Origin of the sequence: Rufibacter sp. DG15C (assembly GCF_001577755.1) — a bacterium.
Taxonomy (GTDB): domain Bacteria; phylum Bacteroidota; class Bacteroidia; order Cytophagales; family Hymenobacteraceae; genus Nibribacter.
In genome coordinates this window covers 3,975,189-4,032,859 of the sequence record NZ_CP010776.1, presented here as the reverse complement: position 1 = coordinate 4,032,859, position 57,671 = coordinate 3,975,189, and the positions used below count along the sequence as shown (strand labels likewise).

The following is a 57,671-nucleotide window of genomic DNA, read 5'->3' as shown; positions in this document are numbered from 1 at the left end:
TAGAGAGCAGAGGCTTTCATGTGAGCATACAAGAAGTAGGTCTTGAGGAAGTGTATTTGCTTATTTTTAAACCTTCCCGTCATGAGTAGTGCCACGGCTTCAAACTCTCCTAGCAAATGGGTAGTGCTGCCACATTATGCCTTTGGGGCTGTTTCTTTCTTTGCGTTAACCGTGTTGCTGCTTGTCTCCACAGATGCGTTTGGCGGGCATTACTTTCACCCTAAGCTTTTGACCCTAACCCATGTGGCGGTGTTGGGGTGGGCCACCATGGTTATCTTTGGAGCATTGTACCAATTGTTACCGGTGGTGTTAGAGGGTAAATTGTATAGTGAAAAGCTGGCACTCTGGACCTTTGGTTTGTTAGCGACGGGTACCATTCTGCTGGCATATTCCTTCTGGTTCTTTAGGGTAGGGTGGACTATGCATGTGGCGGGGTGTTGCCTGTTTGTCTCTTTTCTGCTGTTTAACATCAATATTTTCCTTACTGCCAAAAAAGCTCCTAAATGGACGGTAGAGGCAGACTTTATAGTTACTTCGGCGGCTTGGCTGTTGCTAACAGGTTTCATTGGCTTGCTAATGGCAGTTAATTTTTCTTTGCCATTTCTGCCCCAAGACCATGTACACTACTTAAAGCTGCACGCCCACATAGGCATGGCCGGTTGGTTTTTGCTGCTCATCATAGGAGTGGGAGCTAAGCTCATTCCTATGTTTTTGTTATCCCATACGGGTAGTGACAAACCGTTGAACTGGGCTTATAACCTCATCAATGCTGGCTTGGGTCTTTTCTTGTTTGACCATCTTTTATGGCATACCCAATTGTTGCCCTTGTATGCTGCCATGGTTACCAGTGGCCTAGGATTGTTCCTGTATTTCGTGCACACAGCATATAAAACCAAGCAACGGCCAGATCTTGATTTGGGCATGAAACAGACTTTTGTAGCACTTTTCTTACTGCTACTGCCCATGGTGCTGGTATTTGTAGTAAGTAGTCCTGTAGAGTTGCCCAGCACGCTTTTGTCCAGTATTTATTTGGTATATGGCCTCTCTGTTTTTTTGGGTTTTATTACAGCGCTAATTCTGGGGCAGACATTCAAAACGCTTCCTTTCATTGTCTGGATGCATGCCTATGAACACCATGTAGGCCGAGTGAAAACGCCCTTGCCCAAAGACCTGTACAACCATAAACTACTGTTCTGGCAAAACATCTCTTACTTGGTAGGGTTTGTAATTTTAGTGGTTGGGGTACTACTGCGGGAGCAAATCATACTCCTGGCAGGTGCGCTATTCTTAAGCTTAGCGGCCAGCTTATATGCCATCAATGTATTTACGCTGCTGCTACATAAAGTACATGACTTAAAACCCTTTTCCTATGCAAACGCAAGCACCTGATATTGTGGACCAAGTGTTGGATACTCTTAAATACATAATAGATCCAGAGGTAGGCATCAACATAGTGGATTTAGGGTTGGTGTACAAAGTAGAGGTAGAAGAAAAGCTACTTAAAGTAAAGTTAACGCTTACCACCCGCGGCTGCCCCATGAGTGCAACCATTGAGACCGCCACCCAGCAGATATTGAAAAGGAAATTCCCCCTATTAGACATACAAGTGGATCTGGTATGGTGGCCCATGTGGTCGCCAGAAATGATTACGGAAGAAGGTAGACGGCAACTAGAGCAGATGTAATACCTTTGGGATTGTAAACGAACAAGAGGCTAGGACAGAAGAGAACCCATGTTATCAAAGACAACAGAATACGCCCTTCGTGCGATTGTCTATATTGCCCTGAACAACGCCAAGGGCCAACGGTCGGGTATTAAGGAAATTGCCAAAGAATTAGAACTGCCCACTCACTTTATGGGCAAGATTCTACAAGACCTGGTACGCAAAGGAGTGATTGCCTCCATGAAAGGTCCTGGTGGCGGGTTCTATCTGCACCGTCCGGCCAATCAAATCAATGTCTTAGAGGTGGTTCGGACCATTGATGGACTAGAGGCTTTCAGGAAATGCGGAATGGGCATGAAGGAATGCTCAGATACCCATCCTTGTCCGTTGCACGATGATATAAAGCGGTATAGGGACCAATTGCTTAAGACGTTCCGGGACAAAACCATTCAAACCTTGGTAGATGGCATCACCACGGGTAACTACTTTATCACCAACGTCCAAGATCCCGCAGAGTTGAAGTCTCCTGGTATTGGTTTATCCTAGGTCAAAGCGATTTGGATTAGTTTAAACCTGACGGTTTTTAGCATTAAGTTCTGGTCTATTTACTCACAATTTCTTAGCTGCCACCGAAGTTGCTTTTGGTGGCAGTTTCTTTTTAATAAAGGATGAGAAAGTCAAAATATCAACCCCAACTTAACTATTGGTAATACTTTATGGGCAGTATTATTCAGATTATAGCAGATGGCTTCTGACCAAACATTTTTGCATCATTCTTTTCTCATTATCTGTAGGCAAGTAGCAATCACAAGAGTTTTTTATAGATTGAGGCATAATAACTGAGGTGTTTCCTAGAGCAGGTATATCCATCCAATTTGGATGCTTTGCTAACGGAACCTTCAAAAGGAAAGAACGCATGCCCACTAGAAGAGAGTTTGTCAAAAAATCTACCATCGCCACCTTGGGTCTAGCCGCTGTAGGTTTCCCTTTCAACGCTTTAGCAGCTAGTGAGCCGTTCACTAGCAAGCGTCCGGCTTTGGCCAAACGCAACTTCACCAGCAAAGCCATTGAGAAAAAGCTGGCCGAGGTGAAGAAAGCCATCGGTGACAAAGAACTGGCCTGGCTTTTTGAAAACTGCTTCCCCAACACTCTAGACACGACGGTTCATTACAAAGAAGTAAATGGAAAGCCAGATACGTTTGTAATTACCGGCGACATTGAAGCCATGTGGCTACGAGATTCCACGGCCCAAGTGTGGCCGTATTTGCCGTTTACCAAGGAGGAGAAGAAACTGCAAAACTTGGTGGCAGGCGTCATCAATCGGCAGACCAAGTGCATTTTGATTGACCCGTACGCCAACGCCTTCAATGACGGACCCAAAGGCAGTGAGTGGAAATCTGACCTCACCACCATGAAGCCCGAACTGCACGAACGCAAATGGGAAATTGACTCGCTGTGCTATCCCATTAGGCTGGCTTATCATTACTGGAAAACCACTGGTGACATCAGCCCTTTTGATACTGACTGGCAACGGGCCATGCAATTGGTGGTGAAGACATTTAGAGAACAGCAACGCAAAGAGGGCAAAGGCCCTTACACCTTCCAACGCAACACCCCCAAACAAACCGACACCGTTTCGGGCGCCGGCTATGGAAACCCCATCAACCCGGTAGGCTTGATTTGCTCCACGTTCCGGCCCTCAGATGACGCCACCATCTATTTGTTCCTGGTGCCTTCCAATCATTTTGCGGTAACGTCTTTGCGGCAGTTGGCAGAAATGAGTCAGAAAATTACCAAGGACAACCAATTGGCTACTGAGTGCACAAATCTGGCAAACGAAGTAGAAATTGCCTTGGCAAAGTTGGCGGTTGCCGAGCATCTGCAGTACGGAAAGGTGTTTCCGTTTGAGGTAGACGGTTACGGTAATCAACTGTTCATGGATGATGCCAACATTCCTAGCCTGCTGGCCATGCCCTACCTGGGTGCCTGCTCTTTGCAAGACCCTGTGTACCAAAACACGCGCAAGTTCGCGCTGAGCAAAGACAACCCCTGGTACTTCTCGGGCAAGGCTGGCAAAGGCATTGGCGGTCCGCACGTGGGGCCAGATATGATTTGGCCTATGAGCATCATCATGCAAGCCATGACCAGCCAGTCTGAACAGGAAATCAAGGAGTGCCTGCAGACCTTGAAAACCACCCACGCGGGTACGGGCTTCATGCATGAGACCTTCCACAAAGACGACCCAAGCAAGTTCACCAGAGAATGGTTTGCCTGGGCCAACACCCTGTTCGGCGAACTCATTCTGAAGTTGCACGCTGAACGACCGCATCTACTGAAAGCCTAACAATTCCAGATCTTTGAGAGCAGGAGTAAGAGCCGAGTTTCCCATTTGAATACAGATAAGGCATATTATCGTTTTTGGCTTCTTTTCTGGAAAATAAGCTAAAAACGGAAGAGCGTGGACTTCAAAAGTGAGGCTTAAAACCTAGTCAATTTTATGGGAGGCACGGCATAGGGTACTTCATGAAAGAATATTCGACAACAGATTCCTACAGCATTTAAACCATACGCGCATATGAGCAGCAGACGTAAATTTTTAAAACTATCAGCGCTCAGCGCTACTTTTTTAGGAGGGGGATTTGAGGTTGTGAAAGCTTTTGGAGGCTCCCTAAACTCGGCTAAACCGGGCAAACCCATTGTCATCTCAACTTGGGATCACGGCATTCCGGCTAACGCGGCCGCCTGGGAGGTCCTTTCTAAAAACGGCAGCGCCTTAGACGCGGTAGAAGCTGGCGTGCGCGTACCCGAGGCAGACCCCAAGGTGCGCACCGTAGGCTACGGCGGCTACCCGGACCGCGAAGGCAAAGTGACGCTGGACGCCTGCATCATGGACAAGGACAGCAACTGTGGCGCGGTCGCGTTTCTTCAGCACATTAAGCATCCTATCTCGGTGGCCCGCAAGGTGATGGAGGACACGCCGCACGTAATGCTGGTAGGCCAGGGTGCGTATGAGTTTGCCATCTCCAAAGGGTTCAAGAAAGAGAACCTGCTCACCCCTGAATCTGAAAAGGACTGGAAAAACTGGCTGAAGGAATCTAAATACAAACCGGTCATTAACATTGAAAATCATGATACCATTGGCATGCTGGCCCTGGACGCAAACGGTGACTTAGCCGGCGCCTGCACCACCAGCGGCGCGGCGTTTAAAATGCACGGCCGGGTAGGAGATTCGCCTATCATTGGTGCGGGCCTTTTCGTGGACAATGAAGTAGGGGCTGCCACGGCTACTGGCTTGGGCGAAGCTGTCATCAGAATGGTAGGCAGTCACTTGGTGGTAGAACTGATGCGCCAAGGGAATTCTCCTGAGAAAGCGTGCAAACTGGCCGTAGAGCGTATCATTGCCAAACACAAAGACGTGAAAGATTTGCAGGTGGGATTCATTGCCCTCAACAAACAAGGCGAGTACGGCGGTTACTGCATCCACAAAGGCTTTAACTACGCGGTGCATGATGCCAAGGGCAAACAGCTGATTGATGGTAAATACAAGCTCTAACCAGATTTACAGCCTGGAAATATGCATTGACTCGGTGGCCTCAGCGGTGGCCGCTGAGCAAGGCGGGGCCCAGCGCGTAGAGCTCTGCGATTATTTGGCCGGCGGTGGCACCACGCCCAGCGCCGGCATGATTAGCCTAGTGCGCGAAAGTATTTCCATTCCCCTGCATGTCCTTATCCGTCCGCGCCGCGGAGATTTTCTCTATTCCAAAGAAGAGATGGAAGTCATGAAACGGGATATTCAGCTGTGCCGAGAATTGGGAGTGGACGGCGTGGTTCTAGGAGCATTGACCAAAGACGGGGACATTGACGTAGCCGGTACCCAGGAACTGATAGACTGCGCCAGACCGTTGAGCATCACCTTCCACCGAGCCTTTGACCTTACCCGAAACCCACTGGAAGCCCTTGACCAAATACTCTCCCTCCACATTGACCGCCTGCTTACCTCTGGCCAACAGGAAACCGCTTTGCAGGGTGCCTCACTTATTCAAAAATTGCAAGAGCGCGCCGGAGGTGATATGATTATTATGCCGGGCAGTGGCATCAATCCAACCAATGTGCAGGCGATTATCACTCAAACCGGCGTGAGAGAAGTGCACGCCTCTGTGCGGAGTAGGGTAGAAGGGGGAATGGTTTTCCGGAAGGACTATCCGCCCATGTCCAGCAACAGCCCTATTTCAGAATATGATCAGTTGGTGGCAGATGTTGCGCAAATTAAAAGGATGCGACAACTCTTAGATGAGGCCTAGCTAAAGGTTAAGTATAGCTGACAAACTGAATTGTTAGCCAGTTCAATTCTTCGCCTTAGAGGTTTTGGATAGAGGATTGTCCTTAAGTTGGAAAAATATGTTAAACAGTTAATCGTTTTTGACTTGTTTTCCAGAAAATAGGCTAAAAACGGAAGGGCATATTCTGTGTACATTTGGCTATACAGTTAAGGCATTTTCATGACAAAACAGCTTCTCCCTCTTTTACTCTGGTCTTTCTTGATGATCCTAGCGCCTGCTTCAGTTTGGGGGCAGACCAAGGAACACCAATACAACCTCATCCCTTACCCTAACTCCTTAATCCCTCAGCAGGGTACTTTTACCTTGACGGCTCAGACAAGACTGGTCTTACCCAAAGAAAGCAAAGTCTTTGCAAGCGAAGCAGAGCAGTTGCAAGCAATGCTTGCAGGAGGGCTTGGCAAACGGTTAAAGCAAACCAAAAAACTACAAAGCAACAGTATTGTTTTACAACTGGATAAGACCATTACTACTCCAGAGGGCTATCAGATATTCATCACACCTAAGCAGGTTAGGTTGGTTGCCAAAGAGCCGGCTGGCATGTTTAGGGCCGTGCAAACGCTTCGGCAGTTACTACCGGTTACCATAGAACAGTCTGCGACAAATTCTACCAATGACACCTTGATGTTTCCATCAGTTCAGATAACTGATGCACCAGCGTTTGGTTGGCGGGGTATGCACCTGGACGTATCCCGGCATTTCTTCACCAAAGAATACCTCAAGAAATACATAGACCTGCTGGCCCTCTACAAGTTCAACAAACTGCACCTGCACCTCACAGATGACCAGGGATGGCGCCTGGAAATCAAGAAATACCCTAAACTTACTGAAGAAGGCGCCTGGCGCATGTTCAACAACCAGGATTCGGTGGTCATCAGGCAGTCCAAGGATAACCCAGACATGGCGCTGGACCCCAGACATTTGGTGCAGAGAAACGGCAAGACAATGTATGGGGGCTTTTACACGCAGGCAGAGATGCGTGAGATTATCCAATACGCCAGCGCCCGGCACATAGAAATAATCCCTGAGATTGACATGCCCGGCCACATGAAGTCCGCCATTGACGCTTATCCGTTTCTTACCTGCGGGGAGGCGGGCTGGGGCAAGACGTTTTCGGTGCCCATCTGCCCTTGTGAGGAGACTACGTATGAATTTGCCGAAAACGTCTTCCAGGAAATCATTGACCTATTTCCTAGTCAATACATTCACCTGGGCGCCGATGAAGTAGAGAAAACCACCTGGGTCAACGCGCCTGCCTGCCAGGCTTTGATGCAACGCGAAGGCCTGAAAAGCGTGGAGGAACTGCAGAGTTACTTTGTGCACCGCATGCAGAAGTTTTTCAAGAGTAAGGGCAAAACCTTGATTGGCTGGGACGAAGTATTGGAAGGAGGTATCAACTCTGAGGCGGTGGTCATGTACTGGCGCAACTGGGTACCCAAAGCACCGTTGCAAGCCGTTCATAATGGCAACAAGGTAATCATGACGCCCAACGCACCCTTGTATTTTGATGCCCTTCCGGACAAGAATTCGCTTAAGAACGTCTACCATTTCCAACCTGTACCTAGTAGTCTCAACCCTGAGGAAGCAAAAGCCATTCTAGGCGCCCAAGCCAATCTTTGGACCGAATATATTCCCTCTGAGAACCGCGCCGAGTATTTGTACATGCCCCGCATGACCGCGTTGGCTGAAGCTGTTTGGTCAAAAGAAAAAAACTTCACCAACTACCAGCAGCGCCTCAAGCAGCACTATCCACGGTTAGATGCGCTCAACGTACAGTACCGCCTGCCAGATTTAGAAGGCTTTACAGACAGGATGGTGTTCACAGACCAAGCACTTTTAGAAATTCACAAACCACTCGAAAACTTCACAATAAGATATACAACTGATGGCAGTGAGCCAACTTCTTCTTCACCTGAACTTCCTAAATTAAAGCCGATCGCAGAAAGCACAATGTTGAAGCTTTCTGCCTTTATCCCCTCTGGTCGGAAAGGAGACACTTATACTCTGCAATATGAAAAGCAAGCCTTGGCTCCTCCAATTCAAGCTAAGACAACAACCACTGGTCTGAACGCTATTTACTACAAAGGCTTTTTCAAAAATACCCTAGCCATGCAGTCGGTTGTGAGGGCAACAGAAACAATTATGGTTGATAAACTGGAAGTGCCTTTAACTATTAAGGATGGAAGCTTCGGAATCCAGTTTAGAGGTTACTTAGACATCCCTGAGACAGGCATTTATAGCTTTTATTTGATTTGTGATGATGGGGGCGTGCTTAATATTGCCAACCGCTTGGTGGTAGACAATGACGGATTGCACGCACCCTTAGAGAAAAGTGGGCAGGTGGCATTGGAAAAAGGACTGCACCCGCTGGAACTGGACTTTATTGAAGGCGGCGGCGGATACACACTTAAACTGCTCTACAGTAAAAACGGAAGCCAACCTCAACCCATCCCACAAAGCTGGTTAATGCGGTAAGAACAAAAGTCATTTTTGGTCTCTTTTCCAGAAAACAGGCTAAAAACGGCAACAGCTTTAATTAGCGCAGATGCTCCCTTCAAGGGGAGAATCTGCGTTGAAATAGCGGTAAGAAGAAATTAATCGTCTACCATTTACAAAAGAAGACCCGGCACTATATTCAGTGCCGGGTCTTCTTTTGTAAAAGTAATCCAAATTGGTAGCCCTACTCAGCAAGTTGAGAGGTCGGCCAGCTTTCTTTGGCTACTCCCCAAGTAGGGCTAGGTTGGTTACCCATGTCAAAATCTAGTTTCCCGCCCTGCATCAATTCTTTGTGCGTGATATAAGACTTGGTAAGCGGCTTTCCGTTAAGGGTGACCCGCCGAATGTAGATGTTTTCCCGGCTATTCTTTGGGGCAGAAATCTCCAGCGTTTTTCCGTTGGGTAAATGAAGCGTAGCCTTTTTCACCGCCGGACTCCCGAAGACAAAAGCACCATTGGAGGGATGCACCTGGTAAAAGCCTAGCGTAGAGAGAATGTACCAGGACGACATCTGTCCCACGTCTTCGTTGCCAATGATGCCATCAGGCTTATCTGAGTACATGGTGTGTATAATGTGGCGGACTTTCTCGGCGGTTTTCCAGGGCTGTCCTACATAGGGGTAGAGGTACGTAATGTGGTGGCTAGGCTCGTTGCCATGCGCATATTGGCCAATTAAACCGGTTATGTCGTTAGAGGCGCCTTCGCCCATGTCACCTTGCGCGGTGAACAAAGAATCCAGCTTATACGCGAAGCGCTTTTCACCGCCCATCAGTCTCACCAAGCCTTCCACGTCTTGCGGTACCAGCCAGGTGTACTGCCAGGAATTGCCTTCGGCGTAGTCGTCTTTACGGTGCTCAGACTTAAACGGGTCAAAGGGCGTGCGCCAGCTGTTTTGGGAGATTCTACCACGCATGAACCGTGTTTGTTTGTCAAAGTAGTTCTGGTAGTTCTGGGCGCGTTTGCTGAAATATTGGTAGTCTTCTTCTTTACCTAGTTTCTTGGCGACCATGGCAATGGCCCCGTCACTGATGGCGTACTCCAGGCCTTTGGCCACGCTTTCCACTTCATCATCTGCCGGAATAAAACCCAATTCCTTCACTTTCTTTAACCCGAATTCATTGCCCATGGCCGTGGCTTTCATGGCTTCATACGCCAGGTTCTTGTCAAAGCCATCAAAGCCTTTCAAAAGAGCATCTGCCACTACGGGTACGCCGCTGTAGCCTACCATGGTGTTGGTCTCATTGCCCATCAAATGCCAGACAGGCAGTTTGCCTTGTTGTTGGTAAATGGCCAGCATGGAGTTGACCATGTCGTTCACGCGGTTGGTTTGCAGGATAGTGTACAATGGGTGCGCGGCGCGGTAGGTATCCCAAAGCGAGAAGGTAGTGAGGTTGGTGAAATTAGCTTTGGGGTATACTTTTTTGTCGGTGCCCCGGTAGTCGCCGTTGTGGTCATTGAAGATGGAAGGCGCAATCATGGAATGGTACAACGCGGTGTAGAAGGTGCGCATCTGGGCCTCATCCAACGCTTCAATTTCTACTTTCTGCAATTCTTTGTTCCAGGCTAGGTCGGCTTCGCGCACTACTTGGTCAAAGTTCCAGTGCGGGACTTCCGCTTTTATATTGGCCAAGGCATTTTCTGCACTGACCGGCGAGATACCCACTTTTACCAAGACCTTCTCGCCCGCCTTGGTTTTAAAGCGGGTAATGCCTTTGATGCGGGTGCCTTTCTTGGCCGGAGTAGGAGTGGTACTGGCGGTGTCATACACTTGGTAGCTCTCAAATTTTTGAATGGGCTTGGAGAACACTGCCGTAAAGTAGACGCGCTGGTCGTTGGCCCAGCCTTTGGAAAAACGGTAGCCTGCAATGGTGGAATCGTTCAGTTGTTCAATAAACGTCTCAGTGGGCGTGTCCCAGCCAATGCCTTCTTTCAGGTCAAAGATGATGCTGGCTTGGTCTGCCTGCGGAAACGTGTATTGATGCATACCCACCCGTTCAGTAGCCGTCAACTCTGCCTGAATGTTGTAGCGCTTGAGCTTAACCGAATAATATCCTGGTTTGGCTTTTTCCTCTGCATGAGAGAATAGAGAATAATAGCCGCTGTTGGGATTTTTGAGGCTCCCGCGCACCAAGGTTACATCACCGGTGGTGGGCATGACAAGAATATCGCCTAGGTCGCCAATGCCGGTCCCGCTCAAATGCGTATGCGCGAAGCCCACAATGGTTGAATCTGAGTAATGATACCCCGAGCACCAATCCCAGCCATGCGACATGTTGGTAGGTCCCAGTTGCACCGCCCCAAACGGAACGTTCGCGCCCATGAACACGTGCCCATGGAAACTGGTGCCAATATACGGGTCCACCCACTGAGTAAGCGAGGTTGATTTTGACGAGCTTTTCTGCTGGTTCAATTGGGTGCAGGCTACTATGGTGACACTGGCCAAAAAAGTCAACAAAAGCCGTAGATGGGTGAATGCTTTCAAGTACATATGCGGTTGATTTGGGGCGAAGGTCTTTATGGAAGGAAGGATTATTGTTTCAAAGGCTGAACAGGGTAGGTTTGCTTGTCTGCATTCCAGCCTTCTAGAGTAACGCTGGGAGCAGGTGCATTGGCTTCTGGCGTATACTCAATGGTAATCGTCAGCTTCTCACCAGGCAGTACTGAAACGTAATTATCACTGTAGAAAACTGGTAGAAGCCGTTGCCCGGATTGGGAGTTCACCAGCGATACCCGATTGAAGAAAGCCACTGGGTTGGTGGCAGCATTAGTAAGCGTTACGGCTATTTTGCCATTCGCTATTAATTTAGCTTCAACTTGTAAAGGAGCTTTGGCTAGCTCTTTCAGGCCTGAGTAGCAGCCTTTGCCATCTGCTAACCAATAGAAGTTGTTGCTGACAATGTTCTGGTCTAAATCCAGGAGCCGTAACGAAAGGAAGGTACCTTTTTCTTTGGCCAGTTTCCGTAAGGCGCTATTAATGGGGAAGTACTTTTTGGAGGTTGAGGCGCCAATTTCTACTAGGACCTGTCCCAGGGAAGTGCTTTTGCCGGCCATGTCATATGCGGTGGCCACCAGCATTAAATCACGTTGAATGTCAAAGGTGTTGTTCACGGCCATGACCATGCTGTCTACCGGGTCAAACATGATGTGGAGCGGGGAGCTACCATTTCTCAGTCCGAATAAGCCGGCATTGGGGTCTAGGTAATAATCATAGAGCTGACCACGCATGGAGGTCCAGGGGTTCTGCGTTTTCCAGATGATGGTGCCGGTGTACCAATCCCACATGTGCGAACTGAAGCCTTCCATCAAGGCCCGGTACTGGTCATAGTTGACCAACTGCGCTTTCTTAGTAAAATCTTCTACGCTGGTGGGCGCGCCATAGGGAAGAAGGTGTTGTTCATAGCCCACACCCGTGTAATTGTGATAATGCCAGACCGAATCTACTTTCTCAGTAGGTTTACTGGTGGCGCCCATGTACTGCGGGGCTATTAAGTTCTCCTTCGGGATAAAGCGTTTTAGTGACTCCATGTCCCCCACGCCTACAGAACCCACCTCAGAGTTAAACGGCCAGGTTCTATAAGCCCAGAACTGACTGATGGGCTGAATGGTATATGGGCCATCTCCACCACCACCAATGGTGTTGAAGGACATACTGTCTGCGTTGGAGTAGGGGATAAACCAGCGAGTGCCGTCTAGGTTTGGCAAGATGGAATCCTCCAAAGCGGTGAGAATGTCTTTGGGCGGTGTAATTTCATTGCCTCCGCACCACATGGCCAGGGAGGGGTGGTTACGTATCATTTTCACCTGGTCCACCGCCGAGGCCAGGAACAAGTCATGATTGTCTGGGTATTTGCGCCGGGTCCATTGGTCGTCTTTTTTCATGGGGTCTACCCATTTTCCGTTGGCGTCAGCGGTTATCCAGAAGTCCTGAATCACCAACAGCCCATATTTGTCGCAGGCTTCAAAAAACTCCGGTCGCTCTAGTAAGGCCCCGCCCCATACGCGCATGAGGTTTAAGTTCATGTCGCGGTGGTACCTGAGTTCAGCATCATAGCGCTCTTTGCTGAAGCGGAGCATGGCATCTGAGATAATCCAGTTGGCGCCTTTGATGAAGATTTTCTGCCCGTTCACCTGTACCTGCATGCTTCGGGTGTGGTCATTCCAGACGGTTTGAATTTCGCGCACCCCCAGTTGCACATTTTCTTCATCAGAGACTGTTTTGCCATTGACCAGAAACTGCAGTTGCAGGTTATACAAGTGTTGGGCGCCATAGGTGTTGGGCCACCACAGTTTAGGGTTCTGCAGTATCAAATCCCTGAGGTGGATTTGTTGCGTAGTGCGGGCTGGAAGGATCACTTTCTGCGAAACCGTTTTCCCGTCCAAAGTATAGCGTAATACCCCAGCTATTTTTTTATCTGTAGGATTTTCAAGCTCAGCAGACACCTTCACTGTTGCTGGCGCTTGTGAGCCTTCTGGTTTCCGCTTGCCAGGCACGAGCGTCACCACATGCGGATTCTTGAGATTAATCTGCTGTGTTTTTTCTAGGATGATCTTGTCCCAGATCCCCGTGTTTCTGTCTCTGATGGGTTGAATCCAGTCCCAACCGGCAACGTATTGATGCGTCACATTTTTAGCAATCGTACCGTCCCCGCCCTGTCCGCCGTTAGGATTGCCCACCGGGTCTGGCGGAAACACCAATATGGCCAAGCGATTGTTGCCACCCTTAGCCAGGTGCTGGGTAATGTTGTAACTCTGGCGCAGGAACATGCCTTCATGCGTTTTCTCGTTCAGCTTTTGGCCATTCAAGAATACCTCACAGCTGTAATTTACCCCTCTTAAATGTAACCACACCTGCTCATTCTTTTGAGGGGCTTTCTCTTGAAAGTCTTTCGTAAACCAATAGGTGTAATGGTCACGGCCAGAAGTATAGATATCTGGAATGCGTTGGTTATTCATCCCATAGAAAGGGTCGGGGATTTGCTTGTTGGCGAGCTGGGTAGTCAGCACTGTGCCAGGAACTGTAGCCGGAAGCCAATCAGCCGTAGAAAAAGTGGGCTGTGAAAGAACTTGCCCTGTTTCCTTGGTTTTTGCAATAGGTTGGCACTTCCATCCGGCGTTCAACTCATATTTGGTTTGTGAAAAACCCGGAAGGCAGAACAATTGCAGGAAAACAAATGAGAGGAAGAAAGGCAGTTGGAGCTTCATGGGAGACGAGCGATTTTCCTGACGATGGATTTGGGAGGCAGTTCCAGTTTCTGAAGCCGTAAATGTATCAGTAAAAACCGCTTCGTTGCAATTTTCCTTGGCTTATCTGAGGTTAAAACCTATAACCAGAAATTGTTGAATATATTTAAAGGCTAAAGGAAGTGAAGCCCATTAGGGCCTAACAATTCTGTCAAGAAAGACTCAAATGGGTAGGCGATAAGTGGTTTTAAAGCTTCTTTTGATTTTACCCGATTTAATAAAAAAGATATGATACATAAATGGTTGATTGCCTTATTGCTTTTGACGGCCCAGGTAAGCTTTGCGCAGGGCAGGGTAGTGACAGAGTTAACAGATAACTGGCGCTTCCAGAAAGGCAAGAACGACCAAGCCTTTGAAGTCAATTTCAATGATAATGGCTGGCAGAAAGTGACGGTGCCCCATGATTGGGCCATCTATGGTCCTTTTGACAAGGAGATAGACAAGCAGGTGGTGGCCATAGAGCAGAACGGTGAGAAAGTGGCCTCTGAGAAAACCGGGCGGACTGGTGCCTTGCCGTACATTGGAGAGGCTTGGTACCGAAACGAATTCACGTTACCGCATTACAAAAAAGGGCAGAAGGTCCTGATAGTTTTTGAAGGCGCCATGAGTGAGCCCAAGGTGTTTGTGAATGGCCAAAAAGTGGGGGAGTGGGCCTACGGCTACAGCTACTTCTATTTTGACATCACGGACCAAGTGCAGGAAGGCAAGAAAAACACGCTGGCCGTGCAACTTAGTAACCAAGGGCAGTCCTCGCGTTGGTACCCGGGCGCGGGTTTGTACCGCAAGGTGCAGGTCATCGTGAAAAATCAGGAAAGCATAGACCAGTGGGGTACGTTTGTGACCACGCCGTTTATCTCCAAATACTTGGCCAAGGTGAACATTAAAACCAAAGCCTCAGGTAGCAATGTGCGGTTGTTTACTCAGATTTTGGACGCCCAAGGCAAAACCGTGGCCAGTGATAGCACCAGCAAAATCTTCGGGAAGGAATTTGAGCAGAACATAGCAGTGGCCAATCCTCAACTCTGGAGCCCCGAGACACCGTATCTGTATACCGCCGTGACCAAGCTGTATGCTGGCAAGGAATTGAAAGACGAGGTCACCACCCGCTTCGGGATTCGGGAAATCAGTTACAAGCCAAATGTGGGCTTCAGCTTGAATGGCAAGGTGCGCAAGTTCAAAGGCGTTTGCCTGCACCATGACCTAGGACCCTTGGGCGCGGCCGTGAACAAAGCTGCCCTGCGCCGTCAGTTGCGAATCTTAAAAGACATGGGCTGTGACGCCATCCGGAGCTCGCACAACATGCCGTCTATTGAACAGTTGGAACTGGCTGATGAGATGGGCTTCATGTTCCTGGCCGAAAGCTTTGATGAATGGGCCAAACCGAAGGTGAAAAACGGCTACAACCGCTTCTTTGTAGACTACGCCGAAAAAGACATTATCAACCTGGTGCACGCCACGCGCAATCACCCGTCTATTGTGATGTGGAGTTCGGGCAATGAGGTGCCCGACCAATGGGGCGAAGAAGGCGTGAAGCGGGCCAAATGGTTGCAGGACATCTTCCACAGAGAAGACCCTACACGCCCGGTGACGGTGGGCATGGACCAGGTGAAAGCGACCATGGCCTCTGGATTTGGTGCCTTAATGGACATTCCGGGGCTCAACTACCGCACGCATTTATATGAGGAGGCGTACAAGACCTTTCCGCAGGGCTTTATCTTAGGCTCAGAGACGGCCTCTACGGTAAGTTCAAGGGGAATTTACAAGTTTCCGGTGGTAAAAGGGATTGAGAAGCAGTACCCAGATTTGCAAAGTTCATCCTATGACTTAGAATACTGCTCCTGGTCTAACCTACCCGAGGATGACTTTGTCTTGCAGGATGACAAGTCTTGGGTGATTGGCGAGTTTGTCTGGACCGGCTTTGACTATTTAGGAGAACCAACGCCCTATGATGACAAGTGGCCATCACGGAGCTCCTACTTTGGTATCAACGACTTGGCTGGTCTGCCTAAGGACCGGTTCTACCTGTACCGGAGCCGTTGGAATACCAAAGAGGGAACCCTCCATATTTTACCGCACTGGAACTGGGAAGGCAGAGAAGGGCAGACCACACCCGTTTTTGTCTACACCAACTATGATAGCGCTGAGCTTTTCATCAACGGAAAGAGCCAAGGCATCCAGAAGAAGCACAATGCCACACCCCAGAACCGGTACCGCCTCATGTGGATGGACGTGAAATACGAGCCGGGTACGGTCAAGGTAGTCGCCTTCGGGAAGGATGGCAAGCCAGTAGCCGAAAGACAATTGAAGACTGCTGGCAAGCCGTACAAGCTTGTTTTGGAGGCAGACCGCAAAGAAATTACCGCAGACGGCAAGGACTTGTCTTATGTAACCGTTTCTGTGGTAGACAAAGACGGGAACCTGTGCCCGACTGCTACCAACCAGCTGACCTTCTCTGTAAAAGGCAAAGGCACTTACCGCGCAGCCAGCAACGGCGACCCAACGTCCTTAGAGCAGTTCCATCTGCCTACTATGAAGCTGTTCAGCGGAAAACTGGTAGTGTTGGTGCAGTCTACTGAACAGGAAGGAACCATGGAGTTGACCGTGAAAGGCAAAGGATTGCAAAAAGGGAAGGTCACGTTGAAATCCGTACAGTAAAAAATAGGCTATTGGGTAAACTACAGATGGCTGAACTGACCAGTCAAGCCAGTATTCTCTTTGATTTTGCGTTAACTAAATAGGATAAGCAAACAGTGCCAGCGTTTGAGACTGATGATCAGATAATTAGATGGTTTTCAAATAGTTTACGTACTAGTTACCTTCCTTTCAGAAAGAGAAATGTTGGTTAGTTATTATGTGAACTTATACCTTTATAATATCCCAGATCTGTACTTAAAAGCATAGGAAACGGCAAGATGGATAAACCCAAAAGAATAAACCTGGACAGCGACAGCTTCATAAAGCTGGAGTACGATCCTACCCATGATATCTTGTTTGGGTATTGTCCAGACTTTACGTCCATGAACATAGTTGAGACCAATCAGGCGTTTCAGGAGGTGGTGAAGACGTTGTTGCAACACGGCATTACCAAGCTCATGATAGACTCCAGGTTATCTTACATGGATGTGAGCCTTCATCAACACAAAGCCGTACTGGAGTTGTTTGCCTTGAATTTATATTCCACCAAACTTCAGAAGTTTGCCAGAATCATGACCGAAGACGAGAAGCGCGAAAACAGTGTCTTGCAAGTAGTGGATGAAGGCAATATTCCGTTTGCGTTCCAAAACTTCAAGGACATACCTTCTGCGGTTGAATGGCTCACTAGTCAAACCAGTTAAGTATTTTTGAGCCTTTACTATTGCCTTTTTTATGGAAGTACTACTTCAATGTAAGCCTTTCCAGGATTTTTCGCCGTTTGAGTTATATGACAACTTGCGCCTGCGAAGTGACGTGTTTGTGATGGAGCAAAATTGCGTTTTCCTGGACCTAGACAACAAAGACCAATTTTGCCACCACGTGCTCTTATACCAAAACGGGGTATTAGAGGCTTCGGCTAGGATTGTGCCCCCTGGCGTGAGTTATGCAGAAGCATCTATTGGCCGGGTAGTCACCAGTAAGGTGGTAAGAGGAACAGGCTTGGGCAAGCAACTCATGCAGGCATCAATAGATCACTGCCAGAAACTGTTTGGCCCGGGACCCATTAAAATTGGGGCGCAGGTATATGCCCGCAAATTCTATGAAAACCTAGGCTTTGAACAAGCTGGTGACGTGTACGACGAAGACGGCATTGACCACATTCACATGATTAGGAGATAGACAATACAAGTCACGTCTTACCTTTATAGTAGAGAATTCGTTTTTGGCTTATTTTCTATAAAACAGGCAAAAAACGGCGTTTCACTAAATAGAGTAGATAAGTAGTGAAGTTAGAAGATTAAGAAGAAAGTAGTTTGAATTTTATGACCGAGGAGAATCAGAAACAGCAATTGTTTCAAGAGATAGAGCAAAAGCTCATAGCACAAGGGTTTGCCATAGCCAACCAAGACCAGACGCGGCCGTGGGGCGGTTTTTTTGTGATTGAGGAAAGCCAGGCCCAACAGTTTGCCAATACCTACTTTGACGGCATCTCAGTGGAAGACCTTAAGATTTCTGGGAAGCTGAGCCCAAAGATTTTGGTAGTGGCACCTCACAAGCGCCTTTCTTGGCAATACCACCACCGCCGCGCCGAAATCTGGCAAGTCATCCAAGGAACCGTAGGCGTGGTGACCAGTGCCACTGATGCAGAAGGAGAACTGCAGAAACTAACGGCCGGTGATAAAATCACCCTGCAGCAAGGAGAGCGTCATAGGTTGGTAGGATTAGAAGACTGGGGCATTTTAGCCGAAATCTGGCAACATACAGACGCCGCCAATCCATCTAATGAAGAAGATATTGTGCGCGTTCAGGATGATTTTGGGCGATAGTAGAACTTCAAACAAAATCTTGTATGCTCATTTTTACTAATGAGTTGATTTTAAAAAGAAGAGGCGTAGCTAGTGGCTACGCCTCTTCTTTTTTGGCTATTTCAAAGGACTATCCCAATTGGCTTTTCCAGTTGTTCCATTTCTGGAGCTGGGTTGGGTTCAGGATAGATTCAATTTTTTGCAATAGCTCTTGGCGGCACTTGCGCAGCACACGCATGTGCGTTTGTTTGGCGTCATGCTTGGCCATCTCTTCTCTTAAAGAAGCGCGTAGCTGCGTTAGTTTTTCTTCTAACTGCGCCTTGGTAATTCGGCCGGCTTTGTAGGCCTTTACATAGTCTTCACGCACGGCATTGGCTCTAGCCAGTAAGGAGGTATGCAGGTCTTTGATTTTAGTCATATGCTCCGCAATGCAGGCATGGTGTTGTTGCACAAAGCCTTTCACCGCGGCTCTCTGGTTTTCATCTAGGTTCAGGTTTTTGAGCGCGCGCTTCAACAACTCCATTTTCTCTTTGCTGGCTTCGCGCGGGGTGCATGTGAAGGCAGCAGTTTCAGTGCCCATGGTAACCTCTGGGGTTTCCAAATCTGCCAGGTCTGGCAACTGGAATTCAGCCGAGGCAAATTCAATGTCTTGTGGGGCCTGCGTGTCTTCTTTCTGACAGGCGGTGAACAGCAAGGAAACGGCCAAGGCCAGTCCTCCCAAGGTGTGTCTCATTTTCTTCATGTGTGAAAGGTTTGTTAGTTGGTGTGGGTATGTTGTAGGCGGCATAGAAAGCAATTGGTTTTACCGCGGTTACTGTCACTAAGAGATGGAAAATAGCGAAAGGTTAAATGGCACTTATAAATTTTTTTTCAGAGCCACTCCCACGCTTCTAGAAGCCATAAACTCCATTTCGAAAAATAATTAAAGCCTTGATTTAACCTTTTAGCGGGTTTGGCTTCTAAGCAATATGATGGACATTTACATGGACCAGGTGGAATGAACGAGACAACAGATGAGCAAATCTTGTCGCTGTTTCGGGCGGCTGGCACCAAAGACAGGGGTTTTACGCTCTTGATGGACCGGTACAACACCAGAATCTACTGGCACATACGGCGGTTGGTGGTCAGCCATGAAGACGCTCAGGACCTGTTACAAGAGACTTTTATTAATGTATACAAACACCTGCACACCTTCACCGGCGACAGCAAATTGTATACATGGCTCTACCGCGTGGCTACCAATGAATGCCTGCGCCTGTTTAGGGAGCGGAAACGGTTTTTGGCCTCTTTTGAGGAAATCAATGAAAAACTGGTAGACACCCTCCATGATACCTGCGCCGGCGACAGTGACCAGATTTTGGTGCAGTTGCAAGAAGCCATTCTTCGGTTACCCGAAAAACAGCGGCTGGTTTTTAACCTGCGCTATTATGATGAGCTGCCTTATGAGGAGATAAGCAAGATTCTGGATAGTTCCGTTTCTGCACTGAAGACCAATTATCACCTGGCTAGCAGCAAGGTCAAGGCATTTATGATGAAGGAAGTATGAAAGACGAATTTGATCTAGAAAATAGCAGCAAGAAAATGCCGTACCAAGTACCGGCGGGCTTCTTTGAGGGCATTACACAAACTACGCTGCAAGAGGCTAAGAGAAGGGAAGCCACTACCGGTGACCCACAAGAAAAAAAGTCTTCATGGCAGATTTGGTCAGTGGCGGCCAGTATTGCGGTCTTGCTTGTAGCTGCCTATTTTTTGCTAAGGGGTCCGCAACACAAACAGCCAGAATTGGCTCGCACAGAAAAGATGCAGGTCCCAGTTGCAGTGCAAGATACCAACACAAAAGGGATGCCCTCACCAGCACCTACGGTACCTGAAAAGCCTGTCAACCAGAAGACGATAGAAGTAGCACAAACACACCCACTTAATAAGAAAAACAGCCCTTCGGCTGTTCAAAAGAAAGTCATGCAGCAGCCAGAGTCTTTGGAAAATCTATTGGCCGCCTTGACGGATGAAGAAGTGGCAGAATTAGCCGCCCTCGCAGAAACAGAAGCTTACACCTACGAAGAAACCTTACTATAATGATGAACACACTTTTAAAGAACTTGTTGATCTGCGCCGGTTTGCTGCTAACCTTAGCGGCGCAAGGCCAAGACCTCAAAAACAATCCCCGTTTACAAGAGCGGCTCCTGCAAGTAAAGCTGCGCGAAATCCAGAAAACCCTCATGCTAAGCGATGATAAAATGAAAGCGCTTACGCCCATTTACAAACGGTATGACAATGAGATAACCACCATCCACAAAAACCGGCAAGTTAAAGGGCAAGGCACCAACATCAACAACCTTACCTCAGAAGAAGCTGACAAACTGGTGGTGCAGCAATTAGACAATGCCGTGAAAATGAGCACCGTCCGGAAAAACTACTACTCAGAATTCAAGACCGTTTTGACGCCGCAGCAGGTAATGGCCATGTTCAGGGCCGAGGCGCAGATACGCCGCCGCGTGATGATGGAAATGAGACGCCGCCTAGAAAATAGAACCAAGTAAGTTTTTAAAATGGCACGTCCCCGTTTTTAGGCTGATTTCTGAAAATCAGCCTAAAAACGGGGACGTGCCATGAAAAGCTATCTAATTAAATTGACGGTATAGCCGAAGCCGTGGCGGTTTGGGCTTTGGCCGTTGGTTTTTTTGCTAGTTTATAAGGGGTCTGCGGCAATGCTAACAGAGGAAGGTTGCTGCCAAAGGCCAATTGCGCAGAAACGCTGTGGTGGAAAAGGGCCTCTAACCAATTGCGTTTCTCAATGGCTACCGCCAGCAGTTGCACCGGGTTTTCGCGGGTGTATTGTTTAATGCCTGCCAGAACAGAAGCGGCTTTCACTTGCTTGATCTGCACTGCCAGGTTGGTGTGCTGCGTGGCAATCTCTTGAATGACCTGCCCGTCTGCTACAATGTTCAACTGCTCTTCGGCTTGCACGTTTAAAACGTCAATCTCTGGTTGGAACGGAGCCACCAACGGGAAAAGCTGTTGCAAGAATACTTGCTCTTCTTTCTCAAAATCAGAAGCATAGGCTACCTTTTGCAGACCAGTGTATTTAGCCGTGGCCGGAACCACCAGCACCGGGCAGTGTACCTGTTGCATAATAGTCAAGGCGTTGGTGCCCACCAGTTTTTGCAATAGCCCAGTAGCACCTTTGGTGCCCATCACAATCATGTCTACTTGGTACTGCACGGCCAGTTTGCCCAAGCATTGGTACAATGGGCCTTCCTCACAAAACGTCTCCACCTCAAACCTGAAGCCATTCTCCAGACGCAGGGTCTTAGACAGTTTTTCCAGTTCATGCAGGTACGCTTCTTTCAAGGCCACCTGCGGGTTGATAACGCCTACTTCGGCGGGAGCGATGCCCGTTGGGAACGGAAGCGCATGGACCAAGATCAATTTTCCTCTCACCTCAGAAGCAAGCTGAGCAGCATAGGCAATGGCGTTAAGGGCATTGGGAGAGAAGTCGGTGGGCGTAAGGATGGTTTTCATACATTTGATAGTTTGGTGCGGACTGTTACAGATCTGCCTGTAACACAATACAAATGTACCGGCGGCACCCTTTCAAAATGATGAGCTTGCATACCCGTCTAAATGATGTTTGTCATCTTCTTCCCAGCCATTTGAAAAGGCAGTTCACCGTTGCACCGGTTTTGCCCTGTTTTCCAGAAAAAAGGCCAAAAACGATGCGTAAGCATCTAGAAGGAGAGAGCGATTAATAGCATAAGCAAATGCCACCTCGGGAGAATTGTAAGGTGGTTGGTTAACAAGCCGGCCTTGAAAGTGGTATACCGGTAGATACCTTCTGGTTTGGACCGAACTAGGAGGTTGGCGCGCATTCCGGACTTATCTGCCGTACCTTTGCCTTTTCCCCTATTTAACATGACACGCAAACAGCATTTCTATATCATCTTAATCTTGGGGGCGCTGTGTACGGTCAGTCCGTTTTCCATTGACATGTATCTGCCGGGGTTTCCTGCCATTGCCCAAGACCTGAATACCACCATCTCACAGGTCCAGCTTTCGCTCACCGCGTATTTAATTGGCATTTCTGCGGGGCAGTTGTTGTATGGGCCATTGTTGGACCGCTACGGACGCAAACGGCCCTTGTACGCGGGCATGTTGTTGTACATTCTGGCTTCTATCGGCTGCGCCTTTACCAATTCTGTGGATGCCTTGATTGCCATGCGCTTTTTGCAGGCCATAGGTGGTTGCGCTGGCATGGTAGCGGCGCAGGCGTATGTTCGGGATTTGTTCCCAGTCAAGGAAACGGCCAAGGTTTTCTCTACCCTTACGCTGGTTATTGCGGTGTCACCTATGGTGGCGCCTACAGTGGGCGGTTACGTGACGGCTGCGTTTGGCTGGCATGCAGTGTTTGTCATCCTGGCCCTCATCACCGCTCTTATTTTGTTGGGTATTTACTTTGTATTGCCTCAGGGGAAACCGGCAGACCCGTCCATGTCGCTTAAACCCAAGGCAGTGCTGTCTAACTTTTGGTTGGTATTGAGAAATCCGCAGTTTCTGGTGTACAGTCTGGTGGGTGGCATAGCGGCGGCGGCACCCTTCGCCTACATTGCCGGGTCTCCAGACGTGTTCATGAACATTTACAAAGTAAGTGAGCAGCAGTATGGCTGGATCTTCGCGATTTTGTCTGTGGCCTTGATAGGCTCCCCGCAGCTGAACCACCTCTTTTTGCGCCGTTATACCAGTGAGCAAATCATAAAAGCCGGACTGCTGTATCAAACGGTGGTGGGTGCCTTTTTGGTGTATGGCGTCTACGCTGATTGGTATTCCATTACCGGTTTACTGATCCTGCTGTTCCTATTTTTGAGCGGGCAGGGTTTGACCAGCCCCAACTCATCTGCACTGTCCTTGGCGCCCTTCGCGCGGCATGCAGGGAGTGCTGCTGCCTTGATGGGCAGTCTGCGCATGGGCGTGGGCGCCATGGTGTCGGCGGCGGTGAGCTTGCTGCACAACGGCACCGCGCTGCCCATGGTGCTGGTGATGGGACTGTGCACCGTAACGGGTCTAGCCATCTTGTTTATTGGTGGTAACGTCATCAAACGGCGCTTGGACAAAGCCATTGAGGAAGAAGTAGCCCCCGAGCCTAGTTTATAGATGCTAGCCAAACGTCCCGTTTTTGGCCTGTTTTCCAGAAACCAGGCCAAAAACGGGTGGCTTGCCCTTTACAAATCTCCCTAAGGTATTGACCCAAAACGCCTAGGTTGTATCTTGCCGCTTCTGCCATTTCACCCATTCAGTCTGTGCCCATGAAAATACTGCTCATTGAAGATGAACCCAAAGTAAGCGCCTTTATCAAGAAAGGCCTGGAGGAGCAGACCTATGAGGTGGAACTGGCCTATGACGGTTTTTATGGCGCCAAGCTGGCTTTGGAAAATGAATACGCGCTGGTGATTCTGGACGTGATTCTGCCGCGCATGAACGGGGTAGAGGTATGTAAAACTATTCGGCAGCAAAATCAAACCTTGCCCATTCTCATGCTCACCGCCCTGGGTAGCACAGATGATAAGATTCTAGGGTTGGACTCGGGTGCGGATGATTACTTGGTCAAGCCGTTTGAGTTTCAGGAGCTGTTGGCCAGGATTAGGGCTTTGACGCGTCGGGTGCAGGAAGGTGTTTCCAGTGAGGTGTTGCAATTGGCAGATTTGGAACTGGACGTCCAAAAGAAAACCGTGACCCGCAGTGGCGTGCCCATCTCATTGACAGCGCGTGAGTTTGCACTCTTGCAGTACCTTTTGCGCAATAAGGAGCGCGTCGTGTCCAGGGTAGATATTATTGAGCAAGTCTGGGAAACGTCTTTTGACACGGGCAGCAACGTGATAGACGTGTACATCAATTTTTTGCGCAAGAAGGTAGACAAAGATTTTTCGCCCAAACTGATTCATACGCTGGTGGGCATGGGCTATGTGTTAAAGGAGATGGAATAGGCCATGAAAATCAAAACCAAACTGATGCTCCAGTTTTCGGCGATCATTGCTGGAATATTGTTGCTCTTCTGCGTAACGGTCTATTACTTCAGCTCGCTGTCCAGAAAGAACGATTATGACGGCCGTATCTTAAACAGAGCCTATGCCACGGCCCACTTTGTGCTAGACGCAGACACCGTGAGTGAACAGCAGCATGCCCTGGACCAGCGGCTCTATTACCAGATGCTGCCCCGCGAGATGGTGCGCGTCTATGACCATACCCAGAAACTGCTATTCGCGGAAGGAGAAGGGAAACTGAACATCTCACCAGCATTTTTGCAACAGGTGCTAGAGAACGGCGAGGTGCGGGAAGTGCGCGGCGACCGTCAGGTGGTAGGCATCAGGTACATGCACCGCAACAAGCCGCACCTCATCATTGCCTCCTCCATTGACTTATACAACCTGAGCACCCTGGAGAACCTGTTAACCATTTTGGTCTCTGGGTTTGTGGCGGCCATGGTGGTGGTGGTGGTGACAGGCTGGATTTTTGCGCGCGCCGCGCTAAGACCTTTCTTAAAAGTGGTTTCTGAGGTGGAGAAAATTAATGCCTCAGATTTGTCTTTGCGTGTGTCACAGGCCCAAGGCGCAGATGAGGTGGCTCAATTGGCGCAGACCTTCAATAAAATGCTGGATCGCATTGAGATTGCCTTTGAGGCCCAGCGCACGTTTGTATACAGCGCCTCGCATGAGTTGCGCACACCGCTCACGGCCATGATAGGCGAGTTGCAGGTAGCCCTCATGAAAGACCGCGAAGCCCCAGAATACAAGCGCGTGCTGCAGTCTACCCTAGAAGACGCCCATCTACTGGCCCAGCTTTCCAACGGGTTACTGCAAATGGTGCAGGCCAGCACAGACTCCTCAAAGATACCCATGGCAGCGTTGCAGATGGATGAACTGGTGTGGCAGGCCTGCTCAGAAGCCAAGAAACGATCTCCCTCCATCATGCTGGACGTGCAGTTTGAGAACATGCCCGAAGATGAGAAAGAACTGCAGGTCTGGGGCAATGATGCGCTCCTGCTCATTGCCGTGGTGAACGTCTTGGAGAATGCCAGCAAGTTTTCTGTGAAAGACGCGCCAATAGCCGTTTCCATTGAAGTGCAGCACCGTGACCTGATCTTAAAAGTGCGTGACCAAGGCATAGGTATGACGCCCGAAGATGTGCGCAAAGTGTTTGTGCCTTTTTTCAGGGCCGAGAACGTGCGCGACATCTCGGGCCACGGCATTGGTCTGCCCTTGGCTGAGAAGATTATCAAACTGCACCGCGGCTCCATCCTGGTGAATTCCCAAGTAAACAAGGGCACCGAGGTGATTCTTTCCTTTCCTAAGCTGCATCAAGTCTATCAGCTTTAAAACCGTTTTTGGCTTGTTTTCTGGAAATCAGGCTAAAAAACGGCACCAACTATTTTTTTCATTTTAATCGAATTTTAATCTGGCTTTAATTCGGTCTTAATCTCCCTGCTTCACCTTTGTAGCATAAACTGGCTATGTGGGCGCCTGCCCTGTATCCTTTTACATTCTACAACACTGTGAAGAAGGGACTATGAAAGAAAAAAAACTATTTGATTCTATTGGAAAAGACCTGTCGGCGGGGTTAGTGGTATTCTTGGTGGCTTTGCCGCTGTGTTTGGGTATCTCCTTGGCCTCTGGGGCACCGCTTTTCTCTGGCTTGATTGCCGGCGTGATTGGTGGCTTGGTGGTGTCGTGGGCAAGTGGCTCACAGCTAAGCGTGAGTGGTCCAGCCGCCGGTTTGACGGTCATCGTCGTAAACGGGATTGCCCAGATGCAAACATTTGAGGCCTTTTTGGCAGCCGTGGTTCTGGCAGGTGTCATCCAAGTGGTATTAGGTTATTTAAAGGCCGGTATAATAGGGCTTTACTTCCCGTCCTCGGTAATTAAAGGGATGTTGGCGGCCATTGGTCTTATCCTTATCTTAAAGCAGATCCCTCACTTTTTAGGCGCCGATGAAGACTTCTTGGGCAACCTGGATTTCTTGCAGTCTGATGGTCGCAACACCTTCTCTGAGATTGGTTACGCGTTTAGTCAGTTGCAGGTAGGTTCTTTGGTGGTGGGCTTGGTTTCCTTGGCGGTCATCCTGCTGTGGGAGCGCCCGTTCATGCAAAAAATCAAAGCCTTTAAGTTGGTGCCTGGTGCCTTGATTGCGGTGGTGTTGTCTATTGGCTTAAACTTTCTTTTCCAGAATTCGCTCCCCACCTTGGCCATTGCCAAAACGCATTTGGTGCAATTGCCAGAAATCACTAGCCCGGCCACGCTTCTGGCAGAACTTAGATTCCCAGACTTCTCAGTACTAACAAGTCCAGCCGTCTACATGTTGGCCTTTACGCTGGCCATTGTAGCTAGTTTGGAAAGCTTGCTCAGCGTGGAAGCCGTAGATAAGTTGGATCCGCACAAACGTCACACTCCCACCAACCGTGAATTGAAAGCCCAGGGTTTGGGTAACATTTTGAGCGGCCTTATTGGGGGTATTCCCTTAACGGCGGTGATTGTGCGTAGCTCTGCCAACGTAAATGCCGGTGGGCAAACAAAGCTGTCCAGCTTCTTCCATGGCATATTCTTGTTGATGAGTATTCTGTTCCTGACGGACGTCCTGCAATATGTGCCATTGGCGGCGTTGGCTGCCGTGCTGCTTGTAGTAGGGTTTAAACTCACCAAGCCTGCTTTGTACCAAGGACAATGGAAGTTAGGGATGGATCAGTTCCTGCCTTTTATCATCACCATTTTAGCCATTCTCTTTACAGACTTGTTAAAAGGTATCTCCATTGGTTTGGTGGTAGGCATTTTCTACATCTTAAAAGCCAATTACAAAACGCCTTACTTCTTCCATAAAGTGGTAGGGCGTGAAGGCGAGCGGATTCACATCAAGCTGAGTGAGAACGTGACTTTCTTGAACAAGGCCAGTGTGGCCTTGACCTTGCATCACCTGCCGGCAGACAGTGACGTGTTGATTGACGGTTCTTCCTCTACCTACATTGACTATGACGTCCTGGAAGCCATTGAAGATTTTAAAACGGTAGCCGCCGAAAAAGATATCAGGTTAACCTTGCGTGATATCCCCTCTGTTACTGCCTCAAATGTTCACTAAAACAATAAAACAATATGGAAGCACTTCATAATAATGACAAGCCTTTGCACCCAGACATGGAGCGTATTTTTAAAGGCAACCGTGATTGGGTAGAAAGCAAAAAGCAGAACGACCCTGGTTTCTTTGAGCGGTCTGCGCAAGGGCAGGCCCCCAAGTATTTGTTCATTGGTTGTTCAGACAGCCGCGTGCCGGCCAGCCACATCTCTGGCACTGCGCCCGGTGAGATGTTTGTGCACCGCAACATTGCCAACATGGTGGTGCACACAGATGTGAACCTACTGTCTGTGTTACAGTATGCCGTTGAGGTTTTAAAAGTAAAACACATCATGGTGGTGGGTCACTACGGATGCGGCGGCGTAGCAGCGGCTATCAGTGACAAGCAATTTGGCTTGATTGACAACTGGCTCACCAACATCAAAGACGTGATCAGGTTGCATGAAGACGAGTTTCATGACCTGGAGGATGAAGACCAGCGCTTCAGAAGATTGGTGGAGTTGAACGTGATTGAGCAGGTCATCAACTTGTCTAAAACGTCCATCATCCAGAATGCTATGAAAAACGAGGAGCCGCCTCAATTACATGGCCTGGTGTATGACATCCATGACGGCATCCTTCACAACCTCAACGTGCAGACTAAAATGATCAAGCGTTTTGAGCACATCTACGGAATGCAATAATTACCCATACATGTTGGTCCACAAAAAAGCCCCGCTAAGGTTAGCGGGGCTTTTTTTATTAAGCATCTGATACGTTACCAGCCTGGAGTGTTAGCTCCAGAACCGTAGTTATAAGGAGGTCCGCCCGCAGAAGAACGGTTGTCATTGTCATAACGACGGTTGTCATTGCCTCTATCATCTTCATCACCAGCTATGCTGTTCCAGACGTCTTTAATGCCGTGGCCAATGCGCTCAAAGAATCCTTCTTCTTGGTCATTGTCATTGCGGTTAAAGTTGTCACGGTGCTGGCTATAGCGGTCCTGCTCATACTGGTTACCCATGGTGCTTCTGTTGAAGTTGCTTGGGTGGCTGTAATCCTCTGAGTAACGGTTCTCATTGGCATTGCCGTGGCTGTACTGAGGATAGTCATGGTCGGTGTCACCCATCCAGTTGGCGTGTCCGGTTGTTCTGTTGCCAGAAGGACCGCTGTACTGATTGGTGTTTAGAGACGTGTAGCTGCGGTCATGGTCTGTGTAGCCTAATCCACCGCGGTTCTCTACATTCTGTCCCATGCCGTAGCCTCTGGATGGCTGGTTATGAGAAGAGCCTGAGCCATATCCTCCGTAAGAAGAAGATCCGCTTTGTCCGTAAGAAGATCCACCGTAGTTAGAAGGAGTGTGTGAAGATCTGCCGTATTGCGAGGTGCTTCCGTAGCCACTGTGTCCTTGGCTGGAGGAGCCAGAACCATAGTTAGAAGAACCAGAACCAGATCCGTAGTTAGAAGATCCCTGGAAGTCATTGGTTGAGCCAAAGTTGCCATAGGCATTTCCTCTGTCCATGGCGCCGCCGGTTGGGTTACTGCCAGAAGAAGAGCCAGCGTAGCCAGATCTGGCGCCGCCATACGTACCTATGTTAGAAGAACGGGTTGAGCCGGCGCCTTGGCTAGAATTGCCTTGTCCGTATGATGAAGAACCGTAGCTAGAGCCGCTTGGCGAAGAGCCGTATGATCCTGAGGAGCTGCTTCCAGACTGGCCATAGTTTCCTCTCTGCTGAGAAGATCCGTAACCAGATCCTTGTGACGATCCATAGTTAGAAGAGGTGCCTCTATTGGAAGAGCCAGAACCGTAAGAGCCGTAGCCTCCTTGGTGGCTGCTTCCCTGGCCATAGCTTCTAGAGTCACCGTGTTGAGAGGAACCATAGCCGCCTTGGCCAGAGCTGTAATTGGATGAGCCGGTTCCGCCTTGGTTTTGCATGGAGTGTCCGCTCCAGCCGCTGGTGTGGCCTTGCTGGCTTCCTTGTGTTTGGTTGCCACCGTAGTTAGAAGATTGACTGCTATATGGGCTTTCGCTGCTGCGGCTAGAAACGCCGCTGTGGCCGTGGTAATCTGGAGTGCCTTGGCCCTCCTCACGGTTGCCTAAGCTACCCCAATGTTGACGACTTGAATTCTCATGACCTGAACGATACGTGTTGAAAGTATCATAACCAGAATGCTCTCGATTTCTCATAGTGTATGTTAGTTTAAGGTGAATGATGGTTTCTTACTAGCCTTACAGGGCCGTAGAAACTAATACGAGGGTAGAAAGCAGGGGTTAATGGATATGTGCAAAATATTCTCTATTTCCTTGGGGTGAACAGTTAGTGTTTGTGTAGGTAATAGCTTGTAATTTAGATAGTAGTGAGTTTAGAATTTTGATGGTTAAAATGTGTTTGTATAGTAATAGTTCTATATCTGGATGCATGCGTTAAGGCTGGTTCATGCGGGTAAAAATGCGTATCTTTGAGATTCGTTTTTGACCTCTTTTTACTAGAATACCTTGAAAGTCTGCATTGCCGAAAAACCCAGCGTAGCCCGTGAAATTGCCCATGTGATTGGAGCCAATAGCCGGAAAGACGGTTATTTTGAAGGCAACGGCTACCAGGTCACCTGGACGTTCGGGCACTTCTGCCAGCTCAACGAGCCAGATGATTACAATCCCCACTGGAAGCGCTGGCACCTGCCAGACCTGCCGTTGGTGCCTGAGAAGTTTGACATCAAACTCATTCAGAACAAAGGGGTAGCGCAGCAGTTCAAGGTCATCAAAAAACTGATTGACGGTGCAGACGAAGTCATCAACTGCGGGGATGCCGGGCAGGAGGGAGAAGTAATCCAACGTTGGGTCTTGCACCAGGCACGCTGCCGCAAACCCGTCAAGCGATTATGGATTTCCTCCTTGACCGAAGAGGCCATCAGACAAGGCTTTTCCAAGCTGCGCGACGGCAAGGAGTTTGACCAGCTGTACCAGGCCGGCAGAAGCCGCGCCATTGGTGATTGGCTCCTGGGCATCAACGCCACGCGCCTTTTCACATTGAAGTACGCGCAGGGCCGGCAGCTGCTTTCGCTGGGCCGTGTGCAGACGCCCACCCTCGCCATGATTGTGCAGCGCCACCTGGAGATTCTCAACTTCAAGCCCGAGCCGTTTTATGAATTGAAGACCGTCTACCGCGACGTGACGTTCAGCAGCACCAACGGCCGTTTCAAGGACGAGGAAAAGGCGATGGCCATTCTGGAGCAGATCAAGCCTTCAGAGTTTGAAATCAAAGACGTAGAAACCAAGAAAGGCACGGAGAGTTCGCCTAGGTTGTTTGACTTGACTTCTCTGCAGGTGGAGTGCAACAACAAGTTTGGCATGTCGGCAGACGAGACGCTCAAGACAGTGCAAAGCCTTTATGAGAAGAAAGTGGTGTCCTATCCAAGGGTGGACACCACTTACCTGCCAGACGACATTTATCCTAAAATTCCGAACATCTTAAGTGGCTTGCGCGAGTACAGCCACCTGACGCAGGAACTGCAGGGCAAGAAGATCAGAAAATCTGCCAAGGTCTTCAATAACAATAAAGTCACTGACCACCACGCCATCATACCCACGGGCGCGGCGGCGGGCAATCTATATGGCACCGAGGCCAAGGTGTTTGACCTGGTGGCCAAACGGTTCATCGCCGCATTCTACCCAGACTGTATTGTGAGTAACACGGTGGTGAACGGTGAGGCGGCCAACCACGCATTCCGGGCCAAAGGCAAGCAGATTCTGGAACCCGGCTGGCGCGTAGTCTATGCCCAGGAAGAAACCAAAACCCCAGCCAAACCAACTACACCAAAAACTACGGCAGAAGGAGAGGAGAAGGAAGAAGAACTAGCGGTATTGCCACATTTTGACGCCGGCGAGCGCGGCCCACACGCGCCCTTGCTGGAACGTAAGATGACCAGCCCGCCCAAAGACTACACCGAGGCGACCTTACTGCGCTCCATGGAGACGGCGGGCAAGCAAGTGGACGATGACGAGTTAAAAGAAGCCCTCAAGGAAAACGGCATTGGTAGGCCTTCTACGCGCGCGGCCATTATTGAGACGCTCTTCAAACGCAATTATATTAGAAAAGAGAAGAAAAAAATCCTACCCACCCAGACCGGCATCGACCTGATACAAGTGATTAGAAACCCCACTCTAAAATCTGCCGAGATGACCGGGCAATGGGAGAAGAAGCTGCGCCAGATAGAGGCCGGCGAGTTTGAGGCCACAGAGTTTCTACGCGAGCTGCAGCAGTTGGTGGAAGAGATGGTGCAGGAGGTAAAGCAGGACCGCTCGTCGGTGACCTTGCAGCCCATGGAAGCGGCTAAACCCGCGGCCAAAGAACCCGCCAGAAAAGAGCCGAAACCCAAAAAAGAGGCCAAAAACGGAACCTCCTCCACGGTAGGGTTAGGGGCGTGCCCTGTCTGCAAAACCGGCCACGTAGTCAAGGGCAGCCAGGCCTACGGCTGCGCCCGCTATAAGGAGGGCTGCCAGTTCAGGCTGCCTATGACCTGGCTGGGGAAACTGCTCACCGAGAAGCACGTGCAGGCTCTCCTTAAAAAGGGAAAAACCCCGGTCATCAAAGGCTTGGTGGACCCTACCTCCGGCGAAAAACTGGATGCCGCCGCGGTGCTAGACGGTGCCTTTGGGCTGCAACCAGACAAGGCCGAGCCCAAGGTGAAAAATCCATCTGTCTGGATCTGCCCCAAGTGCCAGCAGGGCCAAATGCTGAAGGGCAAGAGCGCCTATGGCTGCAGCCGGTTCAGGGAGGGGTGCCAATTTGTGGTGCCATTTGAATTGCACGGCCGCACGCTCAATGAGAGCCACATTGCCGCGCTCATCCTCAAAGGCAAGACCGGCAAGATCAAAGGCTTCATCTCGCCTAAAACCGGCAATAGCTTTGACGCCGCCTTAAAGTTGAACGAGGAGTTTAAAGTAGTCTATCTGTTTGACTAAAATCGGCACCCGTTTTGAACGCATCAAATTGAGTGTCCCGTTTTCGGCCTGTTTTCCGGAAAGCAGGCCGAAAACGGAACTAGAAACAACCGCTTCCAATTCCGTATAACCGCTAAACCAACTCTGGTACTGGTATGCAACCCATCGGCAAAACTTTGGTCATCATTGGCGGCATTCTCTTGGTTGTGGGCTTGGTCCTTTGGCTGTTAGGTTCGCGTATGGACTGGTTTGGCCGCCTGCCCGGCGACGTGCGCGAGGACCGGCCGGGCTTCAAAGTCTTCGCGCCGTTTACCACCATGCTGCTATTGAGTATTCTGGTGAGTTTGGTGCTTTGGCTGGTGCGGCGTTTCTTTGGATAAATTCTCGCACTTTTCTTTCACTTACTTCATCTTTTACATGATGCAACTGAAAGACAGGCGCTGGTAGACCCATAGAAATCATGTTCTTTATCCTCTCCAAGCTGTTGCAGTATTTCACCTCGCCGTTTCTCTGGATCATGGCGTTTTTCGTTTTTGGCCTGTTTTCCCGGAATCAGGTGAAAAAGCGATGGGCATTCAGGATTGGCTTGGTCTTGCTGTTCTTCTTTTCTAATCCCTTTATCTCTAATGAGGTCTGGCTAGCCTGGGAGCCCGAGGCAGTGCTGATGAAAGACGTGAAAACCTATGACGCTGCCATTGTCCTCACCGGCGTGACTGAGCCTAACCGTTCCCCGCATGACCGGGTGCATTACCAAGAAGGCGCCGAGCGGATTCTGGATGCCGTGCAGCTCTACAAGATGGGCAAGGTCAAAAAAATCATCATCTCGGGTGGGTCGGGGGCTATTAAAAATGTAGCCAGAACTGAGGCCGAAAGCCTGCAGCAGACCGCGCTGTTTGCTGGCGTCCCGCAGCAGGACATCTTGCTAGAGCAGCTCAGCAAGAACACCAGAGAGAACGCCCAATTCACCAAGGAACTGCTGGGCCAGCACCCAGAAGTTCAGAAGCTGCTATTGATCACCTCGGCGTTTCATATGCGGCGCGCTCAGGGCTGTTTTGAAAAAGTGGGCCTGACCTTCGACACGTTTCCCGCCGACTTTCAGACCCACGATAGAAGTTTCCACCTAGACGATCTACTCATCCCCACCGCCGAAGCCCTGCGCGACTGGACCCGCATCATCCATGAGTGGGTAGGGGTGATCACCTACAAGCTACTAGGCTATTCCTGAGGCGTGCTAAGCCAGATGGTTTTCTGGTTTACAAATTCCCGGATGCCCACATAAGAAAGCTCCCGGCCGTACCCAGATTTCTTGATGCCCCCAAACGGCAGGGCCGGGTCAGAGGCCACCATGGCGTTCACAAACACGGCGCCGGCCTCTACTTTCCTGGCCAGTTCCTGCCCGCGCTTTAGGTCCTTGGTCCAAATGGAGCCTCCCAGCCCGAAGGGAGAATCATTGGCAATGCGTACGGCGTCTTCGGCATCCTTCGCTATAAACACCAAGGCCACCGGCCCGAAGAATTCCTCTTCATAGGCGGGATTTCCTTTCTCAATGTTTGTCAAAATAGCCGGATGGAACACCGCACTGTCCTTGTCTTCCTGACCGCCTTTGAGTAGGAGTTGAGCGCCAGCTTTCACAGAGCGCTCCACTTGGTCGGTGAGTTCCTGGGCCAGGTCCACTCTGGCCAGCGGTCCGTAGTCAATTCCTTCGTCTGATAAAGGGTCGCCGGTTTTCAGTTTTTGCATCTTTTCAGAAAAGGAGGCCATAAACGGCTCGGCGATGGATTTTTCTATAATAAAACGCTTGGCAGCAATGCAGCTTTGGCCGGTGTTGATGAGGCGGGCCTGCACGGCTTTCTCCGCTGTGGCCTCTATGTCCGCGTCTGCCAGCACAATGAATGCATCTGAGCCGCCCAGTTCCAGCACGGTTTTCTTGATTTCTCTTCCGGCGGTAGAGGCCACGGTGGCGCCGGCGCCCTCACTGCCCGTCAGCGTCACGGCCTTGATGCGCGGGTCCTTGATAAGCGTCTCCACTTCTTTAGACCCGATGAGCAAGGACTGGAAACACCCTTTCGGGAAGCCGGCTTTCTCAAACACTTCCTGGATTGCCAGTGCGCACTGTGGAACGTTGGAGGCATGCTTTAAAATACCCACGTTTCCCGCCATCAGGGCCGGCGCGGCAAACCGGAAGACCTGCCAGAACGGAAAATTCCAGGGCATAACGGCTAGTACCGCGCCCATGGGCTCATAGCTGATGAAGCTGCGGGTAGCGGCGGTGACTATGTCCTCGTCCTGCAAAAATTCCTGGGCATGCTCTGCGTAATAGTGGCAGACCTTGGCGCATTTCTGCACCTCGGCGCGGGCTTGTGCTAGAGGCTTACCCATTTCCAAGGAGATCAGGCGGGCGTAATGCTCCGTGTTGCCGTCCAGCTCGCTGCCGGCTTTGTGCATGAGCTGGGCGCGGAGCATAAAGTCTGAGGTCCTCCAGTTGTCAAAGGTCTCTTGGGCGGTCTGCAATGCCTGCTCAATGGCTTGTGGGGTGGCCGGAGCGAAGTCTTTGACAACTTGGTTGGTATAAGGATTGATGGTTTGGATGGGCATGGCTGACGGTTTAAATTATTTAGGAAGAAACTACGTATTAATAACTAATCTTTTCTTGGTGGTAGCGTATAGGTACCTACCTAAACTTTTGGGCTGGGTTATGTTTAAACAAATCTACTTTTTGTAGGTTAAGATGTAACCACTGGGATTAAATATCCCTTTCCCTTTTTTCTTCATACTTGGTTTATGTATTATTGCTACGCTTAACGCCATATTGTTTTTGGAGACTACAGTAAAAAATGATTCTGAGGAAGTTCTAGTAGAGCGGTTGAGGGCGCGGGACCAGAAGGCCATCGCGCTGCTTTACAAAAACTACTCCGCTGCTTTGTACGGCGTGATCCTGCGCATAGTCAAGGTAGAAGAAGTAGCAGAAGACGTACTGCAGGAAAGCTTCGTGAAAATCTGGTCTTCCTTTGACAGCTATGACGCGCAAAAAGGCAGGTTGTTCACCTGGATGCTCAACATTAGCCGGAATCTGGCCATTGATAAAATCCGGTCCAAACAATATCGCGTAAGTTCAAAAACAGACCCCATGGAGGATGCCACCACCGGGGGAATGGTCAGTAGCGACGGCATTAGACCCGATCATATTGGAATCAAGGAAATCACGGAGAAACTCATCCCAGACCAGAAAGTCATCATTGATATGATGTACTTCGGCGGCTATACCCAGACAGAGGTAGCCGAAACCTTGAACATTCCATTAGGCACAGTCAAAACGCGCGCCCGCATGGCCATTAAGACGTTGGCCAAACTAATAAAATAGCGTTGAACACACAGGAGTACATAGAGTCCGGGATTCTGGAAGTGTATGCAGCCGGAGGGCTGACAGACACGGAACGTGCAGATGTGGACCGTATGGCCTTGCAGTACCCAGCCGTGAAGGCCGCGCTGGAAGAGGCGCACCTGGCCATTGAGGCCTATGCGCTGCAGCATGCCCAAACTCCGCCCGCTTACCTGCAGGACAGAATCCTGCAGCAAATCCAAAACATGGAGAGCTCCCAAGCCATCGCTTCGGTGGAAAATAATTTGACTGAGCAACCTGCCCAACAAGCTACCGCTAACGCCTCTGAGGCGAAGGTGATTTCTATGGAGGAGGCTTTTTTCAACGCCCGCAAGAAATCTACGCCCGAGCGGCTGCGCGTGGCGGCCATGCTGCTGCTTTTGATGAGCGCGGCCACTAACTTTTACTTGTATTTCCAGTGGAAGGACTCTGAGCAGGAGTTGGCCATTGCCCAGCAATCGGTTAAGCAGTACGCTTATGAGACCAGCCAGCTGGAGTACCGCACAGACCGCACCGAGAATTTTCTGGCCGTGGTGCGTGATCCGCAGACCCAATCCATCCCTTTGAAAGGGACGCCGCAACATGCCGCCGCCGCCGCCAAGGTTTTCTGGAACCAGGAAACCAAGGAAGTATTCATAGACCCGGCCTCGCTTCCCAAAGCCCCGAGTGACAAGCAGTACCAGTTGTGGGCCTTGGTGGACGGCAAACCCGTAGACGCCGGCGTAATTGCCGCCTCCACAGATGCCCTTCTCCGCATGAAAACCATTGAGAAGGCACAGGCCTTCGCGGTAACGTTAGAGCCCAAAGGTGGCAGCGTGAATCCAACCCTAGATGCCATGTACGTAATGGGCGCTATCTAAGAAAAACGTTTTCGGGCTGTTTTCTGGGGAATACGCTGAAAACAGTTTCCCTTTTAAATAAGAAGCACTGATAGTTATAAATGCCAGATCCTGCCTTGCCGTTTACTTGCAAGGCAGGATCTGGCATTTATCGTTGATATCATTAGGGTATAGGCGGCGTTACCTTTTGCTCAGGTTATATATAGATATTTTTCCTTTCTTTTGGCCGGGAAAAGTTAACATAGAATCACCTTCTCTCAAGAACTTACTACCTACTAAGCGTGTTTCTATCTTGGTCAAAAAGCCCTTATACATTACATGAAAAAATACTTAGATACTGCCACTTTAGATTTTGTCAGAGACTTAAGAAAAAACAACAACCGCGAATGGTTTGCTGAGAACAAGGCAAGGTATGAGGCGGCTAAAAACGACTTCATCGCTTTCCTAGAAACTCTGCTTCCGGCAATGGCCGCGTTTGAGCCGGCGGTGGCTAACCAGCAGCCCAGGGATTTGATGTTCAGGATTTACCGTGATGTGCGTTTCTCCAATGACAAGCGTCCCTACAAAGATCATATCTGCGCTTACATGGCGGACGGCGGAAGGAAGACCATCAACCCGGGTTTTTACCTGCATATAAGCCCAGACAACCAGTCATTTCTGGCCGGTGGGGTTTGGATGCCGCCCGCTCCAGAACTTAAGGCCATTAGGCAGGAGATTGACTACAATTGGCAGGAGCTACAGGACTTGGTAGCGGCGCCTTCATTTCAGAAATACTTTAAGGGCCTGGGCGGCGATAAGCTTAAAACTACCCCCAAAGGTTATGACAGTGAAAATCCGGCAATTGATTTGCTGCGGCATAAGAGTTGGAACGCCAGCCACATGTTCACAGATGCAGTGGTCACTAGCCCTCAATTCTTTGATGAATGCCTAGCTGTGATGCAGGCTGTGAAACCGGTGAACGATTTTTTCATGCGTCCCATGCAAGAACTCAAAGCCGAAACCGTGTAAACCGTTTTCGGGCTATTTTCTGGAAAATAAGCCAAAACAAATTATCCAAGCCGCCTCCCTTAGGAATAGGGGAGGCCGGCTTGTTTTATAAAGAAACCGATTGCCAACAAAAGAAGGAATGGAGCTGAAATAGTTGTGCTTGGTCAGATTAGTACCATAGCGTTACCTCCTGATGAGGTTCCTCTTGTTGTTTGTTGATGTTTGGACAAAAGCGGACGCTTGCGCCATGTTGAGAGGAACCTATGTTAGATTCATTTATAATCACTCAATGTTAGAATTCCTTGAGACATCTAATTGGAATGTCAGTGGTTATATAAATATGTTAAACAAAAATAGGTAATCCATGTAGGTTGAATACTAAGCGGTCCGGCGTTTTCGGGCTACTTTCTAAAAAGTAGCCCGAAAACGCCGGACCGCTGTCCTTATGTTAAGTTTTGTCTTAAGGTTGTTTGTATAGCACGCCGCCTTTCATGACCAGCCTTACTTTTCTGGTAGCTGAAATATCCTGCAAGGGGTTGCCATCTACAGAGATCAGGTCCGCCAATAGGCCTTTCTGGATTTTGCCCAGCTTCTGGTCCAAGTGGAATAGCTTGGCGTTTCCAGCGGTGGCGGCTCTTAAAACGTCCAGCGTAGGTACGCCGTAGTCCACTAGTAATTCCAGCTCTCGGGCATTGTCTCCATGGGTGAAAACGCCCACATCTCCGCCTACGCAAAGGGGAACCTTCGCAGACAGGGCGGCTTTTAGACTTTCGCGTTTCTGCGTGATGCGGGCAGGCTCCGGGTCCTGGCCCTTGCGCCAGCCGTTGTATTGCAAGATGGCGTCGCCGGCGGCTAGGGTAGGGCAGAGCGCCACGCCTTTCTTGGCCATTAGTTTAAAGACCTCGGGGGTGCCGCTATCGCCGTGCTCAATGGTTTCTACTCCTGCCTCGGCGGCGCGGCGCATGCCTTCTGGCGTGCTGGCGTGGGCCACCACAGGCCTTCCGCTGCTGGCGGCCACCTCTACCATTAGTTTCAGCTCCGCTACGGTGAACGTTGGCAGGGCCTCACCATTAGGTCCCCAGCGGTAGTCGGCGTATACTTTGATGATATCGGCGCCTTTGCCAATCTGGTCCCGCACCACCCTGATGATGTTGTCCACGCCATCGGCGGCCTCGGCGCCCTGTGGCACTTCAAACGCGGGGTCAAAGCCTTTAGGACCGTAGCTCCCGGTGGCAATGATGGCCTTGCCGGCTACCAGCATGCGCGGGCCGGGGATGATGTTCTGTTCAATGGCCTGCTTCAGGCCCACGTCTGCGTATTCAGCACCTTCAGAGCCTAAGTCACGCGCGGTGGTGAAGCCGGCCAGGAGCGTGTTGCGGGCGTGCACGGTGGCGCGGGCCACGCGTAAGGCATCTGATTCTTTTAAGACCTGGTCGTTCCAGGAGGTCTCATTATAGGGATGCAATAGCAGATGCGAGTGGCCTTCAATAAGCCCGGGCATAAGCGTCTGCCCTGCAAGGGTGATCGTGCGGGCATTGGCTGGCGGGGTTATAGTATTCGCTGGTCCTGCCATCAGGATACGGTCTCCCTGTACCACCACCGCCCAGTTCTGATGCAGGTCATGGCCATCAAAAACGCGGTCTGGTTTTAAGAGATAGGTAGAATCCGTTTTCGGGCTATTTTGCCCAAAACAGGCTAAAAATGGCAGAAGGCTGAATAAGAGAATCCCCGGAATCCGAAAAAAACAGAAAGGCTTACGAAACATACCACTCTCCTTTAGAGATCAACTGCACCTGACCGCCTACCTTGATGTCATATTGGTCATTTGGCAGTTTCTTGCCTACCAAGCGGATGGTGGCGTTCCTGTTGATTTCATAGCCTTGCTCCACCAGAATGTCTAGCTCGTCCTTGTTCAGGTATTCATGCTTGAGCAAATAGGCGAGCAGACAACCGTTGGCGCTACCAGTGGCGGCGTCTTCAATGACTTTGCCGTTCTCATAGGCCAGCATCCTGGCGTTTAACTGGCGGTCTTGCTGGTAGGTCTCGGGGCAGAAAAGGTAAAGCGCCACAGACAGTCCGTCAGGGCGCTGGGTTTTGTAGAGGTGGTGCTTCTGCAGGAAGGCAAAAAGCGCCTCTGGGGTAACGGACACCTTCTGCATGTCTTCCAGTTTCTGCAAAGGCAAAAGAAGGAAGGGCAGGCCGGTAGAAACCACCTGCACCGGATATTCTGGGTGCAGCGCCTCTGACCCCACGCCCAACAAGGCCGTTAGGTCCTCTATAGGCAGCGGCTCCTCAAAGACCGGGTTAATCTGCTGCATCATCAGAAAGTCGGGCTGCTGAGCCTGGTCATACGTGAAGGCCACGGGAATGGTACCTACTGGCAAGTGTAAATGAATCTCTTTGACGGGAGACTTGGCCAACGCCTGCTGCACCACATAGGCCGTGCCCAGAGTAGGATGCCCCGCGAAAGGCACCTCGTACTCTACTGTGAAATACCGGGCGGCATACCCGGCGGGAATGGGCGTGTCCTGTAACACAAAAGCAGATTCAGCGAAGCCAATCTCTTGGGCTATCTGCTGCATCTGCTCTGTGGTTAGACCTGCGGCCTGTAAGAAAACTGCCAGTTGGTTTCCTCTGTATGGTTGGTCTGCAAAGACGTCAACTATGTAAAAAGGTAAGGTTTGCATGGCCTCAAGTTAAACATTCTGGTAGTATCTACCTTATGGCGTTTAACTAAAGGAGATGTCACTGTAGCGGGCACGGACGAACATGAAGATGCCGTAGCCTATCAGGCCAATGGCCACCGCCGCCAGCATAAGGTCTCCCATGGGGTTGTCTCTCAGAAAATCAAAAGCGCCCTCAGTGCTCTCGGCTTGGGATGGGTTGCGGTTCCAGGCGGCTTTAACGAACAGGTACCCCAAGATCCCAAAGACGATGCCTCTGGCAGCATACCCAAACTTGCCGGACCGCTCCAGTACTCTAAACTGGTCTTGCGGCATGCCATGTACGTCCTTCATAAAAGACCCTGTAATGGCGCGCTTCAATTGTACAAGACCGTTGCCAATCACAATTAATCCAACTATGATGGCTAGATATTTACCATATGGTTTATCTAAAAGCTCGGCTAAAAACATTTTTTGCGACTCGCCTTCTCCAGAACCTCCACCATTTGTCAAGGCTATTTTAAAGGCAACATACGCAATTGATGCATAAATAAGTCCGCTAATAAAATAGGCTATTCGTTTACCTATCCCTTTAAAATCTGTTCCTTTATTTTCTGTGTCTGCCACTGCTTGGGTAAATCTCCAGAAGGAATATCCAATTAAACCGGCAGCTATTAAGCCTAGTAAAAAGCTGCCTCCGGGTAATTCTTTCACTTCCATGAAGGCATCAGATTTAGAGGCTTTTTCGCCTCCAATTCCTAAAGCGTACATGGCGGTTAACACTCCAATTAAGCAATAGACAATGCCCTTGGCTACATAGCCTACACGGGCATATTTGACAATCCAATCTTTTTTGTTCTGTTGCATGGAACGAGTTCTGGTTTAGCAAACGTGAGTGATTCCTCAAATCAGGTTGGACTGCCATCCATATCTTGAGTTGAGTTGGTTTCTGCTAGGACGTATTCTTGATAGAATTGGTTGTGGCAACAAGGGTAACCAGTTCTCAGATCAAACCAATCTAAGGTTAAGTTCAGAGCACTATATGCACCGTTGCTCAACTTTGCCCTGCTTCGGTTTACCAGACAATTCGTAATTGAAATTTAATTCTCTAAAAATAAGTAAGAGGATAATTTGTCTGATTTAACAAATGATAAAAGTATTAGCATTTTCTATGCACAACCGTTCAATCACTGGTTTTGGAGTGACCTATAGGATGAAACTTGGATAGGTTAGTTGTGAAGTGGAGTATTAGATGAGATGGTATAAACGACTGGTAAATATTGATGTTATAATATATTACCTATGCTTGAGGTTTAATTATAACTCTTCCAAAGGCTAGCTTAGTTGAGAATTGGGCTAGTTATGTCCAAAATCGAGAGGAGGCCATGGAAAGGGCGCCTCTTACAGATAGACTTGAAGGCGAAATGAGCTACTCTGGTTGTAATTAACGAGAAAGTATTTGCAAAGTTTAATTGTGTGGATGGGATGAGGGTACTCCTCTTTTTCATCTGGTTAAACCTGGAAATACTGAGCAAGAATATTTGTCTAGGGTTTTTATTAGTGAAGACAGGCAAGAGCTTTACGCTTCCTCTTGATTGTCGGTCTATACCATAACATTCAGAAGAAGGACTAGTGGGACCAGCCTCTAGAAAAATCAACGCCGAATTGAAGTTTAGGGCACTACTTTTTTTTGCTCAATAAATCCTTTTATCTGGTCGTTTTAGATTTTAAAGATTTCTGACTTTAAAAGGATTGAGTTTATACTTGAAAGAAATATAATATCCATTTACCATATAATATTATAAGATGGATTTAATTAAGAATGAATTTATTGTTAGGTTGTAGAGTAATTAAGATTGTGATTTTTAAGTTTAAATGGTTGCCTTGGATAATGTAATATATGCGAAATAGATGATTGGAGTAAATTTGTTTATTAGGATATAAAATTTAGGTTTTAACGTAACTAGTAATCCATGTTGAAATAATGTTTGGTGACTGCAGTAATTTCTGATAAGTAAAAGTAACAAGAGAGAATGCATCAATGGGATTTCTATATTTGGACAATTGTTAAAAAAATTAAGGCAGATGAAATATGAGTAATAAGAAGTAAGTGTTGTCCTTGCCTAAGGAAAGATTTTTGAAGTGGGCTTGCAGGTATTCAAAGGAACAGATACATTTGTGACCGGATTGCAGCCTTGACCTCCATAACAGTTGCAGTTTAAGAAATGCGCACGTGGTGAAATTGGTAGACACGCCATCTTGAGGGGGTGGTGCCTTCGGGTGTGGGAGTTCGAATCTCCCCGCGCGCACTCAATTAAATCTAAGCCTATAACAGAAACGTTATAGGCTTTTTTATATACTTGTGGACGCAAATAGCCATTCACCATTATGCACCCCACCCCTCACTTACAGCAGGTTTTCAAGGATGATCTCATCAGCATTCAAATAGACAAGGATCTTTCCCTTCTTTATGTTGAATGGTTTAAGCATCCCCAAAGCTCTGAGTTTAGAGAGGTCTACCAACGCCTTGCTGACATCATTTTAGGATCACAAGTCAAGTATTGGCTTAGTGATGCTAGAGCTATTCATTACCTAGAACTAGGCGATCAGAACTGGATTATAAAAGAGATGGCCCCGCTGTTAAAGCAATCCAAGCTCCTTAAGTTTGCCCGGCTTATTACAAAAGAGGGCATGGAGATGATGGATGTAGTCCGCTTGTATGACCAACTAGAGCATAACCCAGAACTAGTAGTCAAAACAAAATTTGAGCTGTTTAATAATTCAGAAGATGCCTTGGAGTGGTTGTTGGCAGATGAATAATATAGCAATGCTCTCAAGAAGCTTTAACTGTAATATGCTATAGCAATATCCTTTTTTTTGGAAAAGCCGTTTTTAGCCTGATATTTAGAAATCAGGCCAAAAACGGCTTCTTCGGTTAAGGATTAATGATGATTAAGGAGTTTTCCTGAATGGGTTTTCAGGTTTTACCAGAATTACTTTTTCCCGCTCTACCATCACTGACCCTGCCGTGGCACCCTTAGGTTTGCGCACGTACTTTTTAGGCGTGCATAATACAGGGCAGAGGGTGTCACTCTTGCGTTTGGAATAGAAGGCTGCCAATTGGGCTGCGGCTTCAATCACGCGCACGGGAATGGCCTTGCCGGGCACCTGCTTAATAACCACATGAGATCCTGGAACATCTTTGGCATGCAGCCACAAATCATCTTTATGGGTATGCTTGAGGGTAAGGGTGTCATTGGCTTTGGCATTCTTTCCCACCCAAATCTTAAAGCCATCCAACTCAAAAGAATGGTAGGGCAGGTCGGGGCCGGTGACGGTTTGGGTAACCGTGTGCTTTTTGAGGTACTGGCGCAGGGCAGGGGCCGTTTCAATTTGTTCCAACGCTGCTAGTTGTTGAGTCAACGTTTCCACTTCCACTTCCTTGCGCTGGGCCCGTTCTTGCAAGAGGCGCCATTCAATCTGCTGGTTCTTGGCTTTCTTGTATAAGCGTTCTGCCGTTTTCTGGGGAGTCTCAGTTCGGGACAGCTTTACCAACCTAGGTTGGTTCAGGTAGAAATCAAATAACTCCATCTCCTGCGTGCCCACCGGAATGTTGCTAAGATTAGCCATAATCACATCTGCAGTTTGGGCATAGGGCGTCCCGTGGTGCCATTGTTCCAGCTGTTCCTGTAATTGGTACCAGATTTTATTAGCCACCTCTAGTTGCCGTTGTAAGGCCTTATTAGTGGCACTATAATTTCTCTGGAAATACTCTTGCGCCCTAAACTGCGGAACAAAAGCATTTAAAGCCTCCAATGGGTTATCAAATGTGTCTTGAATGGTCCCTACTGGCAGTAAAGAAAGACGCAGGATTTTGTCTACGGTGGTTAGGTAGAACGTTGGAGGATTTTCCAGCAACGCCACCATTTCCTCTGCCAAGTAAAGTTTTTCCTGCGGAGCCTTGTCGGCCCATTTATTCTCCTGCAAATACAAGAAGGGGAGGTCGCCTAAGGTAGGAAGCATCTTTTTGAGCGAACCAGGGTCTGCTAAAAACTGCTCCCGGTTTAGCCGCCAATCATGATCCATGGCCTTGTAATCCAGCAATAGGTCTTTGGATAATTTCCGATGAAATAATTCAGTGGCCTTGCCGTCTTCAAACAATACCACATTAGACCTATTCCCGAAAAGCTTAAACAACAGTGTTTTGCCCTCTGTAAAAGTGATGTAAAAGCTTCTCTCCTGTTTATGCGAAACAACCTCCAGTACCTTTTGGCCAATCAAGGGGGCAAACAAATCCACTGAGTTCTGACGGGCTCTGTTAAAGCTTTGCGGGATTTGTAAGCTAGAGAAGGTGGGCGTTTGAATGGCTTTCAGGAAAATGGATTGATCCTCATACGTAAACTCCAACATCAACTCGTCTTTCTCCTGGCTGAACATACTTGCGCAGGTTGAGCCGCTTAATAGCGTGTGAAGCTTCTGTGCGAGTTGCTTTAAGAAGTAGGAGTTTTGATGCACGCTTATAAAGTAAAAGTAAGCCCGTCATAGGCTAGGCGCACGTTGGGTGGCAATTCTTGCTCTACCTCGCGGTGCAATCCCAGTAAATGGCTGATATGGGTAAGGTAGGCCTGCTCAGGTGCCAATTCTTCTAGTAGAGTAAGGGCCTCTGATAATGAGAAATGCGAGATGTGAGGCTCTTTTCTGAGGGCATTTAACACCACCACTTTAGAGCCCTTAATTTTCTCCTTCTCTTCATCAGAAATATAGTTGGCATCTGTGATGTAGGTGAAGTCCCCAATCCTAAAACCAAAAACTGGCAGCTTATGGTGCATGACGGCAATAGGAATCACTTGCTGGCCCATTACCGTAAATGGCTCATTCTGGATGGGGTAAAGCTCCACCCGGGGTATGCCTGGGTACGTGGCATTGGTGAAAATATAGCTGAATTCTTGCTGAAGCTGCTTTAATACGCGAGGGTCTGCGTACACCGGCATGTCCATGTGCTGCATAAAATTAAAGGCCCGTATATCATCCATACCGGCCGTGTGGTCTTTATGCTCATGCGTAAAGAGAAGGGCATCTACGCGTTTAATGCGCTCCCGCAACATCTGCTGCCTGAAATCTGGACCTGAATCAATGACCAGGCTCTTGCCGTCAATCTCCAGGTGAACAGATACCCGCAGCCGTTTATCCCTGTAGTCTAGGGAGCGGCAAACCTCACATTCGCACCCAATGACGGGTACTCCCTGTGAGGTGCCAGTTCCTAATAAAGTGATTTTCACGTTGAGGCCAACGTTTGGTTTTTAATTGCCAGGTATAACTCCTGGCTTTCAGGCCGAAGGGCCTCTGGGGTAATCTCTATGGATTTTAGTATTTCTACTAAACAGTTAATCTTACCTTCCAGCGGAAAGTATTTGTTCACTACCGCCACCTTGGTATCCTTCAACACGCAGAATCCAGACTTAAAGGTGCCTTTCTCATAGCGCAGCATGTACTCAGACTCCGCAAAAATATCCTCTAACCGGCTTAAGAAGGGCCGGGTGTATTTTAGCTGCATAAACTTAATTTGCCCTAAGGGCTAAGCCCTATTTTACGTACTCTTTCACGGTCTGCACCAACATGTCAAAATCCAGAGGCTTTGGCAGGTAGGCGTTGATGCCTGCTTGTTTAAACTCCTCCAGGGTATAGTTGTTGGCATTGCCGGTCACGGCAATAATGGGAATGTTGGCTATTTCTGGATTAGAAGAGGTGCGAATTTCTTTGGTGCACTCCATCCCATCTTTCACGGGTATGTTCAAGTCCATGAGAATAGCGTCTATTTTCTCCTCGTTAATCTTCTTAATCACCTCCCCGCCGTTCTTGGCTGACAGCACCTTGTAGTTCTGCAACTCTAGGATTTTTTTGGTAAGGTTCAGGATTACAGAGCTATCCTCTGCAATGAGTATGGTTTTTGAATCAGCCATAGTTTAGTTTGGTAAGATTATATTACGATAGTGAGCTTTAAAATTAGCAAAACTAGATTCTAAATCAGCATAAGCGGAAACTACATTGCTCATTTCGCCTTTCCGGATGTCATGCTCCAAGCTTTTGGCTATGCTTGTGATCACCACTAATCCCAGCGTTGAGGCAGTACCCTTAATCTGATGCAGTGTACTTAAAATGCCCTCGTAATGTTGTGCCTCCACTTGGTTTTTAGCGTCTTGGAGTAATTCAGTGGTTTCCTCCTCAAAATCCACATACAGTTGCAAGGCAAAATCTACGCCTCCAATGCTGCGCAACTGCTCTACCACCGACACATCCAGTAATTGCTGCTCTTCCTTTTGCTCTGCTACGGACGTCTCAGGTTGTGTAATAGGGGCAGCTGTGGTAGGGGTGGATGTGTTTTTCTGGCGCCATTTACTAATGCGGTCAGAGAGGTCCGTGCTTTTCACCGGTTTTGAAATATAATCATCCAATCCTTCGCTCATGAACTTCTCTGCATCATCTTTCATAGAGTACGCCGTCATGGCTACAATTGGAGGGCAGGAAGCACCAAGTAGTCTCTTTAACTCCTTGGTAGCGGTGACACCATCCATTTCTGGCATTTGAATGTCCATGAAAATAATTTCATAGGTATTCTGAGTGGCCTTATCAATGGCCTCATATCCATTGGAAGCCACGTCTGGCGTACAGCCCAAGCGCTCCAGCAGTTTAATGGCCACCTTTTGGTTGATCTGGTTGTCATCCACCAACAAGACAACCGGTGCTGGGTCAAACTTATCAATGGTCTCAGTTTCTTTTGCTAATTGCAGCTGCTCATTAATCTGGCTTACGTTTTCTGCCAAGCGGCATTTAATGGTAAACCAGAACGTACTGCCCTTGCCCGGTTTAGACTCAACGCCAATCTCGCCCCCCAGCAATTCACTCAACTGCTTAGAAATGGCCAGGCCTAGACCCGTTCCGCCGAAGGTTTTAGTGGAGGAATTGTCTAACTGCGTGAAGTTGGTGAACAGAATCTGGATGTCCTCTTGTGAAATCCCTATCCCTGAATCTTTTACCCTGAACTCCAGTAAATGCTCATCGCCTTCAACTTTCAGTTGGTTAACGTCCACGCTCACTGTGCCCTGGTTGGTAAACTTAATGGCGTTGGAGGTCAGGTTAGAGAGAATCTGCAACAAGCGGGTTTCATCTGTGATGATGTAGCGCGGCGTCTCCTTAGAGATGAAATAATTGAATTCCAGATCCTTTTGGTTCGCGCGGTTGGCAAACAAAGAGTGGATTTTATCTAAGGTATAATGTAAGTCAATACCAGAGAGGTTCACCTCCATTTTGCCGGCCTGAATTTTAGAAAGGTCCAGAATGTCATTCAAGATGTCCAAAAGCGCATCTGATGACTTGCGCAGAGTGTCTATGTAGTCAATCTGCTCTTCTGTAGAGGCGGTATGGTACAGCAAATCAATCATGCCTATAATACCGTTCATAGGCGTGCGCAACTCATGGCTCATGTTAGCCAGGAACTGGTTTTTGACTTGCAGGGAGTTTTCTGCCAGTTCTTTGGCACGGATTAACTCCCGCTGGGTGTTTTTCAGTTCGGTGATGTCACGGCAAACGCCCTCAATGGCAATGGCTTCGCCGTCTTGGTTGGTGATGAGCCTGGAGTTGACCAATACCTCTATTTCGCCTTGGTCTTTGGTTTTAAGGGCCGTTTCAAAGTTTCTTACTTTACGTTGCGTGTACAGGGCATTTAATAGCTGGTCGCGGTCCTGAGGATTAATGTACAGGTCGCTCACGTTCATGCCAATGGCTTCAGTTTGCGTGTAGCCCAACAGGTCTTGCACAGAAGGACTTAAGAGCTCAAACTCACCGCCAATATCTGTTTTATAGTACATGTCCTGGAAGGACTCAAAAATGCGCCTGAACTTCTCCTCATTCTCAGCCAAGGCCAATTGTGAAATTTTTTTGTCGGTAATATCCAAGGCAATCGCTGAAACATCATCAAAGCTGCCGTCCTCCAAGTAAATGGGGTTCAGGAGGATCTCCAGCCATTCGCTCTGTCCACTCGGATTTTTTAACTCTAACTCAAACTGTCTTGCTTGCCCGGCAAAGGCCAGATCATAGGCAGACTTCATTAAATCAAAATCCTCTTCGGCTATAAACGGCTGCACCATGTCACCCAACTGCATGCCTAATTCCGGCGTGGCTACACCGTAATTCTGGATGACATTAGAGAAGTTTTGGTTGAAGGAAGTAAGCTTGTATTTGCGGTTAACCGACCACATCAAGTGCGTACCACTTTCAAAGATGGCTTTTAAACGCGCGTTTTGGATGTTGATTTGCTCCTCGTTTCGTTTTCTTTCAATGGCCAAAGCCACCTGGTTTGAGATAAAGTGAAGAATCTCAATATCTGTCTGCACATAGGCCTCGGGGTTTTTGTAGTCGCGTACGGCAATCACCCCAATGATCCGCTCACCAATGGAAAGCGGGGAGAAGAGCATTACCTCTGGCACTACGCCATTAATAGACAGCTTACCCTCTGCTTCTAATTGCAAGAAATCTTCCTTGGTGGCGTACAGCGGTTTACCGGTTTTAATGATGTATTCCGTCATGCCAGAGGAGAAAGGTCTGGTAGTGGAGGAGGCGGGCATGTCTGCCAACTGGTCTACATAGTACACAAAGTCAATCAGGTGCTTGGCGTCATCATAAAGGGCTATAAAGAAGTTATGCGTCTCTATGATTTTGCTCAACTCTCTGTGAATGGCACTGTACAGAGACGGTAAGTCTTTAGAGCTAATGGCCAGGTTGGCAATGGAGTAATAGACTTTTTGTAAGCGTTCTGCCTTAATACGGTCTGTAATGTCATGGAGAATGGCGCGGGTGGCAATGGGTTTTCCGTCTTGCCAGCTGCAGTTGATACTACCAATCAAGTGAATGGGCTTGCCGCTCTTGGTCAAGAAGACCGTTTCTATCTTGTTGACATTCTCACCTTTGTACAGATTTCTAAGCTGGTAGATGAGCTTGGCCTTGTAGTAGGGATGGACAATATCAGTTAGGGTCAGGTTCTCAATGTCATAATCGTTGTAGCCCAGTTTCTCTTTCCAGGCCCGGTTCACGAAGATAAATTTATTATCTGTGGAGATGTTCTGGATCAAGTCATGGGCATTATCAAACAAGTCCTGCAACCTGATCTTGTTATCTTTCAAGGCTTCCATGGCAATGCGCTTGTCGGTCATGTCTTTGCCCACCGCGGTGATGCCGGTCACATTACCTTCGGCGTCCATCTCAAACATGATGTTCCAACGAAGAATCTTCACGGAATGAGATTTGGTCACCAAGTCCCATTCATAGTAGCTACGCAAAGACTGGGTGTGTAAGGCCTTTTGAATCTCCTGCACGCGGCTGGCGCGTTCATGCTCAGAAACAAAAAGTTCATAGTAATTCTGACCTACTACCTCTTCACGCTTATAACCGGTGTATTGCAAGAAGTAGTCATTGACATACAACACTCGCAAATCCAGATCCAGACTGATGTAAGCCAAATTCACCTGGCTCAAGAATGACCTGAACTGCAGCATGGACTCCCGCAAAACTTCCTGTTTACGCAGTAGCGCTTGCGCTTCTTTGCGCTGGGTAATGTCCCGTACAATGCATTGCACAAAGGACACCCCTTCCAGTTGAATGGCACTAAAGCTGACTTCGCTGTCTATGGTGTTGCCGTCCGTGCGCTCCAAGCGCCACTCCACGGTCTGAGGGTTGCCATCTAAGAGGGTCTCATCAATCATTTGCAGAGACTTCTCTAAAGAAGAGCTGCCGTCTGCTTGTAGGGCAGGGGAGAAGTCGGCTAGCCGTTTGCCCAATATGTCCTGCTTGTCACAGTCTAGTAGCATGGTGGCCTGAAAATTACAGTCGGCTATCTGAGAACTATTTAGTAAGAAAATGGCATCATTTGAGGATTCAAAAAGCGTTTTGTACTTACCCTCAGAATGATGCAGTTCTTGTCGTAGCTCAAATCTGGACAGAAAGGAATTGAGCTCAAAGCCCACTTGGTTGATAAATTCCGTCAAGGTACTGGTAATGTGCATGGCATCATCTGTCAATAAGATGATGGCCGCTAGATACCCTTTGTCTGTGCTTATGGGAAGCGCAATCACTTCGCGCTTCCTGAACAGGTGCTGGAAGTTGCGGGAAATACTCAACAAGGAGCGGTTCTTGTGCTTGTTCTCCAGTTGGGAGAGCAGTTCTGGTTTAAGGGCCAAAATGCTCTGGTCCTGGAGAATGAAAGAAGCTTCACCCTTGCTTTTTACCAGCTGTACCATGCGCGTGGTAGGATGGTAGACGTACACACCACCGCCTACAATTTGCGGCCTTTTCAAAAACGAGTCCAGGGCGGCTGCCAGAATATCATCTGCAGATTTGAGGTCAGCGATTACTGGTATCAGCTTGGCCATAAACTCTTGCTGGTCCAGGCGCTGCTTGCCGGTCTCCTGCAAGCGGCCTTTGTCTTCCATGGGTTTGGCCGTGCCTAACACTACTTCCTGCCCAAAGTATTTGCCACATTTAAAGGAGAGAAGCATGGGGTGGAGGCTGTCCTGGCTGTCTTTAAACCACCAGTCAAATTTCTGAGCTTTGCCTTCACACGCCTCCTGAATCCGTTTCTTAAAGGCTATTTTTTCTGAAGGGTTCAGGTCAAAGGCTTCAAAAACGGTTTTACCCGTCAGGTCTTGTTTGGTTCCTTGGATAAGGGCTAGCGCTTCTTTGTTGACGTCAATGAAAACGCCTTTTTTATCCAGGATGAAAAGAGGCTCATTGCTGTCTTCAAAAATACTGCGGTAACTAGACTCAGAGGCAAACATGTCGCCTACGGGCATTACTTCGGCAGAGGCAGACCGCACCGCCAGGTAAAGTAATTCATGGCCGTCCTGTTTAACCAAGCTTGATTTAAAGTAGAATAAGCCGTTGCCTAGGGCATTGTTATTGGATTGCAGAAAGCCGCTTATGTTTTTGCGGGAGCGTAACTGCCTAAGATTTTTCTCAAACTTGTGTAGGTATTTATCTTCCAGCAGCTGTTTTATGTTGAGGTGCTCTGGAAAGGAGGCACCTTTAAAAAATACGTCCCGGGTTTGCTGGTTTACTGCCAATACGCGTCCGTCTGGCGCGCAAACAAACATCATTTTCCGGCTGCCGCTTACATGTTCAGCCAAATCAATCAAATGCGCTGCTGCCGTCACCAGGGAGCTATCTTCTGCAGACATGTGGGTAGTATTCATAATCAAAAAACGGTTGGCCCAAGGGGTAATTATTTCTCTGCGGCACTTGTTCAGAAAACGTGTAATTTAGCATTTTAAAGCCAGATAATAGGCATTCATCATTGATAATCAAGGGAAAGGAGCTGCGTACGCAAATTGCGCTGCTTACACGCTCACCATGCCTAAATCCATTCTATTTACGGTCACCACCGACTTACGCCATGACCAGCGGATGCAGCGCATTGCCTCAGCCTTGGCGAAGGCGGGCTATGCTGTCAGCTTGGTAGGCCGAGCGTTGCCCGCTTCTCTCCCTCTAGATAAGACAGATTTCACGCAAACCAGGCTTACCTGCTTCTTTCATACGGGCCCACTGTTTTATTTGGAATTCAATCTTCGGTTGTTTTTTTGGATTTTAAAGGCCTCACCAGATATTCTGGGGATTGTTGACGCAGACACCGCCTTGGCAGGAGTAATGGCGGCCAAGCTTAAAAAGATGCTGGTGACATATGACGCACACGAGCTATTTCCAGAAATGCCCGAGGTAGTGCACAGGCCTCTGGTTAAAAAAATCTGGGGTAGCTTAGAGGAATTGGCCTTCAAGAGAGCTGACCGCGCCTATACCGTGAGCACATCCTTAGCCAGCTATTTTCAAGACAAATATCACATGCCAGTAGGCTTAGTGCGCAACATGCCATGGAAGGTGAGTACAAACGCTAGTGAGCAAGAACCGCCTTATTTCATTTACCAGGGAGCGCTGAACGTAGGTCGTGGGTTGGAATGTCTGTTACACGCCATGCAAGGGGTAGAGGTTCATCTTATGATTTGCGGAATTGGGCCTTTAGAAGCAGAATTGAAGCGGCTTTCCTACCAACTTGCGCTGGAGGGTAAGGTACAGTTTAAGGGTAACGTACCTCCTGAAGACCTAATGACGCTAACCCAGAAGGCCAAGGCGGGAATTATGCTTTTAGAGGAAAATGGCCTCAGTTATTTCTATTCCTTGGCCAATAAATTCTTTGACTACGTGCATGCCGGAATTCCGCAGGTGTGCATTGCGTTCCCAGAATATAAGGCCCTGAATCAGCTGCATGAAGTGGCTGTTTTGACTGAGTTGGAGGTAAGCCAAGTGCAAGCCGCGCTACAATCCCTATTACATGACAAAGAGCTTTATTCCCAACTGCAACAGAACTGCCTGACGGCCAGGGAAGAGTGGAACTGGGAAAAAGAAAGCCAGGCTTTGCTTAAAATTTACGCAGACGTATGACACCGGATAAATACCTGATTGTGGTGGTAGGACCAACGGCCGTTGGCAAAACCGACTTGTGCGTGCAGTTGGCCAAGCACTTTGCCACGGATGTAATATCCATGGACTCCCGGCAGTTCTTTCAAGAACTGAGCATTGGTACGGCCAAACCAACCCCAGAGGAACAGCAAGGCATCACGCATTATTTCGTGGATTCTCATTCCATCACCGAGGAATATAATGCAGGCGCTTTTGAGCAAGACGCTCTCAACTTACTAGACAAGCTGTATCAAACCCATGATGTGGTGATTGCCACCGGCGGTTCTGGTTTGTATGTACGAGCACTCTGCGAAGGGCTGGATGAAATGCCTGAAATTGCCTCCGGGGTTAGAGAAGCTTTGATTGCCAGACTGGAGCAAGAAGGGCTGGAAGCGTTAAGCCAACAATTACAGGACTTAGACCCGGTCTATGCCCAACAAGTTGATTTGCAAAACCCTCAGCGCGTAATGCGAGCATTGGAAGTTTGCCTAAGCAGTGGCCAGCCGTATTCTTCCTTCCGAACCAAAACCAGCCAGAAAGCCAGAACCTTCAAGACTATCAAAATAGGCTTGACCAGAGACCGCAATGAGCTTTATCAACGCATTGATCACCGAATGGACCTTATGTTGGAGCAAGGTCTTTTAGACGAAGTAAAACGCGTTTTGCCCTATCAACAGCACCAAGCCTTGCAGACCGTGGGCTATACAGAACTGTTTAATTACTTAGCTGGAGAATATGACTTTGAAGAAGCGGTTAGGCTACTGAAACGCAATAGCCGCCGCTATGCCAAACGCCAGCTCACCTGGTTTAGGAGAGACGAGGAAATCACTTGGTTTCACCCGTCGCAAAAAGAAGACATTCTAGCCTTCATCCAACAAAGGATAAGTGAAGATCCAGAGAGTCGTTAATTCTAAAATCTATTGCTTGGGATAACATTGTTTTTGACCTGCTTTCTGAAAAATAGGCCAAAAACGATGTAAAGGAACCTATAGCGCTGCCTCATTTTAGTACCTATTCCTTTTTCCTGTGGTACATCTCAAGTGCGTCTTGGTATTCCCTTTCTGTAACAAGCACAAACACTGGTTTTGCATCCAACTTTGGCTGATAAGATAAAAATTGAGTAAGCTCATTACGTTCTTGATGTAAATTCAAGGAATCTGGTTTGCTTTCCCGCCAGATCTTAAAGCTGATGGACGGTTGTACGTCTCCATCCCTGATTTCTATTAACCCTAAATTGATTGCCCTTTGCATGCTTTCTTTGAATTCCTGGTAGGTAGGAAGCGAGTGGTTTACATAGTCAAAAAATGCAAGCACCTTGTACAAGGGCACTTCTTCATCTCTCTCTGCACAATGCAAAATTCCTTGAAGTAAGAGGGCGGTTGTGGGATTCAATTTTATGCAATTAATATAAAAGGTAGGCTCCAGTAGCCTGCTTTAAAATTCCTTTAAACCAAATCAGCCTCGCTTTTGGCTTGTTTTCTGTGAAACAGGTCTAAAACGAGGCTGATAAATATTTGTAGGAAAAAGAATTACACGCTCAAGACCTGCACCAGTTTTAAGAAGCTTTCACTGATGGGTTTTTTCTTGGTGATGGTATCATGGAAAGGCGTGTAGGCAATTTCTCCGTTCACTACGCCCACCATTTCATTGCTGCGGCCGGCAATTAAACCTTCCACGGCGGCCATTCCCATTTGGCTACTCAATAAACGGTCAGCGGCGGTTGGGGATCCACCGCGCTGCACGTGGCCAATGATGGTTACCTTGGCGTCCATCTGCGGAAGCGCCTCTTTCACCTTGGCGGCAATCTCAGTGGCACCGCCCTCGTCGTCGCCCTCGGCTACAATGATGATGAAAGACGTTTTGGACCGGCGCCAGCCTTGCTGCAGGGTTTCAATCACCTCAGACATAGACGTGGTCGTCTCCGGAATCATGACCATTTCGGCGCCGCCGCCAATAGCACACGGCAAGGCAATGTAACCAGAGTCACGACCCATCACCTCCACAAAAAACACGCGCTCATGGCTGTCTGCGGTATCTCTAATCTTGTCAATAGCGTCCAAAGCGGTGTTCACCGCGGTGTCATAGCCAATGGTGTAATCTGTGCCGTACAGGTCATTGTCAATGGTACCGGGGCAGCCCATGATGGGAATGCCGTACTCCTTGTGGAAAATCTCAGCGCCTGTGAAGGTCCCGTTTCCGCCAATGGCCACTATGCCCTCAATCCCGAATTTAGAGATTTGGTCAAAAGCCTTCTTGCGGCCTTCTGGGGTTTGGAACTCCAGACAGCGCGCCGATTTTAGGATGGTGCCTCCTTTTTGTATGATGTTGCTGACAGAATGAGAAAAAAGACGGTAGATCTCACCTTGGATCATGCCGTTGTACCCTCTGCCAATGCCGTAAACTTCTAACTTATGATGGACTGCAGTGCGCACTACGGCGCGTATGCAGGCATTCATGCCCGGGGCGTCGCCGCCAGACGTAAATACTGCTATTTTTTTCATGGCTACTCTAATGCAAGAGAGCAATTTACAGGATTGTAAATGAAATCACAATCAGTGTTTTAGAAGGAGCATCGTCTTATGGCCGGTTAGTGGGGCACTATAATTGCATTGATGTTAAGTACTCTTCAGTATTATAGGGAATTCACTATAATTTTGGCAGTTTTAGCAGAAAACGACACCGTTTTTTTTAGAAACTCGTAAAAAAAGTTGCGATATTGGGTATCCTCCAAGCCTGCATCTTTCAAGCAAAAAAAACCTTATTTAACTAAATTGAACTATGTTTTCACTATTTGAGAGCGAGGAGACCAAACGGCTCAAGAGTCACATTATCAATTTAGGAGCCTTGGCCAAAATTGACGGACACATTGACTCAGCAGAAATGGACCACATCATCTCCATTGGTGAGCGGAAGGGTATGCGCGCCCAAGAGGTGCGTACCTTACTGTCTGACAGTTCAAAAATAAAGCTGACCATGCCCAACAATGACATGGACCGCTTTGACCAGATTTATGATTTGGTAGAGATGATGCTGGCCGACGGCATTGTAGACGACCATGAAATGGAGTTCTGCATTGACATGGCCATGAAAATGGGCTTCAGGAAGGCCGTGGTAGGAGTACTGATCAAGAAAATTACCACCGGCGTAAAAGACGGCTTGGGCCGCGAAGAGATCAAAGAAGAAGCCATCAATTTTCTAGAGCTTCAGTAATCCAATCGTGATTTCCTGATTTTTTCACCAAGCAGTTGGTCTTATTGCTTTCTTTCAAAGGTCAATGTGTAAGCAGACAATAACTATTTGATGCCAGCAGGTAAGGTTTTCTGGTGCCATTTACGGTTTTGCCGATAGAACAGGCTGGTTTGCTTACCCTCTTGTAGGAGAATCCCGCTTAGTCCTTTAGTTACCCGGGTGGAATCCCTGCTTTCTTGCGGAAGGGAAAGAGTAAATGGACTGTACAAGGTGTCAGCAACCGTCAGCATCGGTTTGCTAGCCAAAACCTTCTCTTGCCAAGCTTGGCCCTCTTGCTTTGGTCTCATCAAAGCCAGCACGGTCGCGGTTTTGCCATCTGTAATCTGCACGGCGTAGTCTACCCTTTGGTCTTTGTCTAAGTCAGTTTGCAGGAAATAAGGGCCTTGCTGGTCTTGGGTAAACCGGGATAAGGATTGGTCCTGCACCAGCGGAAGTTGCCACATGCCATGGGTCTGGTCCAAGACTACTTCCAACTCTGAAGGTAATTGTTGTTTCACGTCTTTGGGAGGGCCTACTGCAGTGAGCGTTCCGTCTTGCTTTTCTGTAGCAACCGAGTCTACAGTAGAATCCAAAAGTAGAGAGTCTCCAATCACCGACGTCACTGGCACCTCCTGGACGTCCTTAGATTGACATCCCAAGAAAAGACAACACAGAACCAGCAAACAGATCAAGCGCATAGGCAAAAGCAGGTTTTATAAAAGGTACGCTTTTGCCAGTTGGCTGTTTATGGAATGGGCGTTTTTAGCCTAATTTCTGGGAAATACCCCAAAAACGGTTTTACAGTGGCCAAAACATGGGCACCAGGAAAAGGATGATAGCCATCAGGATGACTGTGAGCCCAGAGCCAATTTTCAAGAAGTCACTGAACTTGTATTTACCCGGGCTATATACCAGAATACAAGACGGTTCAAACGGCGTCACCAAAGACACCGAGGCCGACAGCATGATGGCAATGGCGAACGTGCGCGGGTTGGAATCCAATTGGATGGCCGTCTGCAAGGCCACCGGCAATACCACCAGCGCCGCCGCCGCATTGGACATGGGCTGGGTCAGGAAGACCGTGAGCAGGATAAAGCCCCCCAGAATCACAATGACCCCAAACGGTTCCAGCAGGCGCACAATCCATTCAGCTAAAAACTTGTCTGCGCCCGTGTTCTGCATGGCCATGCCAAAGGCCGTCATGCCGCCAATCAACACCAGCAATCGCCAGTCAATCACCTGGTAGGCTCTATCTGTTGAGATGCATTTAAACAACACGGCCAGCACCGCCGCGCCCATAAAACTAATGGACAGAGGCAAGAGCCCTACGCTACCAACCAAAATGGCCAGCACGAAGAAGCCTAGCGTTAGCAAGCCTTTCCGGCCTTTAAAGAGGATGGGCTTAAATTCATCCAGCACCGCTAAATGCTGATTGGATTTCAGGAACTCCAACCGGTCAGCGGTGCCCTGGACCAAGAGCATGTCCCCCAGTTGTAGCTGCACATCCCCAATCTTGGTCCGGATGGTCTCACCTTGTCTGGATATGGCCAGCACCACCAAGCCAAAGCGGCGCAAAAAGTCGCTCTCCCGCACGGTGCGTTTGATGATGTCAGATTTCCCGGTGATCAGAATCTCCGCGAGCCTGATGTCGCCACCAACCAAGTCTTCCTCTACAATCACATCGGCTACAATCTCAATGCCCTCCGTTTCCTTGACCTTCATCAGATCATTGATTTCGCCCTCCACCAATAGCACGTCTTTCTCCCTGATGCGGGTGCGGTAGTCTGGTAGAAAGTTGTCCTTGGCCCGAATGATGTTCAAGATCCGGAAGCCCATTTTAGAGAGGTCTGAGGTAAAGGCCACCTGCCC

Annotated in this window: 48 protein-coding genes and 1 tRNA gene (2 of these 49 cut by a window edge); 31 read left to right on the top strand and 18 right to left on the bottom strand. The window is 48.7% G+C overall.

Annotated features, from left to right (window positions below):
* The 8 genes from TH61_RS17270 to TH61_RS17235 all read left to right on the top strand — a co-directional run.
* On the top strand, window positions 1-89 hold the final stretch of the coding sequence (locus TH61_RS17270) for a DUF2249 domain-containing protein (RefSeq protein ID WP_066512125.1). It extends 742 nt beyond the left edge of the window; 89 of the gene's 831 nt are visible here — the last part of the coding sequence; its start codon lies beyond the left edge, outside the window; it ends in the stop codon at window positions 87-89.
* Window positions 82-1,389 carry a hypothetical protein gene (locus tag TH61_RS17265; RefSeq protein ID WP_066512122.1) on the top strand — a complete coding sequence of 436 codons (1,308 nt, stop codon included), beginning with the start codon at window positions 82-84 and terminating at the stop codon, window positions 1,387-1,389. The genes TH61_RS17270 and TH61_RS17265 overlap by 8 nt, the downstream gene beginning before the upstream one ends.
* On the top strand, window positions 1,370-1,684 hold the full coding sequence (locus tag TH61_RS17260; protein ID WP_066512118.1) for a metal-sulfur cluster assembly factor: 315 nt from the start codon (window positions 1,370-1,372) through the stop codon (window positions 1,682-1,684). Before TH61_RS17265 ends, TH61_RS17260 begins: the two co-directional genes overlap by 20 nt.
* 48 nt (window positions 1,685-1,732) lie before the next feature.
* Window positions 1,733-2,209, top strand: coding sequence for an Rrf2 family transcriptional regulator (locus TH61_RS17255; protein ID WP_066512115.1), 477 nt, complete (start codon window positions 1,733-1,735; stop codon window positions 2,207-2,209).
* A gap of 370 nt (window positions 2,210-2,579) precedes the next feature.
* Window positions 2,580-4,007, top strand: a complete 1,428-nt coding sequence (locus tag TH61_RS17250) for a glycoside hydrolase family 125 protein (protein WP_066512113.1) — start codon at window positions 2,580-2,582, stop codon at window positions 4,005-4,007.
* Between the two features lie 231 nt (window positions 4,008-4,238).
* Window positions 4,239-5,216, top strand: a complete 978-nt coding sequence (locus TH61_RS17245) for an isoaspartyl peptidase/L-asparaginase family protein (protein ID WP_066512111.1) — start codon at window positions 4,239-4,241, stop codon at window positions 5,214-5,216.
* Window positions 5,197-5,964 (top strand): copper homeostasis protein CutC, encoded by a 768-nt coding sequence (locus tag TH61_RS17240; RefSeq protein ID WP_066512108.1) that lies wholly within the window; start codon window positions 5,197-5,199, stop codon window positions 5,962-5,964. Before TH61_RS17245 ends, TH61_RS17240 begins: the two co-directional genes overlap by 20 nt.
* 198 nt (window positions 5,965-6,162) lie before the next feature.
* A complete protein-coding gene (locus TH61_RS17235) occupies window positions 6,163-8,475 on the top strand; it encodes a family 20 glycosylhydrolase (protein ID WP_066512105.1) in 2,313 nt (770 codons plus the stop codon).
* Window positions 8,476-8,680: 205 nt separating this feature from the next.
* On the opposite strand, the gene TH61_RS17230 is transcribed toward TH61_RS17235, so the two are convergent.
* Together TH61_RS17230 and TH61_RS17225 are read right to left on the bottom strand one after the other, a co-directional pair.
* Window positions 8,681-10,984 carry a GH92 family glycosyl hydrolase gene (locus TH61_RS17230; RefSeq protein ID WP_066512102.1) on the bottom strand — a complete coding sequence of 768 codons (2,304 nt, stop codon included), beginning with the start codon at window positions 10,982-10,984 and terminating at the stop codon, window positions 8,681-8,683.
* Window positions 10,985-11,025: 41 nt separating this feature from the next.
* On the bottom strand, window positions 11,026-13,500 hold the full coding sequence (locus tag TH61_RS17225) for a glycoside hydrolase family 2 TIM barrel-domain containing protein (protein WP_231862257.1): 2,475 nt from the start codon (window positions 13,498-13,500) through the stop codon (window positions 11,026-11,028).
* 465 nt (window positions 13,501-13,965) lie between these two features.
* On the opposite strand from TH61_RS17225, the gene TH61_RS17220 reads away from it, so the two are divergent.
* From TH61_RS17220 to TH61_RS17205, 4 genes are all read left to right on the top strand, one after another.
* Window positions 13,966-16,392 carry a DUF4982 domain-containing protein gene (locus TH61_RS17220; RefSeq protein WP_066512098.1) on the top strand — a complete coding sequence of 809 codons (2,427 nt, stop codon included), beginning with the start codon at window positions 13,966-13,968 and terminating at the stop codon, window positions 16,390-16,392.
* A gap of 257 nt (window positions 16,393-16,649) precedes the next feature.
* The gene (locus TH61_RS17215; RefSeq protein WP_066512091.1) at window positions 16,650-17,072 is read left to right on the top strand and encodes a hypothetical protein; all 423 of its coding nucleotides are present in this window, start codon (window positions 16,650-16,652) and stop codon (window positions 17,070-17,072) included.
* Between the two features lie 31 nt (window positions 17,073-17,103).
* Window positions 17,104-17,550, top strand: coding sequence for a GNAT family N-acetyltransferase (locus TH61_RS17210; RefSeq protein WP_066512085.1), 447 nt, complete (start codon window positions 17,104-17,106; stop codon window positions 17,548-17,550).
* A 143-nt stretch (window positions 17,551-17,693) separates the two neighbouring features.
* On the top strand, window positions 17,694-18,197 hold the full coding sequence (locus TH61_RS17205; protein ID WP_066512080.1) for a phosphoheptose isomerase: 504 nt from the start codon (window positions 17,694-17,696) through the stop codon (window positions 18,195-18,197).
* 109 nt (window positions 18,198-18,306) lie between these two features.
* Here the strand turns inward: TH61_RS17205 and TH61_RS17200 are convergent, their stop codons facing one another.
* Window positions 18,307-18,918: a hypothetical protein gene (locus TH61_RS17200; RefSeq protein WP_066512075.1), complete on the bottom strand. Its 612-nt coding sequence runs from the start codon at window positions 18,916-18,918 to the stop codon at window positions 18,307-18,309.
* Window positions 18,919-19,173: 255 nt separating this feature from the next.
* On the opposite strand from TH61_RS17200, the gene TH61_RS17195 reads away from it, so the two are divergent.
* Genes TH61_RS17195 through TH61_RS17185 form a run of 3 tightly spaced genes read left to right on the top strand, consistent with a single transcriptional unit; the run spans window position 19,174 to window position 20,716 of the window.
* Window positions 19,174-19,722, top strand: a complete 549-nt coding sequence (locus tag TH61_RS17195; protein WP_066512072.1) for an RNA polymerase sigma factor — start codon at window positions 19,174-19,176, stop codon at window positions 19,720-19,722.
* The gene (locus TH61_RS17190) at window positions 19,719-20,252 is read left to right on the top strand and encodes a hypothetical protein (protein ID WP_066512071.1); all 534 of its coding nucleotides are present in this window, start codon (window positions 19,719-19,721) and stop codon (window positions 20,250-20,252) included. Before TH61_RS17195 ends, TH61_RS17190 begins: the two co-directional genes overlap by 4 nt.
* Window positions 20,252-20,716, top strand: coding sequence for a hypothetical protein (locus TH61_RS17185; RefSeq protein ID WP_066512069.1), 465 nt, complete (start codon window positions 20,252-20,254; stop codon window positions 20,714-20,716). Before TH61_RS17190 ends, TH61_RS17185 begins: the two co-directional genes overlap by 1 nt.
* 85 nt (window positions 20,717-20,801) lie before the next feature.
* Here the strand turns inward: TH61_RS17185 and TH61_RS17180 are convergent, their stop codons facing one another.
* Window positions 20,802-21,698, bottom strand: coding sequence for a universal stress protein (locus TH61_RS17180; protein WP_066512066.1), 897 nt, complete (start codon window positions 21,696-21,698; stop codon window positions 20,802-20,804).
* Window positions 21,699-22,088: 390 nt separating this feature from the next.
* On the opposite strand from TH61_RS17180, the gene TH61_RS17175 reads away from it, so the two are divergent.
* The 5 genes from TH61_RS17175 (at window position 22,089) to TH61_RS17155 (ending at window position 27,970) form a co-directional block, all read left to right on the top strand.
* Window positions 22,089-23,324 (top strand): Bcr/CflA family multidrug efflux MFS transporter, encoded by a 1,236-nt coding sequence (locus TH61_RS17175; protein ID WP_066513018.1) that lies wholly within the window; start codon window positions 22,089-22,091, stop codon window positions 23,322-23,324.
* Window positions 23,325-23,476: 152 nt separating this feature from the next.
* Window positions 23,477-24,154 (top strand): response regulator transcription factor, encoded by a 678-nt coding sequence (locus TH61_RS17170; protein ID WP_066513016.1) that lies wholly within the window; start codon window positions 23,477-23,479, stop codon window positions 24,152-24,154.
* A 3-nt stretch (window positions 24,155-24,157) separates the two neighbouring features.
* Window positions 24,158-25,543 (top strand): HAMP domain-containing sensor histidine kinase, encoded by a 1,386-nt coding sequence (locus tag TH61_RS17165; protein WP_066512064.1) that lies wholly within the window; start codon window positions 24,158-24,160, stop codon window positions 25,541-25,543.
* Between the two features lie 190 nt (window positions 25,544-25,733).
* Complete coding sequence (locus tag TH61_RS17160; protein WP_066512059.1) at window positions 25,734-27,293, top strand: SulP family inorganic anion transporter; 1,560 nt, start codon at window positions 25,734-25,736, stop codon at window positions 27,291-27,293.
* Between the two features lie 14 nt (window positions 27,294-27,307).
* Complete coding sequence (locus tag TH61_RS17155) at window positions 27,308-27,970, top strand: carbonic anhydrase (protein ID WP_231862256.1); 663 nt, start codon at window positions 27,308-27,310, stop codon at window positions 27,968-27,970.
* A gap of 74 nt (window positions 27,971-28,044) precedes the next feature.
* Here the strand turns inward: TH61_RS17155 and TH61_RS17150 are convergent, their stop codons facing one another.
* Window positions 28,045-29,454 carry a hypothetical protein gene (locus TH61_RS17150; RefSeq protein WP_066512057.1) on the bottom strand — a complete coding sequence of 470 codons (1,410 nt, stop codon included), beginning with the start codon at window positions 29,452-29,454 and terminating at the stop codon, window positions 28,045-28,047.
* Window positions 29,455-29,763: 309 nt separating this feature from the next.
* Here TH61_RS17150 and TH61_RS17145 point away from each other — a divergent pair, with 309 nt between their 5' ends.
* The 3 genes from TH61_RS17145 (at window position 29,764) to TH61_RS17135 (ending at window position 33,433) form a co-directional block, all read left to right on the top strand.
* On the top strand, window positions 29,764-32,229 hold the full coding sequence (locus tag TH61_RS17145; protein ID WP_066512049.1) for a type IA DNA topoisomerase: 2,466 nt from the start codon (window positions 29,764-29,766) through the stop codon (window positions 32,227-32,229).
* Window positions 32,230-32,363: 134 nt separating this feature from the next.
* Window positions 32,364-32,588: a DUF2905 domain-containing protein gene (locus tag TH61_RS17140; protein ID WP_066512047.1), complete on the top strand. Its 225-nt coding sequence runs from the start codon at window positions 32,364-32,366 to the stop codon at window positions 32,586-32,588.
* Window positions 32,589-32,668: 80 nt separating this feature from the next.
* On the top strand, window positions 32,669-33,433 hold the full coding sequence (locus TH61_RS17135; protein WP_066512046.1) for a YdcF family protein: 765 nt from the start codon (window positions 32,669-32,671) through the stop codon (window positions 33,431-33,433).
* On the opposite strand, the gene TH61_RS17130 is transcribed toward TH61_RS17135, so the two are convergent.
* Window positions 33,424-34,803 (bottom strand): NAD-dependent succinate-semialdehyde dehydrogenase, encoded by a 1,380-nt coding sequence (locus TH61_RS17130; RefSeq protein WP_197464064.1) that lies wholly within the window; start codon window positions 34,801-34,803, stop codon window positions 33,424-33,426. The genes TH61_RS17135 and TH61_RS17130 overlap by 10 nt on opposite strands.
* A 220-nt stretch (window positions 34,804-35,023) precedes the next feature.
* Here TH61_RS17130 and TH61_RS17125 point away from each other — a divergent pair, with 220 nt between their 5' ends.
* From TH61_RS17125 to TH61_RS17115, 3 genes are all read left to right on the top strand, one after another.
* Window positions 35,024-35,569, top strand: coding sequence for an RNA polymerase sigma factor (locus TH61_RS17125; RefSeq protein ID WP_066513007.1), 546 nt, complete (start codon window positions 35,024-35,026; stop codon window positions 35,567-35,569).
* A gap of 2 nt (window positions 35,570-35,571) precedes the next feature.
* A complete protein-coding gene (locus TH61_RS17120; protein ID WP_066512030.1) occupies window positions 35,572-36,447 on the top strand; it encodes an anti-sigma factor domain-containing protein in 876 nt (291 codons plus the stop codon).
* A gap of 297 nt (window positions 36,448-36,744) precedes the next feature.
* Window positions 36,745-37,434: a DUF2461 domain-containing protein gene (locus TH61_RS17115; RefSeq protein WP_066512028.1), complete on the top strand. Its 690-nt coding sequence runs from the start codon at window positions 36,745-36,747 to the stop codon at window positions 37,432-37,434.
* 439 nt (window positions 37,435-37,873) lie between these two features.
* On the opposite strand, the gene TH61_RS17110 is transcribed toward TH61_RS17115, so the two are convergent.
* The 3 genes from TH61_RS17110 to TH61_RS17100 are packed head-to-tail and all read right to left on the bottom strand — an operon-like array spanning window position 37,874 to window position 40,943.
* Entirely contained in the window at window positions 37,874-39,178 is a 1,305-nt protein-coding gene (locus tag TH61_RS17110) for an amidohydrolase family protein (RefSeq protein ID WP_066512027.1), read from the bottom strand.
* Window positions 39,168-40,100, bottom strand: coding sequence for a PhzF family phenazine biosynthesis protein (locus TH61_RS17105; protein ID WP_066512026.1), 933 nt, complete (start codon window positions 40,098-40,100; stop codon window positions 39,168-39,170). The genes TH61_RS17110 and TH61_RS17105 overlap by 11 nt, the downstream gene beginning before the upstream one ends.
* Before the next feature lie 42 nt (window positions 40,101-40,142).
* Window positions 40,143-40,943 carry a DUF1206 domain-containing protein gene (locus TH61_RS17100; RefSeq protein ID WP_066512024.1) on the bottom strand — a complete coding sequence of 267 codons (801 nt, stop codon included), beginning with the start codon at window positions 40,941-40,943 and terminating at the stop codon, window positions 40,143-40,145.
* Window positions 40,944-42,303: 1,360 nt separating this feature from the next.
* Between TH61_RS17100 and TH61_RS17095 the strand changes: the two genes are divergently transcribed.
* Window positions 42,304-42,385: transfer RNA gene (locus tag TH61_RS17095), tRNA-Leu, on the top strand.
* A gap of 79 nt (window positions 42,386-42,464) precedes the next feature.
* Window positions 42,465-42,896 carry a hypothetical protein gene (locus TH61_RS17090; protein ID WP_066512022.1) on the top strand — a complete coding sequence of 144 codons (432 nt, stop codon included), beginning with the start codon at window positions 42,465-42,467 and terminating at the stop codon, window positions 42,894-42,896.
* Window positions 42,897-43,028: 132 nt separating this feature from the next.
* On the opposite strand, the gene TH61_RS17085 is transcribed toward TH61_RS17090, so the two are convergent.
* From TH61_RS17085 to TH61_RS17065, 5 genes are read right to left on the bottom strand one after another with little or no spacing between them, the layout of a single operon-like run.
* Window positions 43,029-44,591, bottom strand: coding sequence for an NFACT RNA binding domain-containing protein (locus TH61_RS17085; protein ID WP_066512017.1), 1,563 nt, complete (start codon window positions 44,589-44,591; stop codon window positions 43,029-43,031).
* Between the two features lie 2 nt (window positions 44,592-44,593).
* On the bottom strand, window positions 44,594-45,355 hold the full coding sequence (locus TH61_RS17080) for an MBL fold metallo-hydrolase (protein ID WP_066512015.1): 762 nt from the start codon (window positions 45,353-45,355) through the stop codon (window positions 44,594-44,596).
* Entirely contained in the window at window positions 45,352-45,630 is a 279-nt protein-coding gene (locus TH61_RS17075) for a hypothetical protein (protein ID WP_066512014.1), read from the bottom strand. The genes TH61_RS17080 and TH61_RS17075 overlap by 4 nt, the downstream gene beginning before the upstream one ends.
* 28 nt (window positions 45,631-45,658) lie before the next feature.
* Window positions 45,659-46,036, bottom strand: a complete 378-nt coding sequence (locus TH61_RS17070; protein ID WP_066512012.1) for a response regulator — start codon at window positions 46,034-46,036, stop codon at window positions 45,659-45,661.
* 3 nt (window positions 46,037-46,039) lie between these two features.
* The gene (locus tag TH61_RS17065) at window positions 46,040-51,301 is read right to left on the bottom strand and encodes a PAS domain S-box protein (RefSeq protein WP_197464063.1); all 5,262 of its coding nucleotides are present in this window, start codon (window positions 51,299-51,301) and stop codon (window positions 46,040-46,042) included.
* A gap of 172 nt (window positions 51,302-51,473) precedes the next feature.
* Here TH61_RS17065 and TH61_RS17060 point away from each other — a divergent pair, with 172 nt between their 5' ends.
* Together TH61_RS17060 and miaA are read left to right on the top strand one after the other, a co-directional pair.
* On the top strand, window positions 51,474-52,556 hold the full coding sequence (locus tag TH61_RS17060; protein ID WP_066512011.1) for a glycosyltransferase: 1,083 nt from the start codon (window positions 51,474-51,476) through the stop codon (window positions 52,554-52,556).
* Window positions 52,553-53,482, top strand: coding sequence for a tRNA (adenosine(37)-N6)-dimethylallyltransferase MiaA (miaA, locus tag TH61_RS17055; protein WP_066512008.1), 930 nt, complete (start codon window positions 52,553-52,555; stop codon window positions 53,480-53,482). Before TH61_RS17060 ends, miaA begins: the two co-directional genes overlap by 4 nt.
* A gap of 103 nt (window positions 53,483-53,585) precedes the next feature.
* Here the strand turns inward: miaA and TH61_RS17050 are convergent, their stop codons facing one another.
* A complete protein-coding gene (locus tag TH61_RS17050) occupies window positions 53,586-53,966 on the bottom strand; it encodes a hypothetical protein (protein WP_066512005.1) in 381 nt (126 codons plus the stop codon).
* A gap of 137 nt (window positions 53,967-54,103) precedes the next feature.
* Window positions 54,104-55,075 carry a 6-phosphofructokinase gene (pfkA, locus tag TH61_RS17045; RefSeq protein WP_066513000.1) on the bottom strand — a complete coding sequence of 324 codons (972 nt, stop codon included), beginning with the start codon at window positions 55,073-55,075 and terminating at the stop codon, window positions 54,104-54,106.
* A gap of 277 nt (window positions 55,076-55,352) precedes the next feature.
* Here pfkA and TH61_RS17040 point away from each other — a divergent pair, with 277 nt between their 5' ends.
* Window positions 55,353-55,784, top strand: a complete 432-nt coding sequence (locus TH61_RS17040; protein ID WP_066511999.1) for a TerB family tellurite resistance protein — start codon at window positions 55,353-55,355, stop codon at window positions 55,782-55,784.
* An 83-nt stretch (window positions 55,785-55,867) separates the two neighbouring features.
* Here the strand turns inward: TH61_RS17040 and TH61_RS17035 are convergent, their stop codons facing one another.
* Complete coding sequence (locus TH61_RS17035; RefSeq protein ID WP_066511997.1) at window positions 55,868-56,500, bottom strand: hypothetical protein; 633 nt, start codon at window positions 56,498-56,500, stop codon at window positions 55,868-55,870.
* Between the two features lie 100 nt (window positions 56,501-56,600).
* Window positions 56,601-57,671 carry the 3' portion of an SLC13 family permease gene (locus tag TH61_RS17030; RefSeq protein WP_066511995.1) on the bottom strand. Its footprint extends 687 nt past the window's final position, so only the last 1,071 of its 1,758 coding nucleotides appear in the window; its start codon lies off the right edge, out of view — the gene reads right to left on this strand; its stop codon occupies window positions 56,601-56,603.

What these genes read in the sequence shown, in the direction of transcription:
- TH61_RS17265 (WP_066512122.1), top strand. Translation starts at nt 82, where the DNA reads ATGAGTAGTGCCACGGCTTCAAACTCTCCTAGCAAATGGGTAGTGCTG.
- TH61_RS17260 (WP_066512118.1), top strand. Translation starts at nt 1,370, where the DNA reads ATGCAAACGCAAGCACCTGATATTGTGGACCAAGTGTTGGATACTCTT.
- TH61_RS17255 (WP_066512115.1), top strand. Translation starts at nt 1,733, where the DNA reads ATGTTATCAAAGACAACAGAATACGCCCTTCGTGCGATTGTCTATATT.
- TH61_RS17250 (WP_066512113.1), top strand. Translation starts at nt 2,580, where the DNA reads ATGCCCACTAGAAGAGAGTTTGTCAAAAAATCTACCATCGCCACCTTG.
- TH61_RS17245 (WP_066512111.1), top strand. Translation starts at nt 4,239, where the DNA reads ATGAGCAGCAGACGTAAATTTTTAAAACTATCAGCGCTCAGCGCTACT.
- TH61_RS17240 (WP_066512108.1), top strand. Translation starts at nt 5,197, where the DNA reads ATGGTAAATACAAGCTCTAACCAGATTTACAGCCTGGAAATATGCATT.
- TH61_RS17235 (WP_066512105.1), top strand. Translation starts at nt 6,163, where the DNA reads ATGACAAAACAGCTTCTCCCTCTTTTACTCTGGTCTTTCTTGATGATC.
- TH61_RS17230 (WP_066512102.1), bottom strand. Translation starts at nt 10,984, where the DNA reads ATGTACTTGAAAGCATTCACCCATCTACGGCTTTTGTTGACTTTTTTG.
- TH61_RS17220 (WP_066512098.1), top strand. Translation starts at nt 13,966, where the DNA reads ATGATACATAAATGGTTGATTGCCTTATTGCTTTTGACGGCCCAGGTA.
- TH61_RS17215 (WP_066512091.1), top strand. Translation starts at nt 16,650, where the DNA reads ATGGATAAACCCAAAAGAATAAACCTGGACAGCGACAGCTTCATAAAG.
- TH61_RS17210 (WP_066512085.1), top strand. Translation starts at nt 17,104, where the DNA reads ATGGAAGTACTACTTCAATGTAAGCCTTTCCAGGATTTTTCGCCGTTT.
- TH61_RS17205 (WP_066512080.1), top strand. Translation starts at nt 17,694, where the DNA reads ATGACCGAGGAGAATCAGAAACAGCAATTGTTTCAAGAGATAGAGCAA.
- TH61_RS17200 (WP_066512075.1), bottom strand. Translation starts at nt 18,918, where the DNA reads ATGAAGAAAATGAGACACACCTTGGGAGGACTGGCCTTGGCCGTTTCC.
- TH61_RS17195 (WP_066512072.1), top strand. Translation starts at nt 19,174, where the DNA reads ATGAACGAGACAACAGATGAGCAAATCTTGTCGCTGTTTCGGGCGGCT.
- TH61_RS17190 (WP_066512071.1), top strand. Translation starts at nt 19,719, where the DNA reads ATGAAAGACGAATTTGATCTAGAAAATAGCAGCAAGAAAATGCCGTAC.
- TH61_RS17185 (WP_066512069.1), top strand. Translation starts at nt 20,252, where the DNA reads ATGATGAACACACTTTTAAAGAACTTGTTGATCTGCGCCGGTTTGCTG.
- TH61_RS17180 (WP_066512066.1), bottom strand. Translation starts at nt 21,698, where the DNA reads ATGAAAACCATCCTTACGCCCACCGACTTCTCTCCCAATGCCCTTAAC.
- TH61_RS17175 (WP_066513018.1), top strand. Translation starts at nt 22,089, where the DNA reads ATGACACGCAAACAGCATTTCTATATCATCTTAATCTTGGGGGCGCTG.
- TH61_RS17170 (WP_066513016.1), top strand. Translation starts at nt 23,477, where the DNA reads ATGAAAATACTGCTCATTGAAGATGAACCCAAAGTAAGCGCCTTTATC.
- TH61_RS17165 (WP_066512064.1), top strand. Translation starts at nt 24,158, where the DNA reads ATGAAAATCAAAACCAAACTGATGCTCCAGTTTTCGGCGATCATTGCT.
- TH61_RS17160 (WP_066512059.1), top strand. Translation starts at nt 25,734, where the DNA reads ATGAAAGAAAAAAAACTATTTGATTCTATTGGAAAAGACCTGTCGGCG.
- TH61_RS17155 (WP_231862256.1), top strand. Translation starts at nt 27,308, where the DNA reads ATGGAAGCACTTCATAATAATGACAAGCCTTTGCACCCAGACATGGAG.
- TH61_RS17150 (WP_066512057.1), bottom strand. Translation starts at nt 29,454, where the DNA reads ATGAGAAATCGAGAGCATTCTGGTTATGATACTTTCAACACGTATCGT.
- TH61_RS17140 (WP_066512047.1), top strand. Translation starts at nt 32,364, where the DNA reads ATGCAACCCATCGGCAAAACTTTGGTCATCATTGGCGGCATTCTCTTG.
- TH61_RS17135 (WP_066512046.1), top strand. Translation starts at nt 32,669, where the DNA reads ATGTTCTTTATCCTCTCCAAGCTGTTGCAGTATTTCACCTCGCCGTTT.
- TH61_RS17130 (WP_197464064.1), bottom strand. Translation starts at nt 34,803, where the DNA reads ATGCCCATCCAAACCATCAATCCTTATACCAACCAAGTTGTCAAAGAC.
- TH61_RS17115 (WP_066512028.1), top strand. Translation starts at nt 36,745, where the DNA reads ATGAAAAAATACTTAGATACTGCCACTTTAGATTTTGTCAGAGACTTA.
- TH61_RS17110 (WP_066512027.1), bottom strand. Translation starts at nt 39,178, where the DNA reads ATGTTTCGTAAGCCTTTCTGTTTTTTTCGGATTCCGGGGATTCTCTTA.
- TH61_RS17105 (WP_066512026.1), bottom strand. Translation starts at nt 40,100, where the DNA reads ATGCAAACCTTACCTTTTTACATAGTTGACGTCTTTGCAGACCAACCA.
- TH61_RS17100 (WP_066512024.1), bottom strand. Translation starts at nt 40,943, where the DNA reads ATGCAACAGAACAAAAAAGATTGGATTGTCAAATATGCCCGTGTAGGC.
- TH61_RS17090 (WP_066512022.1), top strand. Translation starts at nt 42,465, where the DNA reads ATGCACCCCACCCCTCACTTACAGCAGGTTTTCAAGGATGATCTCATC.
- TH61_RS17075 (WP_066512014.1), bottom strand. Translation starts at nt 45,630, where the DNA reads ATGCAGCTAAAATACACCCGGCCCTTCTTAAGCCGGTTAGAGGATATT.
- TH61_RS17070 (WP_066512012.1), bottom strand. Translation starts at nt 46,036, where the DNA reads ATGGCTGATTCAAAAACCATACTCATTGCAGAGGATAGCTCTGTAATC.
- TH61_RS17065 (WP_197464063.1), bottom strand. Translation starts at nt 51,301, where the DNA reads ATGTCTGCAGAAGATAGCTCCCTGGTGACGGCAGCAGCGCATTTGATT.
- TH61_RS17060 (WP_066512011.1), top strand. Translation starts at nt 51,474, where the DNA reads ATGCCTAAATCCATTCTATTTACGGTCACCACCGACTTACGCCATGAC.
- miaA (WP_066512008.1), top strand. Translation starts at nt 52,553, where the DNA reads ATGACACCGGATAAATACCTGATTGTGGTGGTAGGACCAACGGCCGTT.
- pfkA (WP_066513000.1), bottom strand. Translation starts at nt 55,075, where the DNA reads ATGAAAAAAATAGCAGTATTTACGTCTGGCGGCGACGCCCCGGGCATG.
- TH61_RS17040 (WP_066511999.1), top strand. Translation starts at nt 55,353, where the DNA reads ATGTTTTCACTATTTGAGAGCGAGGAGACCAAACGGCTCAAGAGTCAC.
- TH61_RS17035 (WP_066511997.1), bottom strand. Translation starts at nt 56,500, where the DNA reads ATGCGCTTGATCTGTTTGCTGGTTCTGTGTTGTCTTTTCTTGGGATGT.